At 63.1% G+C, this 43259-nt stretch carries 59 protein-coding genes and 2 pseudogenes; 60 read left to right on the forward strand and 1 reads right to left on the reverse strand.

Translation table 11 applies throughout. The features are described from left to right. The 53 genes and pseudogenes from tuf (at window position 1) to Q8K99_01640 (ending at window position 37344) form a co-directional block, all read left to right on the forward strand. Entirely contained in the window at window positions 1-1185 is a 1185-nt protein-coding gene (tuf, locus tag Q8K99_01380; protein ID MDP2181207.1) for an elongation factor Tu, read from the forward strand. A gap of 39 nt (window positions 1186-1224) precedes the next feature. Continuing rightward, window positions 1225-1533, forward strand: a complete 309-nt coding sequence (gene rpsJ, locus Q8K99_01385; GenBank protein MDP2181208.1) for a 30S ribosomal protein S10 — start codon at window positions 1225-1227, stop codon at window positions 1531-1533. Between the two features lie 117 nt (window positions 1534-1650). Beyond that, on the forward strand, window positions 1651-2271 hold the full coding sequence (gene rplC / locus Q8K99_01390; GenBank protein ID MDP2181209.1) for a 50S ribosomal protein L3: 621 nt from the start codon (window positions 1651-1653) through the stop codon (window positions 2269-2271). Between the two features lie 51 nt (window positions 2272-2322). Continuing rightward, window positions 2323-2946, forward strand: coding sequence for a 50S ribosomal protein L4 (gene rplD, locus Q8K99_01395; GenBank protein MDP2181210.1), 624 nt, complete (start codon window positions 2323-2325; stop codon window positions 2944-2946). Then, window positions 2946-3233 (forward strand): 50S ribosomal protein L23, encoded by a 288-nt coding sequence (rplW, locus tag Q8K99_01400; protein ID MDP2181211.1) that lies wholly within the window; start codon window positions 2946-2948, stop codon window positions 3231-3233. The genes rplD and rplW overlap by 1 nt, the downstream gene beginning before the upstream one ends. Window positions 3234-3372: 139 nt before the next feature. Further along, window positions 3373-4203 (forward strand): 50S ribosomal protein L2, encoded by an 831-nt coding sequence (gene rplB / locus Q8K99_01405; GenBank protein ID MDP2181212.1) that lies wholly within the window; start codon window positions 3373-3375, stop codon window positions 4201-4203. A gap of 26 nt (window positions 4204-4229) precedes the next feature. Further along, entirely contained in the window at window positions 4230-4505 is a 276-nt protein-coding gene (gene rpsS / locus Q8K99_01410) for a 30S ribosomal protein S19 (GenBank protein ID MDP2181213.1), read from the forward strand. Window positions 4506-4512: 7 nt separating this feature from the next. Beyond that, a complete protein-coding gene (gene rplV / locus Q8K99_01415) occupies window positions 4513-4854 on the forward strand; it encodes a 50S ribosomal protein L22 (protein ID MDP2181214.1) in 342 nt (113 codons plus the stop codon). Between the two features lie 4 nt (window positions 4855-4858). Beyond that, window positions 4859-5563, forward strand: a complete 705-nt coding sequence (rpsC, locus tag Q8K99_01420) for a 30S ribosomal protein S3 (protein MDP2181215.1) — start codon at window positions 4859-4861, stop codon at window positions 5561-5563. Window positions 5564-5565: 2 nt separating this feature from the next. After that, window positions 5566-5991, forward strand: a complete 426-nt coding sequence (rplP, locus tag Q8K99_01425) for a 50S ribosomal protein L16 (protein ID MDP2181216.1) — start codon at window positions 5566-5568, stop codon at window positions 5989-5991. Further along, window positions 5992-6207 (forward strand): 50S ribosomal protein L29, encoded by a 216-nt coding sequence (gene rpmC / locus Q8K99_01430; GenBank protein MDP2181217.1) that lies wholly within the window; start codon window positions 5992-5994, stop codon window positions 6205-6207. A 20-nt stretch (window positions 6208-6227) separates the two neighbouring features. Beyond that, a complete protein-coding gene (rpsQ, locus tag Q8K99_01435; protein ID MDP2181218.1) occupies window positions 6228-6488 on the forward strand; it encodes a 30S ribosomal protein S17 in 261 nt (86 codons plus the stop codon). Between the two features lie 76 nt (window positions 6489-6564). Continuing rightward, entirely contained in the window at window positions 6565-6933 is a 369-nt protein-coding gene (gene rplN, locus Q8K99_01440; protein MDP2181219.1) for a 50S ribosomal protein L14, read from the forward strand. 14 nt (window positions 6934-6947) lie between these two features. Further along, entirely contained in the window at window positions 6948-7271 is a 324-nt protein-coding gene (gene rplX / locus Q8K99_01445) for a 50S ribosomal protein L24 (GenBank protein ID MDP2181220.1), read from the forward strand. Window positions 7272-7332: 61 nt separating this feature from the next. Continuing rightward, the gene (rplE, locus tag Q8K99_01450) at window positions 7333-7890 is read left to right on the forward strand and encodes a 50S ribosomal protein L5 (protein ID MDP2181221.1); all 558 of its coding nucleotides are present in this window, start codon (window positions 7333-7335) and stop codon (window positions 7888-7890) included. 39 nt (window positions 7891-7929) lie between these two features. Beyond that, entirely contained in the window at window positions 7930-8115 is a 186-nt protein-coding gene (locus tag Q8K99_01455) for a type Z 30S ribosomal protein S14 (GenBank protein MDP2181222.1), read from the forward strand. A gap of 99 nt (window positions 8116-8214) precedes the next feature. Beyond that, window positions 8215-8613 carry a 30S ribosomal protein S8 gene (gene rpsH / locus Q8K99_01460; protein ID MDP2181223.1) on the forward strand — a complete coding sequence of 133 codons (399 nt, stop codon included), beginning with the start codon at window positions 8215-8217 and terminating at the stop codon, window positions 8611-8613. Between the two features lie 34 nt (window positions 8614-8647). Next, on the forward strand, window positions 8648-9184 hold the full coding sequence (gene rplF, locus Q8K99_01465) for a 50S ribosomal protein L6 (protein MDP2181224.1): 537 nt from the start codon (window positions 8648-8650) through the stop codon (window positions 9182-9184). 38 nt (window positions 9185-9222) lie between these two features. Continuing rightward, complete coding sequence (gene rplR / locus Q8K99_01470) at window positions 9223-9591, forward strand: 50S ribosomal protein L18 (protein MDP2181225.1); 369 nt, start codon at window positions 9223-9225, stop codon at window positions 9589-9591. Window positions 9592-9604: 13 nt separating this feature from the next. Beyond that, complete coding sequence (rpsE, locus tag Q8K99_01475) at window positions 9605-10114, forward strand: 30S ribosomal protein S5 (GenBank protein ID MDP2181226.1); 510 nt, start codon at window positions 9605-9607, stop codon at window positions 10112-10114. Between the two features lie 6 nt (window positions 10115-10120). Continuing rightward, window positions 10121-10303, forward strand: a complete 183-nt coding sequence (rpmD, locus tag Q8K99_01480; protein MDP2181227.1) for a 50S ribosomal protein L30 — start codon at window positions 10121-10123, stop codon at window positions 10301-10303. A 106-nt stretch (window positions 10304-10409) separates the two neighbouring features. Further along, on the forward strand, window positions 10410-10856 hold the full coding sequence (gene rplO / locus Q8K99_01485) for a 50S ribosomal protein L15 (protein ID MDP2181228.1): 447 nt from the start codon (window positions 10410-10412) through the stop codon (window positions 10854-10856). Beyond that, window positions 10853-12100, forward strand: coding sequence for a preprotein translocase subunit SecY (secY, locus tag Q8K99_01490; GenBank protein ID MDP2181229.1), 1248 nt, complete (start codon window positions 10853-10855; stop codon window positions 12098-12100). Before rplO ends, secY begins: the two co-directional genes overlap by 4 nt. A gap of 25 nt (window positions 12101-12125) precedes the next feature. Beyond that, window positions 12126-12755, forward strand: a complete 630-nt coding sequence (locus Q8K99_01495) for an adenylate kinase (GenBank protein ID MDP2181230.1) — start codon at window positions 12126-12128, stop codon at window positions 12753-12755. A gap of 10 nt (window positions 12756-12765) precedes the next feature. Beyond that, window positions 12766-13515, forward strand: a complete 750-nt coding sequence (map, locus tag Q8K99_01500) for a type I methionyl aminopeptidase (protein MDP2181231.1) — start codon at window positions 12766-12768, stop codon at window positions 13513-13515. An 85-nt stretch (window positions 13516-13600) separates the two neighbouring features. Continuing rightward, on the forward strand, window positions 13601-13822 hold the full coding sequence (gene infA, locus Q8K99_01505; protein MDP2181232.1) for a translation initiation factor IF-1: 222 nt from the start codon (window positions 13601-13603) through the stop codon (window positions 13820-13822). 124 nt (window positions 13823-13946) lie between these two features. Continuing rightward, entirely contained in the window at window positions 13947-14060 is a 114-nt protein-coding gene (gene rpmJ / locus Q8K99_01510) for a 50S ribosomal protein L36 (GenBank protein MDP2181233.1), read from the forward strand. Between the two features lie 13 nt (window positions 14061-14073). Continuing rightward, a complete protein-coding gene (gene rpsM, locus Q8K99_01515) occupies window positions 14074-14448 on the forward strand; it encodes a 30S ribosomal protein S13 (GenBank protein ID MDP2181234.1) in 375 nt (124 codons plus the stop codon). A gap of 3 nt (window positions 14449-14451) precedes the next feature. After that, window positions 14452-14853 carry a 30S ribosomal protein S11 gene (gene rpsK / locus Q8K99_01520; GenBank protein ID MDP2181235.1) on the forward strand — a complete coding sequence of 134 codons (402 nt, stop codon included), beginning with the start codon at window positions 14452-14454 and terminating at the stop codon, window positions 14851-14853. A gap of 19 nt (window positions 14854-14872) precedes the next feature. Then, entirely contained in the window at window positions 14873-15499 is a 627-nt protein-coding gene (gene rpsD, locus Q8K99_01525) for a 30S ribosomal protein S4 (GenBank protein MDP2181236.1), read from the forward strand. 31 nt (window positions 15500-15530) lie between these two features. Beyond that, a complete protein-coding gene (locus tag Q8K99_01530; GenBank protein MDP2181237.1) occupies window positions 15531-16469 on the forward strand; it encodes a DNA-directed RNA polymerase subunit alpha in 939 nt (312 codons plus the stop codon). Window positions 16470-16485: 16 nt separating this feature from the next. Further along, window positions 16486-16833: pseudogene (gene rplQ, locus Q8K99_01535) on the forward strand (50S ribosomal protein L17). A 127-nt stretch (window positions 16834-16960) separates the two neighbouring features. Further along, window positions 16961-17779 (forward strand): energy-coupling factor transporter ATPase, encoded by an 819-nt coding sequence (locus Q8K99_01540; protein MDP2181238.1) that lies wholly within the window; start codon window positions 16961-16963, stop codon window positions 17777-17779. Beyond that, a complete protein-coding gene (locus tag Q8K99_01545) occupies window positions 17770-18612 on the forward strand; it encodes an ATP-binding cassette domain-containing protein (GenBank protein ID MDP2181239.1) in 843 nt (280 codons plus the stop codon). Before Q8K99_01540 ends, Q8K99_01545 begins: the two co-directional genes overlap by 10 nt. Next, entirely contained in the window at window positions 18609-19406 is a 798-nt protein-coding gene (locus tag Q8K99_01550) for an energy-coupling factor transporter transmembrane component T (protein ID MDP2181240.1), read from the forward strand. Before Q8K99_01545 ends, Q8K99_01550 begins: the two co-directional genes overlap by 4 nt. Window positions 19407-19415: 9 nt before the next feature. Further along, window positions 19416-20195 carry a tRNA pseudouridine(38-40) synthase TruA gene (gene truA, locus Q8K99_01555; protein ID MDP2181241.1) on the forward strand — a complete coding sequence of 260 codons (780 nt, stop codon included), beginning with the start codon at window positions 19416-19418 and terminating at the stop codon, window positions 20193-20195. Window positions 20196-20351: 156 nt separating this feature from the next. Then, the gene (gene rplM, locus Q8K99_01560; protein MDP2181242.1) at window positions 20352-20786 is read left to right on the forward strand and encodes a 50S ribosomal protein L13; all 435 of its coding nucleotides are present in this window, start codon (window positions 20352-20354) and stop codon (window positions 20784-20786) included. A gap of 3 nt (window positions 20787-20789) precedes the next feature. Beyond that, complete coding sequence (gene rpsI / locus Q8K99_01565) at window positions 20790-21188, forward strand: 30S ribosomal protein S9 (protein MDP2181243.1); 399 nt, start codon at window positions 20790-20792, stop codon at window positions 21186-21188. Between the two features lie 76 nt (window positions 21189-21264). Further along, window positions 21265-22599 carry a phosphoglucosamine mutase gene (glmM, locus tag Q8K99_01570; GenBank protein MDP2181244.1) on the forward strand — a complete coding sequence of 445 codons (1335 nt, stop codon included), beginning with the start codon at window positions 21265-21267 and terminating at the stop codon, window positions 22597-22599. A gap of 409 nt (window positions 22600-23008) precedes the next feature. Next, window positions 23009-24835: a glutamine--fructose-6-phosphate transaminase (isomerizing) gene (glmS, locus tag Q8K99_01575; protein MDP2181245.1), complete on the forward strand. Its 1827-nt coding sequence runs from the start codon at window positions 23009-23011 to the stop codon at window positions 24833-24835. Window positions 24836-24837: 2 nt separating this feature from the next. Further along, window positions 24838-25365 carry a holo-ACP synthase gene (locus Q8K99_01580; GenBank protein ID MDP2181246.1) on the forward strand — a complete coding sequence of 176 codons (528 nt, stop codon included), beginning with the start codon at window positions 24838-24840 and terminating at the stop codon, window positions 25363-25365. A 4-nt stretch (window positions 25366-25369) separates the two neighbouring features. Continuing rightward, entirely contained in the window at window positions 25370-26902 is a 1533-nt protein-coding gene (locus Q8K99_01585) for an NAD(P)H-hydrate dehydratase (GenBank protein MDP2181247.1), read from the forward strand. Between the two features lie 61 nt (window positions 26903-26963). Next, window positions 26964-27425, forward strand: coding sequence for a CBS domain-containing protein (locus tag Q8K99_01590; GenBank protein MDP2181248.1), 462 nt, complete (start codon window positions 26964-26966; stop codon window positions 27423-27425). Window positions 27426-27432: 7 nt separating this feature from the next. After that, window positions 27433-28581 (forward strand): alanine racemase, encoded by a 1149-nt coding sequence (gene alr / locus Q8K99_01595; GenBank protein ID MDP2181249.1) that lies wholly within the window; start codon window positions 27433-27435, stop codon window positions 28579-28581. Between the two features lie 155 nt (window positions 28582-28736). Then, complete coding sequence (locus tag Q8K99_01600) at window positions 28737-29105, forward strand: V-type ATPase subunit subunit G family protein (GenBank protein ID MDP2181250.1); 369 nt, start codon at window positions 28737-28739, stop codon at window positions 29103-29105. A 69-nt stretch (window positions 29106-29174) separates the two neighbouring features. Next, window positions 29175-31136: a V-type ATPase 116kDa subunit family protein gene (locus Q8K99_01605; GenBank protein ID MDP2181251.1), complete on the forward strand. Its 1962-nt coding sequence runs from the start codon at window positions 29175-29177 to the stop codon at window positions 31134-31136. Window positions 31137-31279: 143 nt separating this feature from the next. After that, complete coding sequence (locus Q8K99_01610) at window positions 31280-31459, forward strand: ATPase (protein ID MDP2181252.1); 180 nt, start codon at window positions 31280-31282, stop codon at window positions 31457-31459. Window positions 31460-31506: 47 nt separating this feature from the next. After that, on the forward strand, window positions 31507-32085 hold the full coding sequence (locus Q8K99_01615) for a V-type ATP synthase subunit E (GenBank protein MDP2181253.1): 579 nt from the start codon (window positions 31507-31509) through the stop codon (window positions 32083-32085). Next, entirely contained in the window at window positions 32082-33176 is a 1095-nt protein-coding gene (gene ahaC / locus Q8K99_01620) for an ATP synthase A1 subunit C (protein MDP2181254.1), read from the forward strand. The genes Q8K99_01615 and ahaC overlap by 4 nt, the downstream gene beginning before the upstream one ends. Next, window positions 33169-33501: a V-type ATP synthase subunit F gene (locus tag Q8K99_01625; protein ID MDP2181255.1), complete on the forward strand. Its 333-nt coding sequence runs from the start codon at window positions 33169-33171 to the stop codon at window positions 33499-33501. Before ahaC ends, Q8K99_01625 begins: the two co-directional genes overlap by 8 nt. A gap of 4 nt (window positions 33502-33505) precedes the next feature. Continuing rightward, complete coding sequence (locus Q8K99_01630) at window positions 33506-35254, forward strand: V-type ATP synthase subunit A (protein ID MDP2181256.1); 1749 nt, start codon at window positions 33506-33508, stop codon at window positions 35252-35254. Next, window positions 35255-36685 (forward strand): V-type ATP synthase subunit B, encoded by a 1431-nt coding sequence (locus Q8K99_01635; GenBank protein ID MDP2181257.1) that lies wholly within the window; start codon window positions 35255-35257, stop codon window positions 36683-36685. A gap of 8 nt (window positions 36686-36693) precedes the next feature. Next, entirely contained in the window at window positions 36694-37344 is a 651-nt protein-coding gene (locus tag Q8K99_01640; GenBank protein ID MDP2181258.1) for a V-type ATP synthase subunit D, read from the forward strand. A gap of 261 nt (window positions 37345-37605) precedes the next feature. On the opposite strand, the gene Q8K99_01645 is transcribed toward Q8K99_01640, so the two are convergent. Then, a complete protein-coding gene (locus Q8K99_01645; protein ID MDP2181259.1) occupies window positions 37606-37944 on the reverse strand; it encodes a hypothetical protein in 339 nt (112 codons plus the stop codon). 117 nt (window positions 37945-38061) lie between these two features. Here Q8K99_01645 and Q8K99_01650 point away from each other — a divergent pair, with 117 nt between their 5' ends. The 7 genes and pseudogenes from Q8K99_01650 to Q8K99_01680 form a co-directional block, all read left to right on the forward strand. After that, window positions 38062-38577: a nitroreductase family protein gene (locus Q8K99_01650; GenBank protein ID MDP2181260.1), complete on the forward strand. Its 516-nt coding sequence runs from the start codon at window positions 38062-38064 to the stop codon at window positions 38575-38577. Next, window positions 38568-39107: pseudogene (locus tag Q8K99_01655) on the forward strand (uracil-DNA glycosylase). The gene Q8K99_01650 and the pseudogene Q8K99_01655 overlap by 10 nt, the downstream one beginning before the upstream one ends. A gap of 81 nt (window positions 39108-39188) precedes the next feature. Beyond that, window positions 39189-39683: a tRNA (adenosine(37)-N6)-threonylcarbamoyltransferase complex ATPase subunit type 1 TsaE gene (gene tsaE, locus Q8K99_01660; protein ID MDP2181261.1), complete on the forward strand. Its 495-nt coding sequence runs from the start codon at window positions 39189-39191 to the stop codon at window positions 39681-39683. Beyond that, entirely contained in the window at window positions 39680-40468 is a 789-nt protein-coding gene (gene tsaB / locus Q8K99_01665) for a tRNA (adenosine(37)-N6)-threonylcarbamoyltransferase complex dimerization subunit type 1 TsaB (protein ID MDP2181262.1), read from the forward strand. Before tsaE ends, tsaB begins: the two co-directional genes overlap by 4 nt. After that, complete coding sequence (gene tsaD / locus Q8K99_01670) at window positions 40465-42036, forward strand: tRNA (adenosine(37)-N6)-threonylcarbamoyltransferase complex transferase subunit TsaD (protein MDP2181263.1); 1572 nt, start codon at window positions 40465-40467, stop codon at window positions 42034-42036. The genes tsaB and tsaD overlap by 4 nt, the downstream gene beginning before the upstream one ends. A 241-nt stretch (window positions 42037-42277) precedes the next feature. Then, window positions 42278-42571 carry a co-chaperone GroES gene (groES, locus tag Q8K99_01675; GenBank protein ID MDP2181264.1) on the forward strand — a complete coding sequence of 98 codons (294 nt, stop codon included), beginning with the start codon at window positions 42278-42280 and terminating at the stop codon, window positions 42569-42571. 39 nt (window positions 42572-42610) lie between these two features. After that, window positions 42611-43259, forward strand: a 649-nt coding sequence (locus tag Q8K99_01680) for a TCP-1/cpn60 chaperonin family protein (GenBank protein ID MDP2181265.1), incomplete at its 3' end; no start/stop codon positions are given.

Below are 43259 nucleotides of genomic sequence, written 5' to 3' on the forward strand. Positions count from 1 at the left end.
ATGGCGAAGAAGAAGTTCGAGCGCACCAAGCCGCACGTGAACGTCGGCACCATCGGTCACGTCGACCATGGCAAGACCACGCTGACCGCGGCGATCACCAAGACGCTTGCCGAGAAGGGCTGGGCGGACTTCACTCCGTTCGACCAGATCGACAAGGCTCCCGAGGAGCGCGAGCGCGGCATCACCATCGCCATCGCTCACGTCGAGTACGAGACCGAGGCGCGTCACTACGCCCACGTCGACTGCCCGGGACATGCGGACTACGTCAAGAACATGATCACGGGCGCGGCCCAGATGGACGGCGCCATCCTCGTGGTGTCTGCCGCCGACGGCCCCATGCCCCAGACCCGCGAGCACATCCTGCTCGCCCGTCAGGTCGGCGTGCCCCACATAGTCGTCTTCCTGAACAAGGTCGACATGGTGGACGACCCCGAGCTGCTCGAGCTCGTCGAGATGGAAGTCCGAGAGCTTCTCGACGAGTACGAGTTCCCCGGCGACGACACCCCGGTCATCAAGGGCTCGGCACTGAAGGCCCTCGAGGGCGACGAGGACGCCAAGGGCGCGATCTGGGAGCTCATGGCAGCGGTCGACACCTTCATCCCCGAGCCGGTCCGCGACATCGAGAAGCCGTTCCTCATGGCCATCGAGGACGTCTTCACCATCACCGGCCGCGGAACGGTGGCCACCGGCCGCGTCGAGCGTGGCGTGGTGAAGGTCGGCGAAGAGGTCGAGATCGTCGGTATCCACGACACCCACAAGACCGTCGTCACCGGCGTGGAGATGTTCCGCAAGCTGCTCGACCAGGCCCAGGCCGGCGACAACATCGGCGTTCTGCTGCGCGGCGTCTCGCGCACCGACATCGAGCGCGGCCAGGTGCTCTGCAAGCCCGGCTCCATCACTCCGCACACCGAGTTCATGGGCCAGGCATACGTGCTCACAAAGGAAGAGGGCGGCCGCCATACCCCGTTCTTCGACGGGTATCGTCCGCAGTTCTACTTCCGCACCACCGACGTGACCGGCGTGGCGCACCTGCCCGAGGGCACCGAGATGGTCATGCCCGGCGACAACGTCGAGCTTCGCGGCGAGCTTATCAACCCGATCGCGATGGAGGAGAGCCTGCGTTTCGCGATTCGCGAGGGCGGTCGCACCGTCGGCTCGGGTCGCGTGACAAAGATCTTGAAGTAACCGAGCCGAATCGTCTCGTTCTAGACGGAGGGTAGAGAGTTGGCGAACCAGAAGATCAGGATCCGCCTGAAGGGCTACGATCATGAGATCGTGGATCAGTCCACGAAGATGATCGTCGATACGGCCCAGAAGACGGGCGCGAAGGTCTCCGGTCCGATCCCGCTGCCTACGGAGCGCAATCTGTACTGCGTCATCCGTTCGCCGCATGTGAACAAGGACAGCCGGGAGCACTTCGAGATGAGGACGCACAAGCGCCTCATCGACATACTCGAGCCCACGCCCAAGACGGTCGATTCGCTCATGCGTCTCGATCTGCCGGCTGGCGTGGATATCGAGATCAAACTGTAGGAACTGACCGACGGCTAGCCGTCGGACTCAGTGGGAGCGGTCCGCTGGGAGCACGTCGTGCACGGGGTGCGACCGAGAGATGGCCCAAGACCGCATGTGGAAGTGGAGAAGCGCGAAATGATAAGCACCATACTCGGACGCAAGCTGGGCATGACCCAGGTCTGGAGCGAGGATGACAAGCTCATCCCTGTGACCGTCGTTGAAGCTGGCCCCTGCGTGATAAGCCAGGTCAAGACCGTCAAGCGAGACGGCTATTCGGCTGCCCAGATCGCCTTCGGCGACCTGAAGCCGGGCAAGGCCAACAAGCCCAGGGCCGGTCACTTCGCCAAGGCGGGCCTCGACCCCAAGGCTCACATCATCGAGGTTCGCCTCGGTGACGACGAGAAGGTCAAGGCGGGCGATACGGTGACGGTCGAGATGTTCGAGCCGGGCACCTCTGTGCACGTGAGCGGCACCTCAAAGGGCAAGGGTTTCGCCGGCGTGATGAAGCGTCACAATTTCAGCGGCGGTCCTGGCGGTCACGGCTCGCACTTCCACCGCGCGCCAGGGTCGGTCGGCCAGGCGTCGACTCCCTCCCGCATCTTCCGCGGCCAGAAAATGGCAGGACAGATGGGCAACGAGACGGTGACCGTGCGCAACCTAGAGGTCGTCAAGGTAGATCCGGAGCAGAATCTTCTGGTCATCAAGGGAGCCGTACCCGGTGCAAAGGGCGCGCTGCTCACCATCCGACTGGCGTAGGCCGGCGGACGCGATACGCATCCGGTACCGACTCTTCGGAGGAAAGAAAAGATGGCAACGATCGATATCAAGGACACGACTGGCAAGAAGGTGGGATCTGCCGACGTCGCTGACGGCGTCTTCGGCATCGAGCCCCGTCCCTTCGCCGTGCATCAGGTCGTCCGTAGCCAGATGGCCGCGCGCCGTTCTGGAACGCATGAGACCAAGACGCGTTCCGAGGTCCGGGGCGGCGGCGCCAAACCATGGCGGCAGAAAGGCACCGGACGGGCCCGCCAGGGAACGATCCGTGCCCCTCAGTGGAAGGGCGGCGGTGTCGTTTTCGGCCCGCACCTGCGCAGTTACGGATTCAAGGTGCCCAAGAAGGTCATCAAGCTCGCTATGCGCAGTGTGCTATCGGCCAAGAACGCCGAAGGCGTGCTCCACGTGGTGGACGAGTTCGGTTTCGACAAGCCGTCCACCAAGAAGGCCGCCGAGATTCTTGCGAATCTGGGAATCACCGGGCGCGTGACGATCGTCGTGGCCAATGACGATGCGAACACCGCCTTGTCCTTCCGCAACATCGCCAAGGCGCGCGTCATCACGGCGTCCGAGGCGAACACGTACGATCTGGTAGACAACACCGCCGTGCTCTTCTCGAGGCCGGCTCTGACATGGCTCGAGGGGGTATTGGCGTAATGAGTGATCCTCGCGATATCATCATCCGCCCGGTCGTCTCGGAGAAGTCCTACGAGCTGATCGGCGACAATCGGTACACGTTCGAGGTGGACAAGCGGGCGAGCAAGCCCCAGATCGCAGACGCGATCACGGAGATCTTTGGCGTGACGGTGACAAGTGTGAACACGATGAATGTCAACGGCAAGCCGCGTCGGCTCCGCTACAACAAGGGGCTAACGCGTTCGTGGAAGAAGGCGATCATCACCCTGAAAGCCGGGGACAAGATCGAGTTCTTCGACGCTAGGTAGCACCACGCACGGTACGTCCTGGTGCACATGCGGGCGCGAATGGAGCCGCCCGGCACCGTGGTAGTCCGGCGTTGGATTCGCCCGGCGGGGTATCCCGCCAGTCCCAGGCGAATTCGGCCATCGGACGGAAGGAGCAGGAATGGGACTCAAGAAGTACAAACCGACTAGCCCGGGTCGCCGGTTCCAGACGGTCTCGGACTTCTCCGAGATTACGAAGAGCGAGCCCGAGAAGTCGCTGCTCGAGCCGCTGTCCAAGAAGGGCGGCCGCAACAACAACGGGCGTATCACGACCCGCCACCAGGGTGGCGGGCACAAGAGGCGCTACCGGAAGATCGACTTCAAGCGCAACAAGGACGGCGTAGCTGCGAAGGTCGCCGCAATCGAATACGACCCGAACCGGTCGGCTCGGATTGCTCTGCTGCACTACGTGGATGGCGAGAAGCGCTACATCCTCGCTCCGCAGAAGCTGGGTGTCGGCGACATGGTGATGTCGGGGCCTGACTCCGACATCAAGCCCGGCAACGCGCTGCCGCTGTCCGACATCCCGACCGGTACCGTGGTGCATGCCATCGAGTTGCATCCGGGCAAGGGCGCTGCCATGGCGCGTTCGGCCGGCACTTCAGCGCAGCTGATGGCCAAGGAGGGCGGCTACGCGATTCTACGTATGCCCTCCTCGGAAATGCGCAAGGTTCTCGTGAAGTGCCGTGCCACCGTCGGTACCGTCGGTAATGCCGAGCATGAGGGCATCTCGATCGGCAAGGCCGGGCGTGCTCGCTGGATGGGCGTTCGCCCGACCGTCCGCGGTACGGCGATGAACCCGGTCGACCACCCGCATGGTGGGGGCGAGGGCAAGAACAAGACCGCCGGTCGTCACCCGGTGACTCCGTGGGGTGTCCCGACCAAGGGTCACCGTACGCGCAAGAAGAACAAGGCCTCCGACCGTCTGATCATCCGCCGCCGCAAGAAGTAGCGGCGAGTAAGGAGCTGGAGTTAGAGATGAGCAGAAGCCTGAAGAAGGGACCGTACGTCCAGCCGCGTCTCCTGGAGCGCATCCAGCGGCTGAACGAGGCCGGCGAGAAGCAGGTCGTCAAGACCTGGTCGCGCGCGTCGACCATCTTCCCGGAGATGGTGGGGCACACGATTGCCGTCCACGATGGTCGCAAGCACGTACCGGTCTATGTCACCGAGTCGATGGTCGGCCACAAGTTCGGCGAATTCGCGCCGACCCGCACGTTCCGTGGCCACGCGTCTGACAAGAAGAGCAAGAGGTAGAGGACACATGGAAGCCAGAGCAGTTGCACGCTACGAGCGGGTGAGCCCGCGCAAGGCGCGCCTCGTCGTCGATCTCATTCGTGGCAAGTCCGTCGAAGAGGCAACGGCTATCCTGCGGTTCACGCCGAGGGGTGCCGCCGAGGTCGTTGAGAAGGTGCTCAACAGCGCCGTCGCCAACGCCGAGAAGAATCTCCACGTCAAGTCGCAGGATCTCTTCGTCGCGACGACGTTCGTGGACGAGGGTCCGACCCTCAAACGCATCCGTCCGCGCGCCATGGGCCGTGCTTTCCGCATCAACAAGCGGACGAGCCACATAACCGTTGTCGTCAAGCAGCGAGAGGGGGCGTAAGCCTGTGGGTCAGAAAGTCTATCCTGTCGGGTTCCGGCTCGGTATCACCGAGAACTGGCGTTCGCGCTGGTACGCGGGCAAGACCTACAGCGAGACGCTCGCCGGGGATCTGGAGATTCGGAAGTACCTGGACAAGCGTCTCCGCCGCGCCGCCGTCTCGCGCGTTGAGATCGAACGCAAGGGCGACAAGGTGATAATCGAGCTGTGGACAGCGCGTCCGGGCATCGTCATCGGCAAGAAGGGCGCCGAGGTTGATGCGCTGCGCAAGGACCTCGAGAAGATGGCCGGCGGCGCAGTCGCCGTCAACATCGTAGAGATCAAGCGGCCCGAACTCGACGCTACTCTCGTGGCGCAGGGCGTGGCCGAGCAGCTTGTGGGTCGTGTTGCATTCCGTCGCGCCATGCGCAAGGCAGTCGCATCGGCGATGAAGAGCGGGGCCCTGGGAATCAGGATCCAGTGCTCCGGTCGCCTCGGCGGCGCGGAGATGGGTCGCCGCGAGTGGTACCGCGAGGGTCGCGTGCCGCTGCACACCCTGCGTGCGAAGATCGACTACGGAACCTCCGTGGCCCGTACGTCCATGGGTGCCGTCGGCGTGAAGGTCTGGATCTACCGTGGCGAGGTTCTGCCGGGCGAAGCCATCCCGACACCCGCCGACGATCGTGAGCGTCCGGCTCGCGGCCGTCGCAACGACGGTGGGAGGAGAGGGTAGAAATGCTGCTACCCAAGAGAGTCAAACACCGCAAGGTTCAGCGCGGGTCGAGGAAGGGTCAGGCCAAGGGCGGCACCCAGGTCCAGTTCGGCGAGTACGGGCTCAAGGCCCTTGAAGCCGCGTGGATCACCAACCGCCAGATCGAGGCGGCCCGTGTCGCGATGACCCGCTACATGAAGCGTGGAGGCAAGGTCTGGATCAACATCTTCCCGGACAAGCCCGTCACGCAGAAGCCGGCGGAGACCCGCATGGGTTCGGGCAAGGGCAACCCCGAGAAGTGGGTCGCCGTGGTCAAGCCTGGCCGTGTCATGTTCGAGCTGGCCGGTGTGTCCGAGGAAGTGGCCAAGGAGGCCATGCGTCTCGCGGCACACAAGTTGCCCATCAAGACCAAGTTCGTTTCGAGAGCAGACAGTGGCGGTGAGTCATAGATGAAGCCGACCGATATCACAGTGATGGAGGACGCGGACATCGTCCAGAAGATCAAGGACGCCCGCGCCGAGCTATTCAACCTACGGTTCCAGCTCGCTACGGGCCAGCTGGACAACCCATCGCGCATCAAGACCGTCAAGAGAGACATCGCCCGCCTGCACACGGAGATGCGGGCCCGTGAGCTCCGCGCCGCGCGCGAAGCCGCTGCGTCGTAGAGGACGGTGGAGAGGAACCCATGAGTAACGAGCGCAACAGCCGTAAGGTCCGTCAGGGTGTCGTGGTGTCCGCTGGAGGCGACAAGACCTGTGTCGTCAAGGTCGAGGACCGCAAGCGTCACCCGCTCTACGGCAAGATGATGACCCACAGCACGAAGTTCCACGCGCATGACGAGAACAATGAGTGCCAGGTCGGCGATTTGGTCACCATCATGGAGACCCGTCCGATCTCGAAGCTCAAGCGTTGGCGTCTCGTGGATGTCGTGAACAAGGCCAAGTAGCTAGCCGAGGAGCACACAGGACCTCTCGTGGAAGTAGCAGACCTCCACGACGTCCGAGGAAGGTACGGAGGACAGGATGATTCAGGCAGAATCCCGGCTCAAGGTAGCCGACAACTCAGGCGCTCGCCGGGTGCTGTGCATCAAGGTTCTTGGCGGCTCCAAGCGTCGCTATGCCCACGTGGGTGACACCATCGTGTGCACGGTCAAAGAGGCCATCCCCAACGGCGCCATCAAGAAGGGCGAAATCGTCCGGGCGGTTGTCGTACGCACGAAGAAGGAAATGCGCCGACCCGACGGCAGCTACATCAAGTTCGATGAGAACGCTGCCGTCATCATCGATAACCAGGGCAACCCGCGGGGTACGCGTATCTTCGGCCCGGTCGCGCGCGAGCTGCGTGACCGCAAGTACATGAAGATCGTCTCGCTCGCCCCCGAGGTTCTTTAGGAGGTATGGCGGAGATGAGCAAGTCGATGACAGTCCGTAAAGGCGACAAGGTGCGCGTCATCGCGGGCAAGGACAAGGGCAAGGAAAGCCGCGTTCTCCGGGTGTTGACGGAGAAGCAGCGCCTTGTTGTCGAGCACGTCAACATGATCAAGAAGCATCAGCGTCCCACGAGCAAGCAGCCCCAGGGCGGCATCCTCGAGCTCGAAGGCACGATTCACGTGTCAAACGTGATGCTTCTGTGCCCCAGCTGCTCCGAACCGACCCGGGTCGGCCGGAGACGTGAGGACGGATCCCGGGTTCGGGTCTGCAAGAAGTGCGGAAACGATATCGACAAGTAGTCGTGCCCCTGTGCGCGGAGTGCACGCGATGCCGGGTCGGTAATCCGGCGCAACGAACTCGATGGAGGTAGAATCGGTGGTACCAAGGTTCAAAGAGAAGTACCGAGAAGAGGTAGTCCAGGCGCTCATGGAGCGCTTCGGCTACGACAACGTGAACGAGGTTCCTCGCCTCGAGAAGATCGTTGTCAATATGGGAGTCGGTATTGCGGCGCAGGACGTCAAGCAACTTGACGCCGCGATGGAAGACCTCGCGATCATCACGGGGCAGAAGCCCATGATCACGAAGGCGAAGAAGTCCATCGCCGGCTTCAAGATTCGCCAGGGCATGCCGATCGGAGCCAAGGTGACACTCCGGGGGGCACGCATGTGGGAGTTCTTCGACCGCTTGCTGTCCACGGCCATCCCGCGCGTTCGCGACTTCCGGGGTCTCCCGGCCGACTCGTTTGACGGTCGCGGGAACTACTCGATGGGCGTCACCGAGCAGCTCATCTTCCCCGAGATCGACTACGACAAGGTCGATCGCATTCGGGGAATGGACATCACGTTCGTCACGTCAGCGAAGTCCGACGAGGAAGCGAAGGCATTGCTCGGCGCCTTCTCCTTCCCGTTCAAGCGATAGACCGGTCGGCGCATCCGCGCCGCGACAAGGAGGTAACCGGTGGCCAAGAAATCGATGATCGCCAAGGCGAAGCGCAAGCCGAAGTTCTCGGTGCGTGCGGTCAGCCGCTGCAACCGCTGCGGACGTCCGCGGGCGTTCTACCGCAAGTTCGGTCTGTGCCGGATTTGCGTGCGCGAGCTTGCAAGCCGCGGCGAGCTTCCCGGTGTGAAAAAGGCGAGCTGGTAGGCCCCAAGCCGAGGAAGGCCGATTGTGCAGGCGCTCCGGCCACGGGCTGGGGCGAACCACACGCTAGGCGTCATCCCGAATCATAGGAGGATATGCGACATGAGCATGACAGACCCCATCGCCGATATGCTCACGCGGGTACGCAATGCGAACTCTGCGTTCAAGCCGACGACGATGATGCCGTCTTCGAAGAAGCTGGTTGAGATCGCCCGGATCATGAAGCAAGAGGGCTACATAGTCGACTACGCGCTGACTCCCGGCGAGCCGCAGGACACGCTCAAGGTGGAGCTGAAGTATGGCCCCAAGAAGGAGCGGACCATCACCGGCATCAGGCGCATCAGCAAGCCGGGCCTGCGGGTGTACGCGAAGAAGGACGAGCTCCCCAGAGTCCTCGGTGGCCTGGGAATCGCGGTCATCTCCACTTCGAGCGGCGTGATGACCGACCGCGATGCACGCAAGGCGGGCGTCGGCGGCGAAGTCATCGCATACATCTGGTAACCGGACAGGACTGACAGGAAAGGAGCGGAACGCCGTGTCACGTATCGGCAAGCAGCCTATCCCGGTCCCGTCCGGGGTCGTGGTGGAGATCAAAGGCTCGACGGTCAGTGTGAAGGGCCCGAAGGGCGAGCTGACCCAGACGTTCAATGAAGATATGAAGATCGTGCTTGAGGACGGCTTCGTACGGGTGGAGCGTCCAAGCGATTCTCGGGGACACCGCTCGTTGCATGGTCTTACGCGCACACTCGTTGCCAACATGGTCACGGGTGTGTCGGATGGATTCCACAAGAATCTCGAGATCGTCGGTGTCGGCTATCGTGCCGCTCTCAAGGGCTCGGATCTCGAGATGCAGCTTGGGTTCAGCCATCCGGTACTCGTGAAGGCGGACCCGGGCATCACATTCGAAGTCCCAGCTCCGACGAGGATCACCGTCCGAGGAATCGACAAGCAGGCCGTCGGACAGGTCGCCGCGGAGATACGCGACTGGCGTCGTCCCGAGCCGTACAAGGGCAAGGGTGTCCGCTATGAGGGCGAGTACGTACGTCGCAAGCTGGGCAAGACAGCGAAGTAGGCCGCAAGACGGCTCACTGACACGAGGAGAGTAACGGTATGGAAAGACTCAAGGCGAAGGCGGCAGGTCTCGTACGCCGCCGCACGAGGGTCCGCGGCAAGATCAGCGGAACCGCGGAGCGCCCACGCCTCTGCGTGACGCGCACGAACGCCAACATCTATGCGCAGCTGATCGATGACAGGACCGGGAACACGATTCTCGGCTCGTCTTCGGTCGATCCCGAACTGCGTAGCGCACTTAAGTCCGGCAGCAACGTTGCTGCGGCGAAAGCGGTCGGGGAGTCTATCGGCCGTCGCGCACTGGATGCGGGCATCAACGAGGTCGTTTTCGACCGGAGCGGCCGTCTGTATCACGGTCGTGTACAGGCCCTGGCCGACGGCGCCCGCAGCGCCGGACTGAAGTTCTAGGGAGGATTCACGTATGGCGCGCAGAGAAGCACCGGTTTCGGAGTTGCAGGAGAAGGTCGTCTATATCAATCGCGTGGCGAAGGTCGTCAAGGGCGGTAGACGTTTCGCGCTGACGGCGCTCGTTGTCGTTGGAGATGGCGCAGGTCGCGTCGGTGTCGGAATGGGCAAGTCCCAGGAAGTGCCGATTGCGATCAAGAAGGGCATCGAGGACGCGAAGAAGAACATGTTCGTTGTCCCGATCAAGGACGGGACGATTCCGCACGCCGTCCTTGGCCATTTCGGCGCAGGGAAGGTGCTGCTCAAGCCGGCCTCGCCGGGTACGGGTATCATCGCCGGCGGCCCGGTTCGCGCACTGCTGGATCTCGCAGGTGTTCGTGACGTGCTTTCGAAGTCCCTCGGAACCGACAACGCCCTCAACATGTTGAAGGCGGCGGCCGAGGGCCTGAAGTCCCTCTCCAGCGCCGAAGATGTCGCGCGGAAGCGCGGCATGACCGTGGGCCAGATCTATGGTTGGGAGGAGTAAGGCCACATGGCAGGCAAGCTCAAGATTACCCAGGTCAAGAGCGTTATCGGTACGCCGTCCGATCAGAGGCGAACGGTTCGTGCCCTTGGTCTCAAGCGAATCAGCGATACTGTCGTGCAGGATGATACGCCCGTGATTCGCGGCATGGTCTTCAAAGTGAAGCACCTCGTAGAGGTCGAGGAGCTCTAGAACTTCCCTCGGAGAACACGAGGGAAGACAACGAAGTCAGCCGGCGGCGAGCGGCCGGCAGCGACGGGAAGCAATCCGTCGGCTCGCGCAGACAAGGAGATACGACATGCAGCTGCACGACCTGTTTCCGGCTCCCGGGAGCCGCAAGCCCCGCAAGCGAGTCGGTCGCGGCAACGGTTCCGGGCACGGCAGTACCGCCGGTCGCGGTGACAAGGGTCAGCTTTCCCGGTCAGGTGGCGGCAAGGGTCCCGGCTTCGAGGGTGGGCAGAACCCGCTGCACATGCGGATGCCCAAGCTTCGCGGCTTCAAGAACCGCTTCCGCACCGAGTACGCGATCGTGAACGTCTCCCGGCTCGAGGAGAAGTTCGACAAGGGCGACGTCGTGGATGTGGATGCGATGTTCGAGAAGGGCCTGATCAAGTCCAAAGTGGCCCCTGTGAAGATTCTCGGCGACGGTGAGATCACCAAGTCGCTTGCGGTCAAGGTCGACAGGATCTCAGGTCCGGCCCGGGCCAAGATCGAGGCAGCCGGAGGGACGGTCGATTCGCTGTGATCGAGGCACTTGCGAATGCGTTTCGGGTACCCGAACTCAGGCGTCGCATACTCTTCACGCTTCTGATCATCGGTGTGTACCGCCTGGGGGCACACATTCCGGTTCCCGGCGTTGACGTTGCCGCTATCCAGGGCATTATCGAGGGTACGGCCTCGCTGGACCTCCTCAACCTGTTCTCTGGAGGTGGTCTCGAGCGGTTCGCCGTATTCTCGCTTGGAATCATGCCCTACATCACTGCAACGATCATCATGCAGCTCCTTCAGGGCGTGATACCCAAGATCGAGCAGTGGTACAAGGAGGGCGAGTCGGGACAGCGCAAAATCACGCAGGCTTCGCGCTACCTGACGCTCGGCATCGCCCTGCTCGAGTCGATCGGTCTGCTCACGGTGTTCCGCTCGACCATTGGTGGCTCAGGGTTCAACCTGGTCACAAACGCGGTCATCGTCATCACCCTCATTGCGGGCACGGCGCTCATCATGTGGATGGGAGAGCTGATCACCCAGCGTGGCATCGGCAACGGGATGTCGCTGCTCATCTTTGCGAGCATCGTGGCGCGCTTCCCGGTTGCGATCTACCAGTCTCTGCGCCTGGGTAACTTCGGAATGGTCATCGCAATGATGCTCATCTTCGTGTTCGTTATCGCAGCGATCATCTACATGGAGCGCGGCCAGCGTAGGATCCCTGTCCAGTACGCCAAGCGGGTTGTCGGACGCAAGGTGTACGGCGGTTCGGGCACGTACATCCCCCTGAAGGTCAACGGCGCCGGCGTCATCCCTATCATCTTCGCGTCCGCGCTCCTGTTCTTCCCGGCTCAACTCGCGCAGCTCACGAACAATGTGACGATAGGGCGCATCGGGACAGCGATGTCGAGCGGATGGGTCTACTACGTGTTCTTCGGTGGGCTGGTCGTGTTCTTCACGTACTTCTACACGGCCCTGGTGTTCAACCCGATAGACCTGGCTGACAACCTGCGCAAGAACGGTGGATTCATTCCCGGAGTGCGCCCCGGCAAGGCGACGGTGAACTACATCGAGTCCGTCATGAATCGCATCACGTTGCCGGGCGCGGTCTTCATCGCCCTCATCGCCATAGCGCCGACGATGCTCTTCCGCGTCACGGGGGTCACGATCCTCGAGACGTTCGGGGGTACGTCGATACTCATCATGGTCGGCGTGGCGCTCGAGACGATGACTCAGCTGGAAAGCCAGCTGAAGATGCGTCACTACGACGGGTTCTTCAAGTAGCGCACGGCCTACCGAGGAGGGGACTATGAACACCGCCCTGTTGGGTGCCCCGGGAGCGGGCAAGGGTACGCAGGCGGCCATGATGATCGACATGTGGAGTCTAGTCCACATCTCGACAGGCGATATCCTGCGCAAGGCGGTGGCCGACGGTACGTCGCTGGGTCTTGAAGCCAAGCGCTACATGGATTCGGGCGAGCTTGTCCCTGACTCCGTCGTGATAGGTCTTGTAAAGTCCCGAATCACCGAACCTGACGCCCAGAAGGGTTTCATACTCGATGGCTTCCCCCGCACGGTCGCACAGGCAGAGGCTCTCGATGTGGCGCTCGCTGAGCTAGGTATGGCCCTCGACGCGGTCGTGAGCATCGACGTCGACCGCGACGTGATCGTGGCGCGTCTGACCTCACGGAGGACCTGTCGTGCTTGCGGCCGTATCACGAACGCCGATGAGGGCGACACGTGCGAGGCGTGTGGCGGGGAGCTGTATCAGCGCGATGACGATACCGAAGCAACAGTCCGCAACCGGCTCTCGGTCTACGACACGTCGACCTCCCCGCTAGTTGCCTACTATGCGGGCAAAGGCCTTCTGCGCGAGATCGACGGCGACCGTCGGGTCGATGCGGTGTTCGCGGACATCGTAGCGACCCTCGGCAAGTAGTCGCACCCACGTGATCATCACCAAGTCCGCCGAAGAGATCTCCATCATGCGAGAGGCCGGCCGGGTAACTGCCCGGACGCTGCGCATGGTAGGCGAGGCAGTGCGACCCGGAGCCACCACAGCGGATCTCGATGAGTTGGCCGAGGAGGTTATTCGCTCGGCGGGCGCCCGTCCCGCATTCAAGGGCTATCACGGGTTCCCGGCGACGATATGTGCCTCCCTGAACTGTGAGGTCGTCCACGGAATCCCTACGAAGCACCGCCGCCTCAAGGAGGGCGACATTCTCTCGGTAGATGTGGGCGCGATCGTCGATGGATACTACGGCGACAGCGCCATGACGTTTTCCGTCGGAGAGGTCGCCGCAGAAACGCGGCGTTTGCTCGAGGTGACGCAGCGCTGTCTTGAGGCGGGTATCGCCCGGTGTCACCCCGACATGCGTCTCTATGACATCTCCAACGCAGTCCAGAACGTGGCCGAGTCGGCTGGCTTCTCGGTTGTGCGCGAGTATGTGGGGCACGGGATCGGGCAGGCGATGCATGAGGACCCGCAGATTCCGAACTTCGGGCCGGCCGGGAAGGGACCGACCCTCGTCGAGGGCATGGTGTTCGCGATCGAGCCAATGATCAACGCAGGTGGAGCGGATGTGCGATCACTCGATGACGGGTGGACGGTGGTCACGTCAGACGGGACTCCCTCCGCGCATTTCGAGCACACTGTCGTGGTAGGGCGGGACGGTCCCGTCATTCTGACCCTCGAATGAAGTGCATATTACCTGGACGGACGGTATGTGTATGGGTATACTACTCATTTGCGGCTTGAGGCCCTTGAAGAGGAGTTACTAGTCTGTGAGTAAGCGTGAGGACGCTATAGAGATGGAAGGCACGGTGTCCGAACCGTTGCCGAATGCGATGTTTCGCGTGGAGTTGGAAAACGGCCACAAGGTTCTCGCCCACATCTCCGGCAAGATGCGCATGCACTACATCCGCATTCTGCCAGGCGACAAAGTCGTCGTAGAGCTTTCACCGTACGATCTGTCGAGGGGTCGCATCACGTACCGGTACAAGTAAGCGCGTCTCTGTGAAGGATGCGGTGGACACGCCCGGTGGCGTGTCGGCAGTCTCTTTGGAAGTCGAAAGAATACGCCTGCGGCTGGGTGTGAAGATAGATAGTGAAGCACCGAAAGGAAGAACGATGAAGGTACGACCTTCAGTCAAGAGAATGTGTGACAAGTGCAAGGTTATCCGCCGTCATGGGCGTGTCCTTGTGATCTGCGACAACCCCCGCCATAAGCAGCGGCAGGGTTAGGTAGGAGGAGCTCGTGGCCCGTATATCAGGCGTCGACCTCCCGCGCGACAAGCGCGTAGAGATCGGCTTGACCTACATCTACGGCATCGGTCTGACGACCAGTCAGACCATCCTGCGTGATACCGGTATCGATCCGGACACGCGTGTTCGCAATCTCACCGAGGAGGAAGTCGTCCGCCTCCGTGAAGTCATCGATCGCGGCCTCAAGGTCGAAGGTGACCTTCGTCGTGAGGTGAGCCAGAACATCAAGCGTCTGATGGAAATCGGCTGCTACCGTGGCCTTCGCCACCGCCGCGGCCTTCCGGTTCGTGGCCAGCGCACGCACACCAATGCGCGTACGCGTAAGGGGCCGCGTCGTCAGATCGGCGCGAAGAAGAAGGGCAAGTAAGGTATGCCAGCCAAGAAGAAGACAGCGAAGACGCGCGTACGCCGCAGCGAGCGCAAGAACATCGCCGTGGGTGCCGCTCATATCAAGAGCACGTTCAACAACACGATCATCACCATCACCGATCCTCAGGGCAACGTGATCTCCTGGCAATCGGCCGGTACCGTGGGCTTCAAGGGCTCGCGCAAGTCGACGCCGTTCGCCGCGCAGATGGCCGCCGAGGCCTGCGCGAAGATGGCCCAGGAGCATGGCGTCCGCAAGGTGGCTGTGTTCGTGAAGGGTCCCGGCTCCGGCCGAGAGACCGCAATCCGCTCGCTCCAGGCCGCTGGCCTGGAGATCTCGAGCATCCAGGATTGCACCCCCGTCCCGCACAACGGTTGCCGGCCGCGCAAGCGCCGTCGCGTGTAACTCCGGAAGGAACCTGATCATGGCACGTTATACCGGGGCGGACTGCCGAATGTGCCGCCGCGAAGGAATCAAGCTGTTTCTGAAGGGCGATCGCTGCTACAGCGATAAGTGCGGCGTCGAGCGCCGCCCGTATCCGCCGGGTCAAGCCGGCAAGCGTCGTCCGCGTGACAGCGAGTATCGCGTTCAGCTTCGCGAGAAGCAGAAGACCAAGAGGATATATGGTCTGCTCGAGAAGCAGTTCCGCAACTACTACGAGCTTGCCAATCGCCAGTCGGGCATCACAGGTGTGAACCTCCTGCGCCTGCTTGAGAGCCGTCTGGATAATGTCGTTTACCGATTCGGTTTTGCGAAGTCGCGCGACGAGGCCCGTCAGGTCGTCCGTCACGGTCACATCGCCGTGAACGGTCGCAAGGTGGACATCCCCTCCTATCGCGTACGCCCGGGCGACAGTGTCACCGTCGGCGACAAGTCCAAGGACCTGCTCGTCATAAAGACAGCCCTCATCTCTTCGGAGAAGATCGAGGTTCCGGGATGGCTCGAGGTAGATATCGAGAAGCTGGCCGGCAAAGTGCTGTCCCTGCCCGAGCGCGACCAGATCGACGCTCCCGTCCGTGAGCAGCTCATCGTCGAGCTGTACTCGAAGTAGGACGCTCGGATAAGCCAAGGAGGCTTGCTGAATGACAGAGTTCATGAGACCGCAGGTAACCGTCGAGCCGGTCGACGAGCGCGTTGCGCGCTACATCGTCGAGCCGCTTGAGCGCGGCTTCGGGTACACGCTCGGAAACTGCATGCGCAGGGTTCTGCTGTCTTCGCTGCAGGGTGCGGCCGCGACATCGGTTCGGGTCGAGGGCGCGCATCACGAGTTCACCTCCATGGAGGGCGTACGCGAGGATCTCACCGATGTTGTCCTCAACATCAAAGGCCTTGTGTTCCGCGAAACCGGAATCGGCAACGCGGATGCAGTCGCGACGTTGTCCGCCAGTGGTGCCGGCGAGGCGAAGGGTGCCGACCTCAAGGTCCCGGCCGAGTTCGAGCTGGTCAACCCCGAGCACGTGATTGCCACGCTGAACAGGGGCGCCAAGCTTGAGATGGGTATCCGCATCGAAGTAGGCCGTGGATATGTCTCGGCCGATCGCAACAAACGTTCCGAGGATCCCATCGGGGTCATTACGGTCGACTCGCTGTTCAGCCCGGTGATTCGCTGCGCCTACGTCGTGGAGAACACGCGTGTCGGTCAGCGGACGGACTACGACAAGCTGATTCTGGAAGTCGAGACCAATGGCGCCATCGATCCGGGCGACGCCGTCGCGCGGGCCGGTCGAATCATCGACGAGCACATGGCCCTCTTTGTCGAGCAGGCGTCTTCCAGCTTGCCCGACGACGGGATCTTCGCGGCAGTGGTCGATGAGAGTGAGAGCGTTCTAGACACATCGATCGACGACCTCGACCTGTCGGTGCGGTCGTACAACTGCTTGAAGCGTCAGGGAATCAACACGGTCGGGCAGCTGACCGAGTGCAGTGAAGCCGACCTGCTCAACATCAGGAACTTCGGCGCCAAGTCCATCGAAGAAGTGAAGGACAAGCTCCAGCAAATGGGCTTGGGCCTCAAGTCATAGTAGGAGAGCGGCAACAATGAGACATCTCAAGAAGGGGCGCAAGCTGGGTTCCGACGCTAGCCATCGCAAAGCGATGCTGCGCAGCCTCGCGATCGCCCTGTTCACGAATGAGCGCATCAAGACGACCGAGCCGCGGGCCAAAGAGGTTCGCTCGCTGGTCGACCGCATCATCACGTGGGGCAAGCGAGGGGACGTCCACTCCCGCCGCCTTGCGATGGGTGAGCTCGGTGATAAGGAGCTCACCCACAAGATCTTCGCCGACATCGCTCCGCGGTTCGAGGACCGCGCGGGTGGCTACACCAGGATTCTGAAGCTTGGTCCCCGTAAGGGCGACGCGGCGCCGATGGTCATCCTGGAGCTGGTGGAGTAGCCGCGGCGCGGGCAGCGGCTCGCTCGCATGCACAAAGACGTCCGGAGGGCCTCGCATCGACTGCGGGGCTCTCTCCGTCTATCGACGAGAGCGGGGGCGGTCCGGCTACGGGCCCGGTACCATGATTCGTTTCGATGAAGTCACATATGCCTATCCCGGTGAGCCGAGCGGCCGACCGGCGGTCTGCGGCGTGACTCTCGAGGTGGCACGCGGCGAGCTGGTCACCGTCCTTGGCCCAAACGGGTCAGGGAAGTCGACCATCGCGCGGCTGACGAACGGACTTCTCGCTCCCGGTACCGGCGAAGTGACGGTGGACGGTATCGACACCTGCGACCGGGCGACCGCGTGGGAGATCCGGAGTCGGGTGGGACTCGTGTTCCAGAATCCCGACAACCAGATTGTCGGCACGGTGGTCGAAGAGGATGTGGCCTTCGGGCCCGAGAACCTGGGGGTTGCGCGAGGCGAGTTGCGTGCACGGGTCGACCGGGCGCTTGAGACCGTCGGACTATCGGGACTGGAGAGGCGAGAGCCACATCTGCTGTCGGGCGGCCAGAAGCAGCGTCTCGCCATCGCCGGAGCACTGGCGATGGAACCGGCCTATCTGGTGCTCGATGAGCCGACTGCCATGCTCGACCCTCGCGGTCGCTCCGATGTGTTGCAGCTGATCGACGAGCTCCGCCACGCCGGACGCGGAATCATGCACATCACCCATCATCTTGCGGACATGGTGCGCGCCGACCGCGTCATCGTGATGGGCGAAGGGGCTGTCGCGTGGACAGGCACGCCGGGCGACCTCCTTGGCGATAGGGGTCTCGTTGACGCGCTCCACCTTCGTCTTCCTGCCGCTGCCCGGCTTGCGGAAGCGTTTCGCGAACTCGGGGTCTCTGTGCCCGCAGAGGCTATCGACGCCGGGAGTCTGGTGGAGGCGCTGTGGCCCTGATCCTCGACAACGTCAGCTTCGCGTACGGCGAGGGCACACAGTTCGCGACGCCAGCGGTGCGACGCGTGGGCCTCTCGGTCGGCCGAGGAGAACTCACGCTGGTGCTCGGGCCCACCGGGTCGGGCAAGTCGACGCTCCTTCGGCTTGCGGCCGGCCTGCTTCGACCGACTGGCGGGCTGGTCACGCTTGACGGACAAGCGGTCAAGGGCGTGGTGGCGGGGGAGCGTGAGGGAGTCGGGCTCTTGTTTCAGTCGCCTGAGACCCAGCTGTTCGCCGAGACCGTCGTCCAGGACGTGGAGTTCGGCCCCGTGAACCAGGGCAGGAGGCCACAGGACGCCAGGGAGGACGCCGTATGGGCACTCGAGAGCGTCGGCCTCGATCCGGAATCGTTCGGCGACAGATCGCCGTTCACGCTGTCGGGTGGAGAAGCGCGCCGCGCAGCACTCGCGGGCGTTCTCGCGTCCCGGCCGGGCTACTTGTTGCTTGACGAGCCCACGGCAGGACTCGATGCGGACGGCCGTGCTGCGGTAGTCGAACTCATCATCGGGCTGAAGGAGCACGCAGGCATCGCCGTCGTGACCCATGATGCCGAGGAGTTCCTTCCCCATTGCGACCGGGTGCTCGTGCTGACCGGAGGGGCACGAGTGTTCGAGGGCTCGCCCGAAGAGCTCCTGGTCGACGTTGGCGTGCTCGAGGAGGCTGGGCTGTTCGTTCCCGATGTGTTGCGTATCCAGCTTGAGGCAGTGAGGCGTGGAGCGGTGCTCGAGCGCTTCGAGCTCGACCCGGATCGTGCCGCGACAGCGCTCGTGCGGGCGGGGGTGGGTCGCACTTGAGACCGCCGGTTCCATTCGGGCAGTACGTCCCGATCGACTCCCCCGTCCACCGGCTTGAAGCGCGAGCCAAGATGGGGCTTGTGGGCGCGTTCACGGCGCTGCTCTTCGCGGCCGAAGGCTTCGCGGGACTCGCTCTCGCGGCGGCCGTCGTAGGCGCGACGATCGGCGTGTCCCGGGTACCTTGGCGTCTCGCGATGCGGGGACTGCGGGCGATAGCCTTCATCCTCGGCTTCACGCTGCTTGCGCACGCCCTGCGGTGGAATCCCGCCACGGCTTCGCTCGTCCGCCTCGGGCCGCTGGCGATCGACGGGGCCGGTCTGCTGACCGGAGCGTTCTTCTCGCTCAGGATCGTCTTGCTGGTCATGGGGACATCCCTGCTCACCCTCACAACATCTCCCGTGCAGCTCACGGACGGTATCGAGCGCCTGATGAAACCACTCGCGCTCGCGGGTGTTCCCGTTGGGGATCTCGCGATGATGTTGACGGTGGCGCTACGCTTCATACCGACGACGGCCGAGGAGGCGGAGAAGATCATCCTGGCGCAGGCGTCCCGGGGTGCACGCTTCGATCGTGGCGGGCCGGTCGCCCGTGCGCGTGCGTACGTGCCTGTGCTTGTGCCTCTCTTCGTGAACCTCTTCCGGCGTGCGGACGAGCTGGCAACGGCCATGGAGACCCGATGCTATCGTGGAGGAAGCGGTCGGACCCGGTTGCACGAGAGCCGGATGAGAGCTGTCGATTGGCTCGTGCTCGCGCTCGGTGTGGCCGTGATGACTGTCGGTGCCGTGCTGCTCTAGGGAGGGACCGTGGGGGGCAAGACGATCGCTATCACAGTGTCCTACGACGGTGCCCGCTTCGCCGGCTTCGCCCGGCAGCCCGGCCTCGATACGGTGCAGGGACGTATCGAGACCGCGTTGCGCACGGTTCTGCGCTGCGACATCGAGATTGTCGGTGCCGGGCGGACCGACGCCGGCGTGCATGCCTTGGGCCAGGTCGTGAGTTTCGATGTGCCATCGGATCACGAGGTAGACACGCACGCGTTGGCTCGTTCGCTGAACGCCTTGGCCGGACCAGATGTCGTCGTGCGCGAGGTTCGCGAGGCAGATCCCGGGTTTTCCGCCCGCTTCGATGCAGTGTCTCGTGAGTATCGCTACCGTATTGTGCCCGGTCCCGTGCCCCCGCTCTTTCTGCGGGACCTCGCCTGGTGGCCGAAGGTGCCCCTCGAGCTTCGTGCGATGCGGCGGGCGGCCGACGCGCTGGTGGGCGAGCACGACTTCCGATCCTTCTGCGCTACCGAGAGCGCCGAAGGCAAGCGCACCGTGCGCCACGTCGAGCTTGTCGAAGTACTACCCGCCGAGGAGCTTGGCGAGCACTGCGTTGTCGTCCGTGTAGTAGGCAACGCGTTCCTGCACTCAATGGTTCGGGTGATGGTGGGCACGCTGGTCGAGGTTGGCGCCGGCCGCAGTGAGGAGGGGTGGGTAGCCGAAGTGCTCTCGGCGCGAGACCGCGTTGCCGCCGGTCCGACCGCCCCCGCTCACGGTTTGACGCTTTGGCACGTGGACTATCCTGATGAGGTCTGGCTGTAGTCGGAGTGAGTCGTAGCCGTTTCTTTGGCTGGGTGGATACGCCCGGTGGCGTGTTAGTGTTGACGCGTGGTGGGGCGGTGGCTAAAGTATAAGGGTTCGTTTCAAGGCCCCGTGAAGCCTTCTGCGAACACCCAGTTTCTGCTGTTTGGAGGACCATTGAAGACGTACTATGCCAAGGCCGGTGAAGTCGAGCGCGAGTGGCTGCTCGTCGACGCTACCGACATGGTGCTGGGTCGGCTCGCGAGCGAGATCGCCCAGATCCTGAAGGGGAAGCGCAAGCCGCAGTACACGCCCCACATCGATGTGGGCGATTTCGTCGTTGTGATCAATGCAGAGAAGGTCCGGCTCACAGGAAACAAGATGGATGACAAGATCGTCTACCGTCATTCCGGTTTCCCGGGTGGCCTCAAGGAAGTCCCGATTTCCGTCATGCTCGAGAAGCACCCCGAGCGGGTCATCGAGAAGGCAGTCAAGGGCATGCTTCCCAAGAACACACTGGGACGTGCGATGGGCAAGAAGCTGAAGGTCTATGCCGGGCCCAATCACCGCAACGCCGCCCAGAAGCCCCGTCAGATCACCCTGGAGGGTTAGCGCATGGCAGAGAACAAGGCGATCTACCACGGCACGGGACGCCGCAAGACGTCCGTTGCCCGCGTGCGCATCATGCCGGGCGAAGGAACGATCACCATCAACAGCCGTTCGGCTGCGGACTACTTCGGCCGCGAGGCTCTCGTCAACTACGTCGAGCAGCCCTTCAGGGTCACAGAGACTTCCGGTCGTTTTGACGTTATCGCGAAAATCCACGGCGGCGGCGTTTCCGGACAGGCCGGAGCGCTGCGTCACGGCATCGCGCGTGCACTTCTTGACGCCGGAGACGAGTATCGCGGCGAGCTCAAGAAGGCCGGCCTGCTGCGCCGCGACCCGCGTATGGTCGAGCGCAAGAAGTACGGCCTGAAGAAGGCCCGCAAGCGCCCGCAGTTCTCCAAGCGCTAGTACCTGCGGGGACCAGGAAACCGCCAAGGCCCGCCCTCGCGGCGGGCCTTGTGCATTGACAGGGGGTCACACGTCCATGACGCGCATGTTCGGAACGGACGGGGTGCGTGGTGTCGCAAATGCGGACTTGACGCCGGAGCTGGTGTTCCGGCTCGGTGAAGCCGCAGGACACTTCCTTGGCGAGAAAGGGCGCGGCAAGATCGTCGTCGGCAGGGATACCCGCCGAAGCGGCGACATGCTCGAGGCGGCGCTGGTGGCCGGAATCTGCTCGGGAGGGGCTGACGCGCTGGTGTGCGGGATCGTTCCGACTCCGGCGGTGGCTCTGATGACGCGCACGCTGGAGGCGGACGGGGGCGTTGTGATCAGCGCGTCTCACAACCCCGCGGAGCACAACGGGATCAAGCTCTTCTCGCGAGAGGGTTTCAAGCTTCCCGACGAGCTTGAGGACGAGATCGAGAGCTTCGTGCTGGCAGAGCGCCTGTGGGAGCGGCCCATCGGCGGTTCCGTTGGCCGTGTGCGCGCAATCGAAGATGCGGTTCGGCGCTACATCGCGCATGCCGTCGAGACGGTCGACAGCGACCTCGAAGGACTCACGATAGCGGTGGACTGTGGTCACGGCGCCGCCGCCGTCGCGACCGTTCCAGCACTCAAGGAGTTGGGGGCGAGGGTTATCGCGACCAACTGCGACTGGGACGGAACCGACATCAACAAAGGATGCGGCTCGACGCACCTCGGTCCGCTGCAGGAGCTCGTTGCGAGCCACGAGGTCGACCTGGGAATCGCCCACGACGGCGACGCCGACCGCGTGCTCGCTGTCGACGAGACCGGCAGGGAAGCCGACGGCGACGTGATCATGGCGATCTGTGCGGCTCACATGAAGGACGAAGGCACGCTCGCGAACGACACTGTGGTCAGCACGGTGATGTGCAACCTCGGCTTCGAAGTGGCCATGCGTGAGCGCGGAATCAACGTCATCAAGACGAAGGTGGGCGACCGCTACGTGCTCGAGCAGATGCAGACTTCCGGCGCGGTCCTTGGCGGGGAGCAGTCCGGGCACATCATCTTCATGGAGCACAACACCACAGGCGACGGCTTGGTGACCGCTCTGCAGCTTGCGTCCATCATGCGCGAGCAGGCTCTTCCGCTTTCCGAGCTGCGCGGGGTCATGCGTCGCTTCCCCCAGGTGCTGGTGAACGTTCCGGTGAGGGACAAGAACCTGCTTGCGACCAGTGGGGCCGTCTCCAAGGCGGTGCACGACGCCGAGAGCGAGCTGGGCTTGGCGGGGCGCGTGCTCGTGCGCGCATCGGGGACCGAACCGCTCGTGCGTGTGATGGCGGAAGCCGAGGACGAGGCGACCGCCGAAGCGGTGGTTCAGCGCATTGTCGATGTGGTGCAGGCGGAGCTGACCTAGCGCTATCTGGGCCACAATCACTCGTGAAGTCCGGCGGCCGCCTCAAGGACCTCTCCTTGGCTGGTATAATCTGCGCCAACAGGCGAGCGCACTGGCCGACGGCGGAAGGAGATGCCCGGGGAGCTGGCTGCTTCACAAAGCGCCAGGACTGGCGGTGCGCGCGTCAGTCGACGAGGAGAGAGTCTATCGAACGGTTCGGCGGATGGCTCTCCGGCTCGACCGGAGTCGTGACGGTACCGACAAAACCCGCGGGCGACTGCGGAGACAAAGCGGTATCGGACCGGTATCCCCCTTCATGCGGGGCCTCATGTGCCCCACGCACGGCGGTCGTTTTTGCCGTACGACATCGAACAGCTTGTGCCCGGCGCGCGTCTCGCGCGTCTGATGACTGAAAGGTATCGGACAGACAATGTGTGGAATCGTAGGCTACGCTGGGCCGCGCCAGGCGAGTGAGGTCCTCCTTGGCGGGCTTTCGCGACTTGAGTATCGAGGCTATGACTCTGCGGGCGTTGCGATCATCGGGGACGGTACTCTGAGCGTCGCCCGGCGCGTCGGCAAGCTCGAGAACCTCACCAAGGCACTGAAGGCCTCGCCCATCGAGGGATCGGTGGGTATCGGGCACACACGGTGGGCGACCCACGGGCGCCCGAGCGAGGAGAACGCACACCCGCACATCGACTGCAGGGGTCGTATCGCGGTCGTACACAACGGCATCATCGAGAACTACGTCGAGCTACGGGAGGAACTGGCGCAAGCGGGCCACATCCTGCGATCCGAGACGGACACCGAGATCATCGCCCATCTCGTAGAAGCCCACTTTGACGGTGATCTTGCCCGGGCGGTTGCGCGGGCGATGAAACGCCTTGAGGGAAGCTACGCTCTGGGTGTCGTGCACCTGGACGATCCGCAGACCGTCGTGGCCGCGCGCAAGGACTCGCCTCTCATCATCGGGGTCGGGGACGGAGAGAACATCGTCGCGAGCGACATCCCGGCCGTGCTCGAGTACACGCGCGAGGTACTTGTGCTCGAGGACGAGCAGATCGCAACGGTCAGCTCGGCCGGCGTGACCGTGGTCGATATCGACGGTGCGCCGGTAGAGTCTGAGATGCTGCACGTGGAATGGGATCTCGATGCCGCGGAGAAGGGTGGCTTCGAGGATTTCATGCTGAAGGAGATTTACGAGCAGCCGAAGGCGATCCGAGAGACGCTACGCGGCCGCATGGGCACAGATGGCATGATTCAGCTCTCGGAACTCCAGATGACCAGGGAGCAGATCTCCTCGATCAACCGCGTCTTCATCCTTGCGTGTGGCACCTCCTACCATGCAGGTATCGTCGCCAAGATCCTGATTGAGACGTGGGCCCGCATTCCGGTTGAAGTGCAGGTGTCGAGCGAGTTTCGCTATGCGGACCCGATCGTTGACGATGAGACGCTCGTCGTGGCGATTTCCCAGTCAGGAGAAACGGCAGACACGCTTGCCGGTGTTCGAGAGGCTCGCGCGCGTGGAGCGAAGGTCATCGCGATCACGAACGTAGTGGGTTCTCGCGTGACCAGGGAGTCGGACGGCGTGATCTACACCCACGCCGGTCCGGAGATCGGCGTCTGCGCTACGAAGACCTTCACGGCACAGATCGCCGCACTGAACGTGCTGGCTCTCAAGCTCGCCCAGGTCAGGGGGGCGCTCTCGGATGAACGTATCGAGTCCCTTTGGGAGGGTCTGAGCAACATCCCCGATGTCGTCGAGGCGATCCTTGGCGACCTGAGAACCATCGACGAATGCGCCGCTCAGTACACGGGCGTCTACTCCACGCTCTTCCTTGGCAGGGGCATCGGCATGCCCGTGGCGATGGAGGGCGCACTCAAGCTCAAGGAGATCAGCTACATCCACGCTGAAGCGTATGCTGCCGGGGAGATGAAGCACGGGCCGATCGCTCTCATCACCGAGGACGTCCCCGTCGTCGTCATCGCCACCCAGGGGCATACCTACGAGAAGGTCATCAGCAACATACAGGAGGTAAGGGCGCGAGGTGCCGAGGTGATCGCGGTTGCCACCCATGGTGACGACGACATTTGCTGTCATGCGGAGCACGTGCTCCGCATCCCGGCGACTCCCGAGTTGCTTTCGGCCATACCGGCGACCATTCCGCTTCAGGTGTTGGCATACCGCATAGCGAAGCTTCGCGACTGCAACGTCGACCAGCCGCGCAACCTTGCGAAGTCCGTGACGGTGGAGTAGCCATGTCCATCCGGGGCCTCGGCGTAGACATCGTGGAGATCGATCGGATGCGGGACGCGTTGCGTCGGCATCCGCAGATGAGAGAGCGCCTGTTCTCCGAGGACGAATGCGCGTACTGCGACAAGCGCAACAAGCCCGAGATCCACTACGCGATGCGTTTTGCCGCCAAGGAGGCGGTCCTCAAAGCCCTGGGCACCGGCTTCGCAGGCATGCGCTTTCGTGACGTGGAGGTCTCTCGCGATGACTCCGGACGTCCGGTTCCTGTTCTGCTGGGACGGGCGGCTGAGGTCGCCGAGGAGCGCGGCGTCATAGAGATGCATCTCTCGCTCAGCTTCACGCATTCCACCGCTGTGGCGTCGGCCGTCGCTATCACGGCCGATCACCGTCTCAAGCCCCGGGAGATTCCGCTCGACCCGATGGCGGAGATTGCGGCATCCTTCAAGGAAGCGCGGGCGATGCTCGACGAGATGGGCGCGGCCGGGTCGGGGGAAGACCCCGACGCGGAACAGGAGCCAACCGAGGGGACTTGAGACCGTGATCTATGCACTTACCGAGTCGGCCGCCAGACGTGCTGAGGAGCGCGCCGTCGCCGAGGTCGGATTGATACTCGAAGATCTCATGCGACGTGCGGGTGCGGCGGTCGCCCGGGAGATTGAAACGCGCGTCCCGTACGGCGCGATCGCGATTCTTGCGGGTATGGGCAACAACGGCGGAGACGGATGGGTGGCAGCCCGCGAGCTTGCAGCCCGGAATCGGCCGACTCGGGTCTTCACACGCATGGCTCCCGAAGCACTCGAAGGACTCCCCGCAATCATGGCAGCCGAGGCGACTGCAGGTGGTGTCGCGGTGAGCGTGGTCGGCGACGAGGAGATGGAAGCCGACGCGCTCGTGGGCTATGCGGTGATCGTGGACGCGATGTTCGGCATAGGACTCACCGGTTCGCCGCGCCAACCCTACGCGTCTTGGATCGATGCGACGAATGCGTCTGGCGCTTCTGTCATCGCCGTTGACATCCCCTCCGGTGTCGAGGCGGATTCCGGCCGCGCCGACGCACATTGCGTGCAAGCAGATATCACCGTCACGTTCTCCTCCCCGAAGGTCGGCCTGCTGGTGCACCCCGGCGCGGAGCATGCGGGAGACGTGCGCGTAGCCGATATCGGAATACCATGGGAACTCCTTGGCGAAGCTGGAGATCTCGAGCTGTGGGGCATGGACGACTACCGCTCACTCATGCCCTGCCCGCAGACGGACACTCACAAGAACGAGCTTGGCCGCGTGCTGATCGTCGCGGGCTCGGGGGCGTTTCCAGGCGCTGCTGCGCTGGCGGCGATGGGCGCGCAGCGCATGGGGGCCGGCTATGTGACCCTGGCGGTCCCGGAGTCCGTCGCCCACATCATGCAGACGAAGCTCTCCTCGGCAGTCGTGGTCGGTCTGCCCGAGAACCCCTCGCGCACGCTCGCGTCGCGGGTGACCGAGGAGGTCCTCGACATGGCCAAGGAGTACGACGCGGTCGTGCTCGGCCCCGGTCTCACGGTAGCCCACGGGGCCGTGCTCGTGGCCCGCAACCTCGTGAACGAGCTGCAGTTGCCGCTGGTGGTCGATGCTGATGGCCTCAATGCGCTTGTCTACGCGACCGATGCGCTGACCGCCCGCTCTTCGCCTACAGTGATCACACCGCACCCGGGCGAAGCGGCGCGTCTGCTGGGAATGACGCCGGCTCAGGTTCAGTGGGATAGACTGGGTGCGGGCGCGCGTCTGACGGGCTCGCGCTGCGCGTGCGTGCTCAAGGGCGCGCGAACGATCGTGAGCGGGGCCGGAAGGCAGATCGTCACGATGGCCGGTGGGCCGGCGCTTGCTACGGCCGGCACGGGTGACGTGCTTGCGGGCATGATCGGAGCGTTGCTCGCGCAGGGACTCGAGCCCCTTGAGGCCGGGGCTCTCGGCGCATACCTGCATGGACGAGCCGGTGACCATGCCGCGAACATTCTCGGAGCACCGTGCGTGATCGCCGAGGACGTGCCGGCGTATCTGCCGCTCGCGGTGAAGGAGCTCGTCGGCGAGGAGTAGGGTACTCCAGCGGGTATGACATACGACAGGACAGCGCTCGTGACAGGGCATGGAGGAGAACATGGCTGATCTGAAGGTGCGCGACATCATGACGCCCGACCCCGTGACCATCACCCCGGACATGACGGTGACGGATGTCGCAAGACTCATGGTGGAGAAGCGTATCGGCGCCCTGCCGGTCGTCGAAGACGGCGCGCTCATCGGCATCGTGACCGAAGGCGATCTCATCATGCAGGACGTACGGCTGGAGTTCCCGACCTACATCCACCTGCTTGATGGGTTCATCATGTATCCGCCGGCCACTGCGCGCTTCGAACGCGAACTCAAGAAGGCGGTCGCGGCCGACGTCCGCGCTGTCATGACTACCGATCCCCTTACAGTGCAGGCCGAGGCACCCGTGGAGGACGCTGCCACGCTGCTCGTAGATCGCGACGTGAGCCGGCTGCCGGTGCTCGACGGGGACAAGCTCGTGGGTATCATCAGCAAGTCGGACGTGGTTCGCTCGCTTCTGGTGCAGGAGTAGTCCTCCCATGGACTATCGGCGCTACGCGCGTGTCGAGATCGACCTCGAGGCTGTTTCGCACAATGTGCGCGGACTGGGGGGGCTGACGCGTCCGGGCACGCTCTTCATGGCGGTCGTGAAGGCGGACGCCTACGGTCACGGAGTGATCCCGGTCGCACGGACGGTCCTCGCTTCCGGAGCCGATCGGCTCGCCGTCGCTACCGTCGAAGAAGCCGTCGAGCTTCGTGAAGCGGGCATCGCGTCGCCGTTGCACATCCTGTCCGAGCCACCCGCGTCCGCGGTCGATCTGGTCGTGGCGCACGATGTGGTGGCGACAGTCACCTCGCGTCCATTCGCTGTTGCGCTTGGACGCGCGGCCGCCTCAGCGGGCACCGAGGCGCGGTTCCACCTCAAGGTCGATACCGGCATGAACCGCATAGGCGTGCGTGCCGAGGAGGCTGCGGAGTTCGCCGCAGGACTCAAGGACTTCCCCGGCTTGTGCCACGAAGGTACTTTCACGCACTTCGCGACCGCTGACGTACCGGGCGACTGGGACTTCGAGCGACAGCTCGAGCGCTTCGCGATCGCGCTGGAGCAGATGCGGACAGACGGGGTCGATCCCGGCATCGTGCACAGTGCAAACAGCGCGGCCACGATTCTGCATCCCGAGACTCACATGGACATGGTCCGATGCGGCATAGCTCTCTACGGTTTGCATCCATCTCAGTCCACGTACGGACGGATCGATCTGCAACCGGCCATGTCCGTGAAGGCACAGGTCTCGTTCGTGAAGCACGTCGGCATGGGCGAGGGCGTGAGCTACGGTGTGACATATCGCACTGCGGCGCCCGTCGCTATCGCTACCGTGCCCCTCGGGTACGCGGATGGGCTGCACCGTGCCGCATCGAACAAGCTCGAGGTGTTGATCAAGGGCGTGCGGTGCCCGCAGATCGGCCGTATCACGATGGACCAGGTGATGATAGAAGTCCCGCGTGACCTCGGCGTAACCCCTGGTGAGGACGTCGTGATCGTTGGCGAGCAGGGTGGTGTCACGCTGACCATGGATGACTACGCGGTGCAGGCCGGGACCATCAACTACGAGACAGCGTGTGCGTTCGGGATGCGCATGGGTCGCGCATACCGGCGGTCTCAGTCCGGCACGGTTTCCTCAGCATAGGCGGTTCTTCGTTTGCGCACTTCGGGTAGCGAGAATCCATTCACACGAAATTGCAGGAAGCCTCTTCCGACCTGTCGAAAACTACCCTTAACGCACGTATATGCTACGTGCGCTTGCAATGATGCCCGAGGCCCGCATGACAGGGGGTTACAAACGTGGACGAGAAGGTCCTCGAGGATATCCAGTTCCATCAGGAAACGCTCAGCCATGATGCCAACTCGCCGCTGCATCTGATTCGCGAGAAAGAGATGGCGATCTCTGGTCGTGTCCTGGCTGCCAAGAGCGAGGCTGAGAGTATCGTCGCTTCGGCACGCAAGAAGGCTGTCGAGATGACGTCCAAGGCGGAGGACGAAGCCGGTGTTCTGGCCGAGGAACACCGCGCAAAGGTTCTCGTCGAAGTAGAGGCAGAGATCGAGCAGATCAAGGCTGACGCGGATGTCGAGATCGAGACAGTGAAGAAGAGTATCGCTGACCGCTCCGGCAGAGCGGTCACGTTTATCGTCAATAGTGTTACGGAAGTGTAGGGACGTCTGCTTTCTCAAACGGGGCCATAACAGAATGACCCGAGGGGGGTGTCGCGAGTGCTCGTTCCCATGGCAAAGGTAGAGATTATCGGCCCGAAGAACCTGTTCTTCGACGTCGTTAGTCTTGTACACGAGCAAGGCAAGCTTCATATCGAGGATCTCTCGCGGAAGATCCAGTCCGGCGAGTTGCCGCTGGATCGGATGGAGGTTTTCGAGAAGCAGCAGGGGGACAAGGAGCGCATGGATGACATGCTCATCCGCGTACGTGCGATCCTCAAGGCGCTTCACCGCGACGATTTCAAGGTAGACACAGCTGCCAAGCGAGCCGAGTACGATCGCCTCTACGACCTCGACGCCGATGAGCTCGCCGTTGAGATATCCGGAGTCATCGGAGAGGTCGAAGACCGCACGGCGGCCCTGGCAACGAGTCACACCGCCATCGAGTCCGAGCTCTCGTTGCTCGCCCGGTACGAGCCGATTCTTCACAAGATCCAGCCTCTGGCCAAGCAGATCGTGACCACCGGCAACTACGAATCGGTGGCCCTCCTCGTTGAGCGCCGCTACAAGGCCGCTCTCGAGCAGCTCAAGGAGGAGCTCGACAAGCTCACCAAGAAGCAGTGCGAGATCGTGTCCACCGATGTCGATGAGGACACCACGGCGGCCATCGTCGTTTTCAACAAGAACTACTCCGAGCCGGTGCACAAGTTCCTGGCTATGGAGAATGTCAACCAGATCCGCCTCCCCAATGAGTTTGACGGCATGCCCTTCGACATGGCGTATGACACGCTGAAGGAACGCCGCAAGGAGTTGCCGACGGACCTGGGAGAGATTTCGACAGAGCTTGAGCTGATGTCCAACAAGTGGCAGCTGAAGCTAACCACGATTCGCGACGTGCTGATCGACAAGGTCGAGCAGATCAGTGCCATTCCGATGTTCGGTCGCACTGAGTATGCGTTCGTCGTTACGGGCTGGATGCCCGTTGCAGAAGTCGGCGCATTGCGGAGGATGGTCACCGAGAAATGGCGCGACGACGTGATCATCGAGCAGACCGCGATCCGCGAAGAGGAGTACGCGGAGACGCCGGTCGCGCTCAAGAATGCGAAGGCTCTCGAGCCCTTCCAGTTCCTCCTGGGCGTATACGGCATGCCTCGCTACGGCACGATCGATCCGACGTGGATGCTGTTCGTCTTCTACCCCCTGTTCTTCGGCATGATCGTCGGAGACCTGGGCTACGGTCTGGTCATGCTTGGCATCGTCGTGTGGTTGCGCATGAAGTTCCGTGACAATCCGAGCATCCAGCTGGCCACGTCGATTCTCGGACCGGCCGCCACCATGGTGCTCGCGTTCGGCATCCTATACGCGGAGTTCTTCGGTGATCTGCTCGGTCACTATCTGGGCTGGGTGGAGAACATCAAGGTTGCGGGGATCGCTTTGCCGTTCCACAGGACGGTGCTCGTCAAGGAGTTCATGTACATCGCCGTCGCGGTTGGTGTCGTGCATGTGCTCTTCGGCCTGGTGCTTGGCGTTGTCAATGCCGTGAAGATGAAGCACAAGAAGCACCTGTACGAGAAGGGCGGCATCCTCACACTCATCCTGGCCATACTCATTGCGGTCGGCCTGGGCATGTCCGCAGGTGTGCTCGGCGAATTGGCGACATGGGGTCAGCTCATATTCGCGGCTATCGCATTCGGCGGCTTCATCTTCGCGATACGTGGCGGCGGCGTCATGGGTGCTATTGAGACACTCGAGGCATTCACAGGCATGGCGAGCTACATACGTATCATGGCGGTCGGCCTGGCCGGCGCGATCTTCGCGGACGCGATCAACAAGATCGTCGCGAGCACCGGCAATATCGCCCTTGCTGCGATCATCGCCATCCTGCTTCACGGGCTGAACTTCATCATCTGCGCGTTCAGCCCCGCCATTCATGCTTTGCGTCTCAACTTCCTGGAGTTCTTTGGGAAGTTCTACGAGACTGGCAAGCAGCAGTACAAGCCATTCACGAAAACCGGAGGTGAAAAGAGCGCATGATCAAGAATCGGCTCGCAAGGTGGGTGTTTGGCAGCACATTCGTGCTGACCATGCTGATCCCCGCAATCGCTCTGGCAGAGGAAGCTGCCGCAGCGGCGCCCGCGGATTGGCAGACGAACGTCGGCAGGGCTCTTGCCGCAGGTCTGGCTATGGGTCTGTCCGCTCTGGGTGCAGGCTATGCGCAGGCCAAGATCGGCTCCGCTGGCGCAGGAACACTCGCTGAGCGCCCTGAGGTTGCAATCTGGATCATCACGCTCCAGGCGCTTCCGGAGATTATCGTTCTGCTCGGTTTCGTTTCCGCGATCATGATTAGCGGCGGCTAGCAGATTACGCCGCACTCGAATCGCGAACCGCGGAAGGAACCGTACACATGGCACTTGAAGATATCTTCAGAGCGCTTGAGGTGCAGGCTGATCAGGAGTGCGACCAGATAGTGGGGAGCGCCCGGGACCAGGCTGACGCCATCATTAGCGAGGCGGGCGATCAGGCGGAAGCGATACGCGAAGGCCGGATCGAAGATGCCGAGCGTGTCACGCGCCAGAAGGCGATGCAGTCGGTCAATGCCGCTAAGCTCGAGAGCAAGAAGCGCGTGGCGGCCGTCAAGCAGCAGGCCGTGGCAGACGCCTTCAAGGCGGCGCTGGAAGAGCTGGGCAAGGTCCGTTCTTCGAGCAACTACGCGGCGATTCTTCGCGCGCTCGTCGAGGAGGCGGCCGCCGGTGTCGAAGGAGAGCTCGATGCGCTCGTCGATCCGGCAGACGCCGGGATTGCCGCTTCGACGTTCGCCGATCTGGGCATCAATGCCGAGATCAAGTCCGAGATCACGTCCTCGGGTGGCGTCATCATTCGCATGGCGGAAGGCCGGATCATGCGCCGCAATACCCTCGAGGATCGGCTCGAGAAGGTTGAGCCATCCATACAGTCCGATGTCGCGGAGATTCTGTTCTCATGAGTTCTGGCGCATCCACAACCCGCAAAGCGTCCCCTGGCGGCAAGGACTACGGGTACTCGAACGCCCGCATTCGCGGAATGAAGTCGCGGCTGCTTGATCGAGTATTCCTGGACAGCCTGATTGCGGCTCCAGAGATCGGCAACCTGATTCAGGACCTGTCCGACACGGAGTACGGACCAGATCTTGAAGAGGCCCTCATCCGCGGGCGGGACGCGGCTGCGGTCGACGAGGCGCTCAAGAACAACATGGTGCGTACGTTCCGGAAAGTCTTCGGCTTCCTGAATGAGGAGGCAGCGTACATTCTGGCAACGCTGCTTGGCAGGTGGGACGTCTTCAACATCAAGACGATCCTGCGTGGCAAGCACATGCAGTTGAGCACCGCGGAGATCAACGAGGGGCTGCTGCCTGCCGGCTACCTGACGCAGATCGATCTTGAGGCGCTATCGTCGATGGGGGACATCCGCGGAGTCGTCGACACGGCGGCTACGTGGGGACTGCCTTTTGCGAGTGCCATGCGTGAGGGGTATGCGGAGTACATGCGCAGCGGTGAGCTTGCCGATCTCGAGTTGGCGATGGACCGCTATTTCACCGGCTGGGCGGCCGCTCGGCTCGTTCGTCGCAGCAACAACGTCCAGATGGCGAAGCGCCTACTGGGCATCCAGGTAGATATCCTGAACCTCGTGATGGTGTTCCGTCTGCAGAAGGCGGACATGGAGTCCGTCAACGTCGAGACGTTCTTCCTCGAGGGCGGGCGGGACGTGGGCAAGGAGCTCTATCGGGAGCTGGGTCATATGTCCGACATCGACGAAGTGCTCGACCGGTTGCGCGGCACGCCGTACGGCAAGACACTGGACGACGTGTCGCTTCACTATTTGGAGACGAACACCATTGCGGTGTTCGAGCGTGCGCTCGAAGACTACCTCGTGCGCAAGGCGCTGACATACGGAACAGGGGATCCGCTAGGGATCGGGGTCGTAATCGCCTACTTGTGGGCGAAGCAGAACGAGATCACGAACCTGCGGATCATCGTGAAGGGCAAGTCGGTTGGCATGCCCGTGGACCGTGTGAGGGGAGAGCTGATCCTTGTATAAGCTCGTAGTCCTCACAGACTCGGACACCGCCGATGGATTCCGCCTGGCAGGGGTGGATGTTGAAGTCGCCGACTCAAGTGATCTTGCGCGCAAGAAGCTCAGCGCGCTTATCGACGATGAGTCGAGCGGCATCATCGCCGTGAACGAGCGCATGATGGCTGTGATAGACGAACGCACACAGCGAAAGATCGATTCTATCTATCGACCCATCGTCATCTCGCTCCCGATCCGGGAGAAGCTCGAGGTCGGCGAGGATCACCGGGCGTACCTGTCGCGCCTGATCAGGAGAGCGATAGGCTTTGACATCACTCTGAGGCGAGGCTGATCTGATGATTGTCGGGACCATTGCAAGAATCACAGGACCGGTCGTCACCGCTGGCGGTATGACCGGCGCGAAGATGTACGACGTCGTGCGCGTCGGCCAGGACGGCCTCATGGGTGAGGTCATTCGCCTGGAGGGCGACCGCGCGACGATTCAGGTGTACGAAGACACCTCGGGCTTGATGGTAGGTGCCCTGGTCGAGTCGACCGACGCTCCGCTGATGGTGGAGCTGGGTCCGGGGCTGCTGTCGTCCATCTACGATGGCGTGCAGCGTCCGCTGCCTGTCATCGCGGAGTCAGGCGACTTCATCGAGCGCGGTACCGTTGCGTCCGCGCTCGATCGCACGAAGAAGTGGCACTTCACGCCTACCGTTACTGCGGGCACGGACGTGGGACCAGGCGAGATCCTGGGTACGGTGCCCGAGGGGCAAACGGTCATCCATAGCGTGATGGTGCCGCCGAAGATATCCGGGATCATCGCCTCCATCAAGTCGGAGGGCGACTACAACGTCGACGAGGTCATAGCGACCCTCGCTGACGGCACGGAGCTCAAGATGTCGCAGTGGTGGCCTGTTCGCCAAGGCCGCCCGTATGCGCGCAAGCTCGATCCGGGGACGCCGTTCCTGACTGGGATGCGGATCCTTGACACGTTCTTCCCGATTGCCCAGGGTGGCAACGCCATCATCCCTGGCGGTTTCGGAACGGGCAAGACGGTCACTCAGCAGTCCTTGGCCAAGTGGGCGGACGTGGACATCATCGTCTACGTCGGCTGCGGCGAGCGCGGCAACGAGATGACGGAGGTTCTCACCGAGTTCCCCGAACTCGAGGACCCCAAGACGGGCGCTCCGCTCATGGATCGCACCGTGCTCGTCGCCAACACGTCGAACATGCCGGTTGCCGCGCGCGAGGCGTCTATCTACGTCGGCGCCACTCTCGCTGAGTACTACCGGGACATGGGTTACAGCGTCGCGATGATGGCGGATTCAACCTCTCGCTGGGGCGAGGCCCTTCGCGAGGTGTCGGGGCGACTCGAAGAGATGCCTGGAGAGGAAGGCTACCCGGCCTACCTTGCTACGCGACTTGCGGCCTTCTACGAGCGTTCGGGCCGCGTGCAGGCGCTCGGTTCCGACGAGCGAGTCGGATCCGTCACCATGGTCGGCGCAGTCTCACCGGCCGGCGGTGACATGTCCGAACCGATGACGCAGAACTCACTCCGGGTTACCGGTGCGTTCTGGGCGCTCGACACGTCGCTTGCGCACAGGCGTCACTTCCCGGCCATTTCCTGGACGAAGTCCTACACGCTCTATACCGCGCAGATTCGGCCCTGGTTCGAGGCCAACGTTGCCGAGGACTGGCAGCCGATCCGCGAACGCGCGATGTTCATCCTCCAGAAGGAGACGGAGCTTCAGGAAATCGTGCAGCTCGTTGGTCCGGACGCACTGCCGGAATCAGAGAAGATCATTCTGGAAGTCGCGCGCATGCTGCGCGAGGACTTCCTGCAGCAGTTCGCGTTCGACGAGGTCGACGCCTACTGCCCGCCCAAGAAGCAGTTCATGATGCTCAAGACGATCATGGCGTTCCACGATGCAGCGAACGCCGCACTCAACCGCGGCGTCTCCCTGCGCCAGATCCTCGAGCTGCCGATCAAGGACGAGATAGCGGGCATCAAGACCACGCCGCACGAAGAGGCATTGGAGATGATGTCTACCTTTGCCAGCAAGCTCGCCGAAGACATCGCAGGGATCGAGGTGTACTAAGTGGCACAGGAAACCGTGACATCCCCGGAGGAGAAGATATCTCTCGTCTCCACCGACTACCGCACGATCAGTTACGTGACAGGTCCGCTCATCTTCGTGAACAACGTGCACGGGGTTGCGTACAACGAGATGGTCGCAATCCGCATGCCCGACAGTTCGCGCCGTAGCGGCCAGGTCCTTGAGATATCGGGTGACATCGCTGTTATCCAGGTGTTCGAGGGCACACAGGGTATCGACGTGGACGCGACCGAGGTGCGGTTCCTGGAGGAGGTCGCGCGAATCGCGGTCTCATCGGACCTCCTTGGCCGTGTTCTGAACGGTGTCGGCAAGCCGATCGACGGCGGCGCCCCGATCATCCCCGAGGCGCGTTTGGACATCACCGGCTCGCCGATCAATCCGTACTCCCGTGAGAAGCCGGCTGACTTCATCGAGACCGGTATCTCCGCAATCGACGGACTGAACACGCTGGTGCGCGGGCAGAAGCTTCCGATCTTCTCGGGCTCCGGTCTTCCGGCCAACGAGCTTGCCGCGCAGATCATCCGGCAGGCACGCGTCAAGTCCGGCGAGGAGTTCGCCATCGTGTTCGGCGCGATGGGCATCACCCACCGCGAAGCATCCTTCTTCATGGAGCAGTTCGAGTCCACGGGTGCGCTTGAGCGCGTCGTGTTCTTCCTGAACCTGGCCGACGACCCCACGGTCGAGCGGTTGCTTACGCCCAAGTGCGCGTTGACGGTTGCCGAGTACCTGGCGTTCGAGAAGGATCTGCAGGTTCTCGTCGTTCTGTCGGACATGACGAACTACTGTGAGGCGTTGCGCGAGGTCTCCACGGCTCGCGAAGAGGTTCCGGGTCGCCGGGGCTATCCCGGCTACATGTACACGGATCTCTCGACCATCTACGAGCGCGCGGGCCGCATCAAGGGCCGTAAGGGCTCGGTCACGCAGCTGCCGATTCTCTCGATGCCGGACGACGACATCACGCACCCGATCCCGGACCTCACCGGCTACATCACCGAGGGACAGATCGTGCTCTCGCGCCATCTGCACCGCCGTGGTGTGTTCCCGCCGATCGATACCCTGCCGTGCTTGTCGCGGCTCATGAACCTGGGTATCGGCGAAGGCAAGACACGCGAAGACCACCGCGCCGTCGCGAACCAGCTCTACGCCGCCTACGCTCAAGGACGCGACCTGCGCAAGCTCGTCGCGATCGTCGGCGAGGAAGCACTGTCCGAGACGGACCGCCGCTACCTGCGCTTTGCAGATGATTTCGAGTCTCGCATCGTGGGACAGGGCAACGAGGGTCGCTCGATCGAGGAGACGCTGGCAATCAGCTGGGAGCTCATGGCGGGTCTGCCGATGGGCGAACTGAAGCGAGTCAGAGACTTCATTCCCAAATACCACCCGAACGCCGCTGATCAATCCGGGGACATCTAGGGGGTCTCATGGAGGAAGTCCGGCCAACACGGTCAGAGCTACTCGAACGCAGATCGCAGATTCAGCTTGCGCAGCAGGGCATGGACCTGCTCAAGCAGAAGCGCGATGCGCTTCTCATCGAGTTCATGGGAGTCATGGACGAGACGCTGCGTCTGTCTGAGTCGCTCCAGAAGTCGGTGTCCGAGGCGCAGTACTCGCTTGCGGTTGCCAAGGCCGTCGATGGCACGGTCGCGCTGCGATCTGCGGGCATGGCCACGAAGGGCGAGATCGTCGTGGACATGACCGGTACGAAGATCATGGGCGTGTCGGTCCCGGTGGTCACGAAGGGTGAGAGCCCGATCAAGTCATCGTTCACCCGAGGCTACTCGGTCACCGGTGTGTCTTCACGAGTTGACGAGACTGCCGACAAGTTCGAGCGCATTCTGGATGTCATCATCGAGTACGCGGATATCGAGACGAGACTTAAGCGACTGGGCGAAGAGATCCAGAAGACGAACCGTCGCGTGAACGCGCTCGAACAGGTCACCGTCCCGCAGCTGAGAGAGCAGGTGGCCTACATCCGACAGACGCTCGACGAACGCGCACGAGAGGATCTGTTCAGGCTCAAGAAGGTCAAAGCGAAGATCGAGCGCAAGAAGGCCGAACGACAGGCCATCTAGACTGGTTCCCGCGCCGGAACGGAGCGGGACAGGTCGCTTGTGCTGGAAATGTGGGGCGGTGTCGCCAACCGGGGGGTGTCAGATACCGCCCCACAAGCTTGCCCCGAATCAGGGGTTGCGAATCTGGAGCACCCGGCATGAGCCGGGTGGGAGCCCGGTCAGCAATGTGGAACCTGTGGGACACGAACGCCGCCGCGCACTTGCGCGACGGCGTTCTACTTCTGCGGACACCCCCCGTGCCGCATCAGTCCTTCACTCGAGCTAGCCCTTCGCGCGCACCACGCTTCCGACATCACTGAGGACGTCGACAGCGTTGCGGGAGTGCTTGCGAAGCTCCCGGCCGAAGCCGAGAATCACCCGCAGGTCGTGCATGGACAGCAGCCCGAAACGCAGGTGCTCCCAGTCGTCCCGGGCGATGTAGGCCCACAGTTCACCGAGAACCCACTCGAGTTCCTCGATCTCGTGAGTCGTCAGCTCCTGCCAGCTGGCCTTGAGTCCCTGCCGAAGGCGCTCGGCGGCGCGTTCTACCGCCTTGGCCTTGCGTATCTGGAACGTGCGCATTCCGATATCTTCGTCGGTCACGTCAGGTCGATTGTTCACTGTTCACACTCACCTCCTACGTCTCATCAGTTCGCCGCGCTGACACGCATCCCTTGTTTTAGAATGGGGCGAGACCTTCTCATAGCGCGTTCACAATCCTCTCACGAAAGGTAGTCGATGGAGTTCAGCGAGGTAGTCGCCAGGCGCCGAAGTGTGCGCCACTTCAATGCAAAGCAGGCCGTTTCGGAGTCTGACGTGCGTGCGCTGCTGCTTGCCGCAACGAGCGCTCCGAGTGCCGGGAACATCCAGCCTTGGAGATTCACCGTCGTACGTAGTCTTGAGGCGCGCGAACGTCTTGCGGGCGCGCTGCACCAGCGATGGGCGACTTCGGCGCCGGTGGTGATAGTCGTCTCCGTCGATCCTCGGCCATGTTCCGCCCGCTATGGTTCGAGGGGGGAGATGCTCTACGCCATCCAGGACACAGCCGCCGCGGCGAATCACATACTGCTCGCGGCGGTGGAGCGGGGGCTCGCCTCGTGTTGGATCGGCGCGTTCGATGAGAAGGCGGTCCGCGAGGCTATCGGGGTCGGGGAACCCATCACGCCGGTAGCCGTTCTGCCGATCGGCTACTCTGCTGAGTCCGCAGGCAAGCCTGCGCGCCGCCCGCTCGAGGAAGTAACCACGTGGCTCTGAGCTTCGACAGCCTCGACGATCTCCGCACCCACATCGGAGATTGCCACAGGTGTCCGCTCGGCGATACGCGCACCACGCTTGTGTTCGGCGTGGGCGATCCCCGTGCGGACGTGTTGTTCATCGGCGAAGCGCCCGGGCGAAGCGAGGACCTGAGGGGCGAGCCGTTCGTCGGCGCCGCAGGGCAGCTGCTCGACGAGCTGCTCTCTTCGGCAGGTATGAGGCGTCAGGAGGTCTACATCGCCAACATCCTCAAGTGTCGTCCTCCGGGCAACAGGGACCCTCTGGCCGAGGAGATCGACACGTGCACTCCGTTTCTGCGCGAGCAGGTCAGGCTGATCCACCCTCGCGTCATCGTGACGCTGGGCAACTACGCGACGAGATTCGTGCTCAAGATGGATACCGGCATAACGCGACTGAGGGGCACCGTCCAGAAGGCCGGCGCGTTTCCGGTGATGCCGATATTCCATCCTGCGGCGGCGCTGTACGATCGTACGAAGCGCGACGTTCTGTTCGAGGACTTCCGGCAGCTGCGCGCCTTGCTCGACACCCCCGCTCCCTCCGAGCCCGTCCAAGGCTCGCTCTTCGAAGGGTACTCGATGGCAGTTCTGCGCATGCGAACGACAGCGGCTGCGGCGACCATTGCCGCTGGCCGTTCGCTGGCTGCGATCCTTCGTGCTGGAGATGTGCTGCTGCTCGCCGGCGATCTCGGCGCCGGGAAGACAGCGCTTGCGAAGGGCGTTGCCCAGGGCCTCGACGTTGAAGAACCGGTGACGAGCCCGACCTTCAACATCCTGCTCGTGCATCGCGGGCGTCTGACGCTCAACCACTTCGATCTCTACCGTCTGGAGACCGCCGGCCAGCTCGAGGACATCGACTACTGGGGGACGCTAGAGTCCGGCGGGGTCTCGATCGTCGAATGGGGAGACCGGTTCTCCGAGGCCGCTCCCGTCGACTGCCTCACGGCGACTATTTCGATCGAGGGCGATGACGAACGCAGAATCGAACTGGCACCCACCGGGCCCCGCTCCTCCGAGCTTGCCCAGGCGTGGATCGCGGCCTGTCGTGCGCTGCCCGGCGTGCTCGCCGAGGACGGGGAATCTGCATGAGCGCCTTCGTCCTTGCGATGGATACCGCCACCGAGGAGGTTGCGCTCGCTCTCGGGGAGCGAACCGGGGACCGCGTGGAGCTCGTCGCAGACCGCGACTTCGAGGCCCCGCGAGCGGCGCTTGGGCGGCTGCTCCCGGCCGCCCAGGAGCTGCTTGTCAGGGCTGGCCTCACGCCTTCCGACATAGCGGAGGTGGTGGTCGGTCGCGGGCCGGGGTCGTTCACCGGTGTGCGGATCGGTGTCTCCTCGGCCAAGGGGTTCGCCCACGGGCTCGGGGCACCGCTCTTTGGCGTGGGAACCCTCGACGCGATAGCCTGGCGGTTCGCGGAGACAGACGGGCTCCTTGGCGTGGTGGGGGATGCGATGCGAGGCGAGGTCTACCCGGCGCTGTTTCGCGTGGCATCGGGGCAGGTGAGGCGGCTTTCGGATGATACGGTCATGAGTCCGGTGGCAGCGGCACAGATGTGGGCGGAATCGGTCGACGAGCCGCTCGTGCTGGTCGGCAACGGCTTGCGCAAGTACGAGGACGTGTTCTGCGCGACCCTCGGCTCGAGAGCCGTGGTCGCCGGTCGCCCGATGTGGACTCCCGCAGGCGTTGGACTGCTTGCGGCCTATGCTGATGCGCGACTACGCGGAGTCCTTGGCGACGGGCAGCCTGGAGCCGTGCTGCCCGTGTACACGCGGCTTTCAGATGCCGAGGAGAACGAGTTGCGGGCACTCGGGAACGCGCCTGAGATGACTCCCGACTCCGGTGTCGCCGGGCCGCGAGGAGTGAACGGGCTGTGAGCGCGCTTATCAGAGAGATGCGAGCCGCCGACCTCGATGCTGTCCTCGCGATAGAAGCACAGGCGTTCTCGACGCCCTGGCAGCGTGGGATGTTCGAAGACGAACTCGAGCAAGTGGAGTCGAGAGCTTGGCTGGTTCTCGAGTGGCAGGGGTTCGTCCTTGGCTATGGCGGGATCATGCTCGTCGAGGACGATGCGCACATCATGAATCTGGCGATGCGGACGGACAGCCGGGGGTGCGGGCTGGGGATGGCTCTGCTCGTGCGGCTTGTGCGGCGCGCCCGTGAGATGGGCGCGCGCTACCTGACTCTGGAAGTGCGCGAGCGCAATGGCCGCGCACGGACGCTGTACGAGCAGGCAGGAATGCGCAGCGTTGGCGTGCGGCATGGCTACTACGCGGACAGCGGCGAGCACGCCGTGATCATGTGGAGCGACGACATGTCCTCGCCTGGCGAGGCGGCGCGACTTGAGGAGCTGGAGCTGCGCGGAGAAGAGTCGCTCGCACGATTCGTCGGCCCGGCAGAGTGCGCCGGGCGCGGTGAGGAGCTGGTCCTCGCCATCGAGACGTCTTGCGATGAGACTGCGGCAGCAGTGATGCGAGGCGGCAACGACCTCCTGGCCAGCGTGATCGCAAGTCAGGTGGACTTCCACGCCCGGTTTGGCGGGGTGGTGCCCGAGATCGCTAGCCGCAAACACACCGAGGCGATCGTTGCCGTCGTTGACGAGGCGTTGGAGCAGGCGGGCGTGGGACTGCGGGACCTCGACGCGGTGGCGGTCACGTACGGTCCCGGGCTCATCGGGGCGCTCGTGGTCGGCGTCGCGTATGCGAAGGGGTTGGCACTGGCGACCGGCTTGCCTCTTGTCGGCGTGAACCACCTCGAGGGACACATCTTCGCGAACATGCTCGACGACCCGACCGTGGCGCCTCCGCTTGTGGCCCTCGTGGTCTCGGGCGGGCACACGTCACTGGTGCACGTGCCCGAGTGGGGCGTCTACCACACCCTCGGCGAGACGCTCGACGACGCGGCCGGTGAGGCGTTCGACAAGGTGGCCAAGGTCCTTGGCCTGGGCTATCCGGGCGGTCCGGTGATCTCGAAGCTGGCCGCGCAAGGTGACCCGGCCGCCATCGCCTTCCCGCGGGCGATGCTGCACTCGGGCGACTACGCCTTCTCGCTCTCGGGGCTCAAGACCGCCGTGATCAATCACATCCGCCACGAGCGGGAGGCCGGTCGCGAGATCGATGTGGCTGACCTCGCCGCGTCGTTTCAGGCGGCAGTGATCGACGTGCAGGTTGCCAAGGCGGTCCGCGCAGCCGAGGAATGCGGGGTCACGCAGTTCTGTCTGGCTGGCGGGGTTGCCGCGAATGTCGCACTGCGAGATGCCCTGCGTGACGCCCTGCTGGCCAAGGGCGTGCGCCTCTCTGTGCCTCCCTTCGCGCTGTGCACAGACAATGCCGCGATGATTGCTGCGGCGGGGACCTATCGCCTGCGGCGAGGCGAGCGCTTGCAGCTCGACGCGGAAGCCCTCGCGAGCTTGCGCCTCGACGCATCAGCGGGTTCAGACGCCTAAGTCCTACTCGCTCACCGTCTTTGGCAAAATGCCTGATAGAAGCACTTGCATGCCGTCGAGCAGACCATTAGAATTCGATTCTGTTAGCACTCGGACTGTTCGACTGCTAGCAGCACGGCTGCTCGACTGCGAAACGGGGTAGATACTCATTCGCACGAGTAGGCGCAGGGGGGTTCTCACACAGGACACCCTTCATCCATTCGGTAATTGTCGGCTGATGTAAGACATAGGAGGGCAGGGCATGAACCTGAAGCCACTGGGCGATCGCGTGATCGTCAAGCCGGCGGAAGCCGAGGAGCAGACCAAGAGCGGTCTGTTCATCCCCGACACCGCCAAGGAGAAGCCGCAGCGCGGCGAGGTCATCGCCGTAGGCGAGGGCAAGCTGACCGACGACGGCGCTCGCTTGCCGATCGACGTGAAGGTGGGCGACACCGTCATCTTCTCGAAGTACGGCGGTGCCGAGGTCAAGATCGACGAAGTAGAGTACAAGATCCTCGACGCCGAGCGCGACATCATCGCGGTCGTCATCGACTAGACACACCACCCGTTTCCCCTGAAGGAGGAGATACCTTAGATGGCTAAGGAGATTCGTTTCGACGAAGAGGCCCGCCGCGGTCTCGAGACCGGCGTGAACAAGCTGGCTGACGCGGTGAAGGTCACACTCGGCCCCAAGGGCCGCTACGTGGTGCTCGAGAAGAAGTTCGGCGCACCCACCATCACAAACGACGGCGTGACTATCGCCAAGGAGATCGAGCTCGACGACCCGTTCGAGAAGATCGGTGCGGAGCTCGTCAAGGAGGTCGCCAAGAAGACCGACGACGTCGCAGGTGACGGAACCACGACCTCGGTCGTTCTCGCCCAGGCCCTCGTTCGCGAAGGACTTCGCAACGTCGCCGCTGGCGCAGACCCGATCAGCCTCAAGCGCGGAATCGAGAAGGCCACTGCGGCCGTCATCGAGGCACTCGTCGCTGGCGCCAAGGAGATCGAGACCAAGGAAGAGATCGCGGCCACCGCATCCATCTCTGCCGGCGACCCCGAGATCGGCGCACTGATCGCAGAGGCGATCGACAAGGTCGGCAAGGAGGGCGTCGTCACCGTTGAGGAGTCGAACACCTTCGGCACCGAGCTTGAGCTGACCGAGGGCATGCGCTTCGACAAGGGCTTCCTGTCCGCGTACTTCGTGACAGACCAGGAGCGCCAGGAGGCGGTCTTCGAAGACCCGT

It is taken from the genome of Actinomycetota bacterium, assembly GCA_030682655.1.
Taxonomy (GTDB): domain Bacteria; phylum Actinomycetota; class Coriobacteriia; order Anaerosomatales; family JAUXNU01; genus JAUXNU01.

Bases quoted from the DNA above. Each gene is read 5' to 3' on its own strand.
- rplB (MDP2181212.1), top strand. From the start codon at position 3,373: ATGGGACTCAAGAAGTACAAACCGACTAGCCCGGGTCGCCGGTTCCAG.
- rplX (MDP2181220.1), top strand. From the start codon at position 6,948: ATGAGCAAGTCGATGACAGTCCGTAAAGGCGACAAGGTGCGCGTCATC.
- rpsQ (MDP2181218.1), top strand. From the start codon at position 6,228: ATGAGTAACGAGCGCAACAGCCGTAAGGTCCGTCAGGGTGTCGTGGTG.
- rpsE (MDP2181226.1), top strand. From the start codon at position 9,605: ATGGCGCGCAGAGAAGCACCGGTTTCGGAGTTGCAGGAGAAGGTCGTC.
- glmS (MDP2181245.1), top strand. From the start codon at position 23,009: ATGTGTGGAATCGTAGGCTACGCTGGGCCGCGCCAGGCGAGTGAGGTC.
- rpsK (MDP2181235.1), top strand. From the start codon at position 14,452: ATGCCAGCCAAGAAGAAGACAGCGAAGACGCGCGTACGCCGCAGCGAG.
- rplP (MDP2181216.1), top strand. From the start codon at position 5,566: ATGCTGCTACCCAAGAGAGTCAAACACCGCAAGGTTCAGCGCGGGTCG.
- Q8K99_01495 (MDP2181230.1), top strand. From the start codon at position 12,126: ATGAACACCGCCCTGTTGGGTGCCCCGGGAGCGGGCAAGGGTACGCAG.
- groES (MDP2181264.1), top strand. From the start codon at position 42,278: ATGAACCTGAAGCCACTGGGCGATCGCGTGATCGTCAAGCCGGCGGAA.
- rplD (MDP2181210.1), top strand. From the start codon at position 2,323: ATGGCAACGATCGATATCAAGGACACGACTGGCAAGAAGGTGGGATCT.
- Q8K99_01540 (MDP2181238.1), top strand. From the start codon at position 16,961: ATGATTCGTTTCGATGAAGTCACATATGCCTATCCCGGTGAGCCGAGC.
- Q8K99_01630 (MDP2181256.1), top strand. From the start codon at position 33,506: ATGATTGTCGGGACCATTGCAAGAATCACAGGACCGGTCGTCACCGCT.
- rpmD (MDP2181227.1), top strand. From the start codon at position 10,121: ATGGCAGGCAAGCTCAAGATTACCCAGGTCAAGAGCGTTATCGGTACG.
- rpsS (MDP2181213.1), top strand. From the start codon at position 4,230: ATGAGCAGAAGCCTGAAGAAGGGACCGTACGTCCAGCCGCGTCTCCTG.
- rplC (MDP2181209.1), top strand. From the start codon at position 1,651: ATGATAAGCACCATACTCGGACGCAAGCTGGGCATGACCCAGGTCTGG.
- Q8K99_01590 (MDP2181248.1), top strand. From the start codon at position 26,964: ATGGCTGATCTGAAGGTGCGCGACATCATGACGCCCGACCCCGTGACC.
- glmM (MDP2181244.1), top strand. From the start codon at position 21,265: ATGACGCGCATGTTCGGAACGGACGGGGTGCGTGGTGTCGCAAATGCG.
- rpmJ (MDP2181233.1), top strand. From the start codon at position 13,947: ATGAAGGTACGACCTTCAGTCAAGAGAATGTGTGACAAGTGCAAGGTT.
- rpmC (MDP2181217.1), top strand. From the start codon at position 5,992: ATGAAGCCGACCGATATCACAGTGATGGAGGACGCGGACATCGTCCAG.
- rplN (MDP2181219.1), top strand. From the start codon at position 6,565: ATGATTCAGGCAGAATCCCGGCTCAAGGTAGCCGACAACTCAGGCGCT.
- rpsI (MDP2181243.1), top strand. From the start codon at position 20,790: ATGGCAGAGAACAAGGCGATCTACCACGGCACGGGACGCCGCAAGACG.
- Q8K99_01640 (MDP2181258.1), top strand. From the start codon at position 36,694: ATGGAGGAAGTCCGGCCAACACGGTCAGAGCTACTCGAACGCAGATCG.
- Q8K99_01605 (MDP2181251.1), top strand. From the start codon at position 29,175: ATGGCAAAGGTAGAGATTATCGGCCCGAAGAACCTGTTCTTCGACGTC.
- tsaE (MDP2181261.1), top strand. From the start codon at position 39,189: ATGCGAACGACAGCGGCTGCGGCGACCATTGCCGCTGGCCGTTCGCTG.
- Q8K99_01530 (MDP2181237.1), top strand. From the start codon at position 15,531: ATGACAGAGTTCATGAGACCGCAGGTAACCGTCGAGCCGGTCGACGAG.
- alr (MDP2181249.1), top strand. From the start codon at position 27,433: ATGGACTATCGGCGCTACGCGCGTGTCGAGATCGACCTCGAGGCTGTT.
- rpsH (MDP2181223.1), top strand. From the start codon at position 8,215: ATGAGCATGACAGACCCCATCGCCGATATGCTCACGCGGGTACGCAAT.
- rpsD (MDP2181236.1), top strand. From the start codon at position 14,873: ATGGCACGTTATACCGGGGCGGACTGCCGAATGTGCCGCCGCGAAGGA.
- rplV (MDP2181214.1), top strand. From the start codon at position 4,513: ATGGAAGCCAGAGCAGTTGCACGCTACGAGCGGGTGAGCCCGCGCAAG.
- Q8K99_01650 (MDP2181260.1), top strand. From the start codon at position 38,062: ATGGAGTTCAGCGAGGTAGTCGCCAGGCGCCGAAGTGTGCGCCACTTC.
- rplR (MDP2181225.1), top strand. From the start codon at position 9,223: ATGGAAAGACTCAAGGCGAAGGCGGCAGGTCTCGTACGCCGCCGCACG.
- Q8K99_01580 (MDP2181246.1), top strand. From the start codon at position 24,838: ATGTCCATCCGGGGCCTCGGCGTAGACATCGTGGAGATCGATCGGATG.
- rplE (MDP2181221.1), top strand. From the start codon at position 7,333: ATGGAGGTAGAATCGGTGGTACCAAGGTTCAAAGAGAAGTACCGAGAA.
- tsaB (MDP2181262.1), top strand. From the start codon at position 39,680: ATGAGCGCCTTCGTCCTTGCGATGGATACCGCCACCGAGGAGGTTGCG.
- Q8K99_01615 (MDP2181253.1), top strand. From the start codon at position 31,507: ATGGCACTTGAAGATATCTTCAGAGCGCTTGAGGTGCAGGCTGATCAG.
- ahaC (MDP2181254.1), top strand. From the start codon at position 32,082: ATGAGTTCTGGCGCATCCACAACCCGCAAAGCGTCCCCTGGCGGCAAG.
- rplO (MDP2181228.1), top strand. From the start codon at position 10,410: ATGCAGCTGCACGACCTGTTTCCGGCTCCCGGGAGCCGCAAGCCCCGC.
- tuf (MDP2181207.1), top strand. From the start codon at position 1: ATGGCGAAGAAGAAGTTCGAGCGCACCAAGCCGCACGTGAACGTCGGC.
- rplW (MDP2181211.1), top strand. From the start codon at position 2,946: ATGAGTGATCCTCGCGATATCATCATCCGCCCGGTCGTCTCGGAGAAG.